Raw genomic sequence first — 57,056 nt, forward strand, 5'->3', positions numbered from 1 at the left:
TGGCGGCCGGTCTGGCCCGTCGCTGCGAGGTCCAGGTCGCGTACGCGATCGGCAAGGCCGAGCCGGTCGGCCTGTTCGTCGAGACCTTCGGCACCAACAACGTCGACACCGAGAAGATCGAGCACGCCATCGGCGAGGTCTTCGACCTCCGCCCGGCCGCGATCATCCGCGACCTCGACCTGCTCCGCCCGATCTACGCGCAGACCGCCGCGTACGGTCACTTCGGCCGCGAACTCCCGGACTTCACCTGGGAGCGCACCGACCGCGTGGACGCCCTGCGCGCCGCCGCGGGTCTGTGATCCGCGAGCTCCGCTGAATCGTTCGAGGCCCGGCCCCTTTCTCGTGGGGCCGGGCCTCGGCCGTGCGAGGCCCGGCTTCGGTCGTGTGGGGGTCGTCCTCGGCCGCACATGGGCAGGGCCCGCTGTCGGTGGCCTCTGGTAGGAATGGGCTGTGAGCAGCGAGAACGAACAGGGGGAGCGGCCCACTGCCGGGCCGCCGGAACAGCTCGCGCTCATTCGGGAGACCGTCCGCAAGTCGAAGGCGCCGCGCGCCAAGCCGCGGACCTGGCGAGGGGCCGCACCGGCGAAGGAGCTGCCCGTCGCCCGTGTGGTGGTGAACAAGGGCGTCCTGCACCTCGACCAGTTCTTCGACTACGTCGTGCCCGAGGAGCTCGACGCCGCAGCGCAGCCGGGGGTGCGGGTCCGGGTCCGGTTCGGTGCCGGAGCGCACCAGGTCCGCGACGGGCGGCGCGAGGGCGGCCGGCTCATCGACGGATTCATCGTGGAGCGGCGCGCGGAGTCCGACTATTCCGGGCCGCTGGCGGCGCTCGCCGACGTCGTGTCACCGGAACCGGTGCTCGACGCCGACCTGCTGGGCCTCGCCCGGGCCGTCGCCGACCGGTATGCGGGCAGCCTCGCCGATGTGCTCCAGCTCGCCGTGCCGCCGCGCAGCGCACGCGCCGAGGCCAAGCCGTCCCCGCAGCCCCTGCCCCCGCCGTCCCCGCCGCAGCCCGGCACCTGGTCGCACTACGGACAGGGAGAGGCCTTCCTGGCCGCTCTGGCCCGCGGGGGCACGCCCAGGGCCGTGTGGACCGCGCTGCCCGGCCCGCACTGGGCCGACGAGATCGCCCGGGCCGTGACGGCGTCGCTCGCCTCCGGACGCGGAGCCCTCGTCGTGGTTCCCGACGGCCGTACCGCCGCCAGGGTGGACGCCGCGCTCACCGGTCTCCTCGGCGAGGGACACCATGCGCTGCTCACGGCCGAGGCGGGGCCGGAGAAGCGGTACCGCCAGTGGCTGGCCGTGCGGCGGGGGTCGGTGCGCGCCGTCGTCGGCACCCGCGCCGCGATGTTCGCCCCCGTCCGCGACCCGGGGCTGGTCGTGCTCTGGGACGACGGGGACGCCAGTCACAGCGAACCCCACGCACCGCTGCCGCACGCCCGTGAGGTGCTGCTGCTGCGCGCTGCGCACGACGGGTGCGGCTTCCTGCTGGGCGGCACGAGCTGCACCGTCGAGGCGGCCCAGCTGGTGGAGAGCGGCTGGGCCCGGCCGCTCACCGCCGACCGCGAGCACGTCCGGGCTGCAGCCCCCCTCGTCCGTACCGTCGGCGACGGCGAACTGGCCCGCGACGAGGCCGCCCGCGCGGCCCGGCTGCCCAGCCTGGCCTGGCAGACCGTCCGGGACGGACTGCGGACCGGCCCCGTGCTGGTGCAGGTCCCGCGCCGCGGATACGTGCCCCGGCTGTCCTGCGAGCGCTGCCGGACGCCCGCGCGCTGCGCGCACTGCGCGGGCCCCCTGGAGGCCCCCGACGAACGGGCACTGCGCTGCGGCTGGTGTGGGCGCGACCCCGACGGCTGGCACTGCCAGGAGTGCGGTGGCAGCAGGCTCCGTGCCCAGATCGTGGGCGCCCGGCGTACGGCGGAGGAGCTGGGCAGGGCGTTCCCCGCGGTGCCCGTCCGCACCTCCGGGCGCGACCACATACTCGACAGCGTTCCCGGGAGCCCAGCCCTCGTCGTGAGCACCCCCGGTGCGGAGCCGGTCGCGGAGGGCGGCTACGCGGCGGCGCTGCTCCTCGACGGCTGGGCGATGCTCGGCCGCCCCGATCTGCGGTCCGGCGAGGAGGCGCTGCGCCGCTGGATCGCCGCGGCATCACTGGTCCGTGGCCAGGAGGAGGGCGGCACGGTCGTGATCGTCGCCGAGCCGACCCTGCGGCCGGTGCAGGCCCTGGTGCGCTGGGACCCCGTCGGCCATGCGCTGCGGGAACTCGCCGAGCGTGCCGAGCTGGGATTCCCGCCCGTCTCCCGGATGGCCTCGGTCACCGGGCGCCCGGAGGCCGTGGCCGCGTTCCTCCAGGCCACGGAGCTCCCTTCCGGCGCCGAGGTGCTGGGCCCCGTCCCGCTGCCGGTCGCGGACCCGGGCAGGCCCCGCCGCCCGGGTGACCCCCCGGCCGGGGAACGCTGGGAACGCGCCCTCGTCCGTGTCCCGCAGGGCGGCGGCGCGGCACTGGCCGCGGCGCTCAAGGCCGCGCAGGCGGCGCGGCTGGCCCGCGGCGGCGGGGAACCGGTACGGATCAGAGTCGATCCGCCGGACATCGGGTGAGCCCCGGGATCCCGCGCATCGCGGATCGGCCCCCGCACGTCGAACGGATCCGGTGCGCCGCGTCCGCCCGTAGCGCCGAGGCGGCGCACGCCGCGCCCCGTACCGCCGAGGCGGCGCACGCCGCGCTCTGCCCATGACGAAGCCGGGACGCGCCGTGCTCGGTGCGTCCCGGCCCGGGGAAGGTCAGCCGTGGCGGGGGCCCGGCAGCGCGCCCGAACGGGGAGAGTCCTCGCACAGGGCGGACGCCGCGGTGCCCGCCGGCTGCTGGGCCGGCATCGAGCGGGCCGCCGGGACGGCCGTGATGCCGGCGGGTACCGGGACGGCACGGGTCACCGTGCCCTCGACCGGCCGGTCGGACTCCCCGGTGGCCCCGGCCGCCGCCGCACGCCTCGCCCCGTAACGGCGGTGCACCGCCTGCTTGGTGACCCCGAGTGCCGAGCCGACGGCGTCCCACGAGAAGCCCAGGGAGCGGTCGAAGTCCACCGCCGCTGTCACCAAGGTCTCGACGCTGTCCCGGAGTTCCTGCGCGAGACGGACGGTCGGGGCGGGTGCCCGGCCGTAGACGACGAACCCCGCGGAGGGGCCGGAGCGCCTCGGCCGGTAGACGTTGCCGAGCTGGGCGGTGAGGGTGCGCAGCGCGTCCACCTGCCGGCGGACCCGCTCGATGTCCCGCACCAACAGGTGCAGACTGGCCCGGGCTTGGGCGTCGTGGGTTGAGTGGTCGGCCATGAACAAGCCTCTCGAACCGGCGTTGGAAGGAGGGCCGCGGCGCGGAGCGCCGACGGTCCGATTAGGTCAATCTGCTTTGACCAACGCCCGACCCGCGGAACTGGTCACGCTGCGGGGGCGAAGGGGCATATGCGTGGGGCACGCAGATATCCGTACGCCCCCAAGGGCAGGGCCACATAGACTGGTGCGCTGCTCGTCGTTCCCGCCCGAGAGGCCATCGGATGAAGCTCGTCTTCGCAGGCACCCCCGAGGTCGCCGTTCCCGCCCTGGACGCCCTGATCGCCTCCGGACGGCACGAGGTGGCCGCCGTGGTCACCCGTCCGGACGCCCCCGCGGGCCGCGGCCGGCGGCTGGTCGCCAGCCCGGTCGCCCATCGCGCCGAGGAGGCGGGCATCGAGGTGCTGAAGCCGGTGAAGCCCCGGGACGAGGACTTCCTGGCACGGCTGCGGGAGATCGCCCCCGATTGCTGCCCCGTCGTCGCCTACGGCGCGCTGCTGCCGAAGGCGGCCCTGGACATCCCCGCCCACGGCTGGGTCAACCTCCACTTCTCGCTGCTGCCGGCCTGGCGCGGCGCCGCGCCCGTGCAGCACGCGCTCCTCTCCGGGGACGAGATCACCGGAGCGTCGACCTTCCTCATCGAGGAGGGCCTGGACTCCGGCCCGGTGTACGGCACCGTGACCGAGCAGGTGCGGCCCACCGACACCAGCGGCGACCTGCTCACCCGGCTCGCCTTCGCCGGCGCCGGGCTGCTCGCCGCCACCATGGACGGCATCGAGGACGGCACCCTGAAGGCAGTGCCCCAGCCCTCCGAGGGGATCACCCACGCCCCGAAGATCACCGTCGAGGACGCCCAGGTCGACTGGGCCACGCCGGCGCTCCGCGTGGACCGGGTCGTCAGGGGCTGCACGCCGGCGCCCGGCGCCTGGACCGTGTTCCGCGGCGAGCGGCTGAAGCTCGTCCACGTGGCGCCCCTGCCGGACCGCGCGGACCTCGCGCCCGGCGAACTGTCGGTCGCCAAGAACAACGTCTACGCCGGCACCGGCTCGCACGCCGTCGAGCTGCTGTGGGTCCAGCCCCAGGGCAAGAAGCCGATGCGGGGAGCGGACTGGGCGCGCGGCGTGCGGATCGCCCCGGGCGAGCGCCTCGGCTAGGGATGTCCGGTGGATCACGGACGGGCCCGGCCCGCCCGGCACCGCGGCTTGCGGCGTTGTCGTCGGTCGCCGATGCTCCGCATGGACTCCCGCATCTCCCCCTGCCTCCGGCGGGGGACCCCCATCCTCCGCCTGGCAATCCACGGCACCAGACGACCCGGGCTGTCCGACCCTGATCCACCGGACACCCCCTGGAAGGCGGCCGACACCTCCCGTCCCTGACGAGGCATCGGGCCGCGCCCCGGTGCGCGGTCCTGTGCCCGTCCCGGACGTGCCGTGCCCGTCCAGCGGCCGCGCTCTGCCCGGAACCCGGGACCCGCACCCGGACCGGCAGCCCAAACCCGCAGCCCCGACCCGTCGCCCGGGAAGGGACTAGGCTGAGAGGGTTCACCACCCTTTTTCCATCAGCGGAGCACCTTTGAACGACCAGGCCGCGCGTCGCCGTCCCCAGAAGGCCCACAAGCCGTACCGCCGCCCCCAGAAGGACCCGGTGCGGATCCTCGCCTTCGAGGCGCTGCGGGCCGTCGACGAGCGGGACGCGTACGCGAACCTCGTGCTCCCTCCGCTGCTGAGGAAGGCCCGGGAGAACGAAGGGTTCGACGCCCGCGACGCGGCCCTCGCCACCGAGCTGGTGTACGGGACGCTGCGGCGGCAGGGTACGTACGACGCGATCATCGAGGCCTGCATCGACCGGCCGCTGCGCGAGGTGGACCCTCCGGTGCTCGACGTCCTGTCGCTCGGCGCGCACCAGCTGCTGGGCACCCGGATCCCCTCGCACGCCGCGGTGTCGGCCAGTGTGGAGCTCGCCCGGGTCGTACTGGGCGACGGACGGGCCAAGTTCGTCAACGCGGTGCTGCGCCGGATCGCCGCGGACGATCTCGACGGCTGGCTGGAGCGCGTCGCGCCGCCGTACGACGAGGACGCCGAGGACCATCTGGCGGTCGTCCACTCGCATCCCCGCTGGGTCGTCAGCGCGCTGTGGGACGCGCTCGGCGGCGGCCGTGCCGGTATCGAGGACCTGCTGGAGGCCGACAACGAACGGCCCGAGGTGACCCTCGTCGCCCGCCCCGGCCGCGCCACCACCGCCGAGCTCCTCGACGCGCTCGGCGCCGGGGACGGGCTTCCCGGCCGCTGGTCCCCGTATGCCGTGCGGATGCCCGAGGGCGGGGAGCCGGGCGCCCTCGAAGCGGTGCGGGAGGGGCGCGCCGGCGTCCAGGACGAGGGCAGCCAGCTCGTCGCCCTCGCCCTGGCCAACGCACCCCTCGACGGACCGGACAGGCGCTGGCTCGACGGCTGCGCCGGCCCGGGCGGGAAGGCGGCGCTGCTCGGCGCACTGGCCGCAGAGCGCGGTGCCGCGCTGATCGCCTCCGAGAAGCAGCCGCACCGCGCGCGGCTCGTCGAGAAGGCCCTGCACGGCAATCCGGGGCCCTACCAGGTGATCGTCGCCGACGGGACCCGCCCGGCGTGGCGTCCGGGCACCTTCGACCGGGTCCTGATGGACGTGCCCTGCTCAGGTCTCGGCGCCCTCCGCCGTCGCCCCGAGGCGCGCTGGCGCCGCCGTCCCGAGGACCTGGAGGGCTTCGCCCCGCTCCAGCGCGGCCTGCTCCGCGAGGCCCTGGGCGCGGTCCGCGTCGGCGGTGTCGTCGGCTACGCGACCTGTTCGCCGCACCTCGCCGAGACCCGCGTCGTCGTCGACGACGTCCTCAAGGGGCGCGGCGGCGCGGCCGTACGGGCCGAGTGGATCGACGCCCGTCCTCTGCTGCCCGGGGTGCCCGCCCTGGGCGACGGCCCCGACATCCAGCTGTGGCCGCATCTCCACGGGACGGACGCGATGTACCTCGCACTTCTCCGCCGCACGGACTGACCGGCCCGCCGTCCCCCGAACGGGTCACGATACGGGCTGCGCGGCCATGACCGACACCGGGGAAGGAAACCCCGGCGGGGCATGGCAGTCTTGGGTCATGGCCGTGCAGATCAATCCCAGCATCCTGTCCTCCGACTTCTCGCGTCTCGCCGAGGAGGCCAGGGCCGTCGACAGCGCCGACTGGCTCCACGTCGACGTCATGGACAACCACTTCGTGCCCAACCTGACCCTCGGTGTGCCGGTGGTCGAGTCGCTCGCACGGGCGACGGACACCCCGCTGGACTGCCACCTGATGATCGCGAACCCGGACCGCTGGGCCCCGCAGTACGTGGAGGCCGGCGCCGGTTCCGTCACCTTCCACGTCGAGGCGGCCGCGGCGCCGGTGCGGCTGGCCCGGGAGATCCGTGCCAAGGGGGCCAGGGCCTCCATGGCGCTCCGGCCCGCCACGCCCATCGAGCCGTACGAGGACCTGCTCCCCGAGCTCGACATGCTGCTGATCATGACGGTGGAGCCCGGCTTCGGCGGCCAGGCCTTCCTGGACATCATGCTGCCCAAGATCCGCCGTACCCGGGAGCTGATCTCCAAGCACGGCCTGGAGCTGTGGCTCCAGGTGGACGGCGGCGTCTCGGAAGCGACCATCGAGATGTGCGCGGACGCCGGAGCCGACGTCTTCGTCGCCGGATCCGCCGTGTACGGGGCCGAGGACCCCGCGAAGGCGGTGCGTGCCCTGCGTACCCGGGCCGAGGAGGCGACCGCCTCGGCGGCCTGGGTCTGCGGCCACTGAGCCCGCGCACAGGCTGTTCGTCCCGAATTAACCGGGCGTGGTCCAACAGGGCTGATCAAGGACGGTTGAATCTGACAGGATGAAGCCGAGCGCCAGAGTGTGAACAGCGCAGTGAGCAGTGAACAGCAGTGAGGAGAGCGCGGTGTCTGCAATGTCGGCGGGACGGCCAGCCCTGCGGATGGGACCCGCGGAGCTGGTGCAGGCGGCGGCCATGGCCCGCCGCTTCTACCTCGAAGGCAAGTCCAAGATCCAGATCGCGGAGGAGTTCGGGGTCAGCCGTTTCAAGGTGGCGCGCGTGCTGGAGACGGCACTCGAACGCGACCTCGTACGGATCGAGATCCGGGTCCCCGCGGAGCTTGACGCGGAGCGCTCCGACGCGCTCCGGGCCCGCTACGGCCTCCGGCACGCCGTGGTCGTCGAGTCCCCGGCCGACACCGCCGAGGAGTCGCCCGACCCGGAGAACCTCGGAGCCGTCGCCGCCGACCTGCTCGGCGAGCTGGTGACCGAGGGCGACGTGCTGGGCCTGGCCTGGGGCCGGTCCACCATCCACATGGCGGCCGCCCTCGACCGGCTGCCGCCGTGCACCGTCGTCCAGCTCACCGGGGTGTACGACGCCGGCACCGCGGAGCGCGGCTCCGTCGAGGCGGTCCGCCGCGCCGCACAGGTCTCCGGCGGCGAAGCCCACCCGATCTACGCCCCCATGCTGCTCCCGGACAGCTCGACCGCGGCCGCGCTGCGCAACCAGACCGGCATCGCCCGCGCTTTCGAGTACTTCGACAAGGTCACCGTCGCGGCCGTGTCCATCGGCTCCTGGGAGCCGGGCATCTCCACGGTCCACGACATGCTCACCGACGAGGAGCGCGCCCACTACGCCTCGCTGGGTGTCGCCGCCGAGATGTCCGCGCACCTGTTTGACAACGATGGCCGTCGCGTCGGCCGCGACCTCGTGGAACGCTGCATCGCCGTCGAGGCCGACCGGCTCCGCCGCATCCCCGAGGTCGTCGCCATCGCGGGCGGCCGCCGGAAGGCCGCGGCGATCGGCGCGGTGCTCCGCTCCGGACTGGTGACCAGCCTGGTCACGGACACCTCGGCCGCCGACTACCTGCTCCACTCCACGGGCCCCGGCCCCCGCCCGGCGCTGGACCGGGCGGACCCGGACGACTGAGAGACCCCGACGACTGACAGCCCCGGACGACCGGGACGGGGCCTCCTCGCCGGCCGAACCGGGCCCGCGGGGCGGCGCCCGCGTCGACCGGTATCGGACGGCCGGGCCGTCCCCCGGCGGGCCGGGTGGAACACGACCACCCGGCCCCTCCGCGTCCCACGGCCTGGAGGATCGCACCAAGGCATCCCCTCTGGCCTGGACGTTTGTCCCGGCACGTCCAGGGCTTCCCCATGGGACAATGAAGTACGTGCGTTTTCCCCCGGCTGTGCCGCCGTGGGGTCACTCCGATTGACTGGGATGTTCTGCACGTGCGTTTCCTCAATGACATCAAGCCGCCGTACGACCTGACGTACGACGATGTGTTCATGGTGCCGAGCCGCTCCGCGGTCGGCTCCCGTCAAGGGGTCGATCTGGCCTCGCACGACGGCACGGGGACGACCATCCCGCTCGTCGTCGCCAACATGACCGCCATCGCCGGCCGACGCATGGCCGAGACCGTGGCCCGGCGGGGCGGGCTCGTGGTGATCCCCCAGGACATCCCGATCGACGTCGTCACCGACGTGGTCTCGTGGGTGAAGACCCGCCACCTGGTGCTCGACACCCCGATCGTGCTGACGCCGCACCAGACCGTCGCCGACGCGCTCTCCCTGCTGCCGAAGCGGGCCCACGGCGCCGGTGTGGTCGTGGACGAGGAACAGCGGCCCGTCGGCATCGTCACCGAGCACGACCTGTCCGGCGTGGACCGGTTCACGCAGCTGTCCGAGGTCATGTCCAAGGACCTGCTGCTCGTCGACGCGGACATCGACCCCCGTGAGGCCTTCCACAGGCTGGACGCCGCCAACCGCAAGCTCGCCCCCGCCGTCGACGCCGACGGCCGCCTGGCGGGCATCCTGACCCGCAAGGGCGCCCTGCGGGCCACCCTGTACACGCCGGCCACCGACGCCGCCGGACGGCTGCGCATCGCCGCCGCCGTCGGCATCAACGGCGACGTCGCGGGCAAGGCCAAGCAGCTCCTCGATGCCGGTGTGGACACCCTCGTCGTGGACACCGCGCACGGCCACCAGGAGTCGATGATCGCCGCGATCAGGGCCGTGCGGGGCCTCGACCCGCAGGTGCCGCTCGTCGCCGGCAACATCGTCGCCGCCGAGGGCGTGCGGGACCTCATCGAGGCCGGCGCGGACATCATCAAGGTCGGTGTGGGTCCCGGCGCCATGTGCACCACCCGCATGATGACCGGTGTCGGCCGCCCGCAGTTCTCCGCCGTCCTGGAGTGCGCCGCCGAGGCGAGGAAATACGGCAAGCACGTGTGGGCGGACGGCGGTGTCCGCCACCCGCGGGACGTCGCCATGGCGATCGCCGCCGGTGCGTCCAACGTGATGATCGGCTCCTGGTTCGCGGGTACCTACGAGTCCCCGGGTGACCTTCAGCACACCGCCGACGGCCGTCCGTACAAGGAGTCGTTCGGTATGGCGTCCGCCCGCGCGGTGCGCAACCGGACCTCCGAGGAGTCGGCGTACGACCGCGCGCGCAAGGCGCTGTTCGAGGAAGGCATCTCCACCTCGCGGATGTTCCTCGACCAGGCCCGCCCGGGTGTCGAGGACCTGATCGACTCGATCATCGCGGGTGTCCGCTCGTCCTGCACCTACGCCGGAGCCGGCTCCCTGGAGGAGTTCGCCGAGAAGGCCGTCGTCGGCATCCAGAGCGCCGCCGGCTACGCCGAGGGCAAGCCGCTGCACGCCAGCTGGAGCTGACCCGCACAGCGCCCCGGACGAGGGCCCCCGCCACCGCGGGGGCCCTCGTCGCATCCCGTCCCGCACCCCTCCGATCAGGTCGTCGCGCAGCGATCGAAAGGGTCGGCGCAACAAAGCACCGTTCGACGGATTTGCGCGCAATAAACGTTCGCTGATACGCATGGTTGCTGCATTACGGGCGGGAACGCGCAACCCATAAAGTTCTCGCCGAAACGTGGAGTGGCGGCGACCGTCAGCTCGGCGGTACCCCCATCCACGGGCTGATCTGTCACGCCCCGGAGCCAGGGGTCGCTTGTCGAGGTCGCCGTCACGCGATGGCAGCGATCAAGGAGCCTCCTGACGTGTTGGACCAGGGCACAGCACCCGTGTCGGCCGGAGCACCGGCCGACGGCCCCCAGCGAGCCGGTTCCCGGCTCATGCGCCGCAAGCCGGTGGAACAGCTGGTCGCCGAGGGTGGCCAGGGTGAGGGCGGCGCCCTCCGCCGTTCGCTCGGCATGTGGCAGCTGACGATGATCAGCATCGGTGCCACGCTCGGCACCGGCATCTTCGTCGTCCTCGGTGAGGCGGTTCCCGAGGCCGGCCCCGCGGTGACGCTCGCCTTCGTGTTCGCCGGCCTCACCGCCCTGTTCTCGGCGCTCTCCTACGCGGAGCTGGCCGGCACCATCCCGGTCTCGGGCTCCTCCTACTCGTACGCGTACGCAACGATGGGCGAGCTCGTCGCCTGGGTCTGCGGCTGGTGCCTCCTGCTGGAGTACGGCGTCTCCGTGGCCGCGGTGGCGGTCGGCTGGGGCGACTACCTCAACGAGCTCCTCGAAGGCACCATCGGCGTCACCCTGCCCGCGGCGCTCTCCGCGCCCCCCGGCGACGGCGGCATATTCAACCTGCCCGCCCTGATCGTGGTCCTGCTGGCGATGCTGTTCCTGCTCGGCGGCGCCAAGGAATCCGCCCGTGCCAACACGATCATGGTCGTGGTGAAGATCGCCGCACTCGTGCTGTTCTGCGCGATCGGCTTCATGGGCTTCAAGTCCGGGAACTTCAGCGACTTCATGCCCCTGGGTGTCGGCAGCGTCGGCGCGGCCGGTGCGGTGCTCTTCTTCTCCTACATCGGCTTCGACGCCGCCTCCACCGCCGGTGAGGAGGCGAAGAACCCCAAGCGCGACCTGCCGCGGGCGATCATGCTGTCGCTGGTCATCGTCACCGCGCTGTACGTCCTCGTCGCGTTCGTCGCCGTGGGCGCCTGGGACTGGAAGAAGTTCGAGGGCGCGGACGCGACCCTCGCGGCGATCATGAACGATGTGACCGGCCAGTCCTTCTGGGGCACGCTCCTGGCCGCCGGCGCGGTCATCTCCATCGCCAGCGTCGTCCTCACCGTGCTCTACGGCCAGACCCGCATCCTCTTCGCGATGTCCCGCGACGGCCTGATGCCGAAGGTCTTCGGCAAGGTCAGCCCCAAGTCGGGCACCCCCCGCGCCAACACCGTGATCGTGTCCGTGCTCTGCGCCGTGCTGGCCGCGGCCGTCCCGCTCGGCGAGCTGGTCAACGCCACCAGCATCGGCACGCTGTTCGCCTTCGCCCTGGTCAACGTCGCTGTCGTGGTCCTGCGCTACACCCGCCGGGACATGGAGCGCACCTTCAAGGTGCCGTTCGGCCCGGTGTTCCCGGTGCTCGGCTTCGTCTTCTGCGGCTACAGCATGTACAGCCTCGACTTGGTCACCTGGAAGGTCTTCGGTTACTGGATGGCCGTCGGCCTCGTGTTCTACTTCCTGTACGGCTACCGCCGCTCCCGTCTGGCCACTGCAGAGAAGTGATCCACCCCCTGTGCGACTGAACGATCTCGACGAACGCATCGTCCACGCCCTCGCCGAGGACGCCCGCCGTTCCTACGCCGACATCGGCGCCATGGTCGGCCTCTCCGCGCCCGCCGTGAAGCGGCGCGTGGACCGGCTGCGGGCGGAGGGAGCCATCACCGGCTTCACCGTCCGTGTCGACCCGGCCGCCCTCGGCTGGGAGACGGAGGGGTTCATCGAGATCTACGCACGCAGCAACACCTCGCCCGAGACCATCCAGCGCGGTCTCGAGCGGTACCCGGAAGTCGCGTCCGCCTCCACCGTCACCGGCGAGGCGGACGCGATCGTCCAGGTCTTCGCGTCCGACATGCGCCACTTCGAGCGTGTGCTGGAACGCATCGCCGGAGAGCCGTTCGTGGAGCGCACCAAGTCGGTCCTGGTGCTCTCGCCGCTGCTCAGACGGTTCTCGTCCGGCTCGCCCGCCTGACCGTCGCCGGCATTCCCTCCGCCGCCCCTGCCGTACCCGGCCGGGGCGGCGGACGCATGACCGGGCCTGCACCGTCAACCGGGCCCGCACCCGGACCGGACGTTCCGGCGGGCGTGGCCCCGTGCACCCGGTAGGGTGCCGGGGCCAGGCAAGCCGCGCAACGAATCGCCGCCGAAGCCCCCGCACGCGCAACGAATCGACCGCAGACGCGCAACAGTGGCGCCTTGTCCTGGGTGTTCGCCGGAACGTACCTTCGATGACGTCCCCCTGACACCCCCGTACCGGTGAGGTCCGCCCATGGCGCCGCTGCGCATCGCCCTGCTCCAGAGCTCCGGCACGCCCGGCGACGTCGCGCACAACCTCAAGGTGCTCGACGAGGCCGCGGGCCGGGCCGCGCAGGCCGGTGCCGGTCTGGTCGTCTGCCCCGAGATGTACCTCACCGGCTACGCCATCGGCGCCGACGTACCGCACCTCGCCGAGGCCGCCGACGGTCCCTCCGCGCAGGCGGTCGCCGAGATCGCGGTCCGTCACGGCGTCGCCGTCGTCTACGGCTACCCCGAGCGCGACGGCGAGACGGTGTACAACGCCGCCCAGCTGGTCGCCGCCGACGGCACCCGCCTCGCGAACTACCGCAAGACCCACATCTTCGGCGACTTCGAGCGCACCTGGTTCACGCCCGGCGAGCACCCCGTCGTCCAGGCCGATCTGAACGGGTTCCGCGTCGGCGTCATGATCTGCTACGACGTCGAGTTCCCGGAGAACGTCAGGGCCCACGCCCTCGCCGGCACCGAACTGCTGCTCGTCCCGACCGCGCTGATGCACCCCTTCCCCGTAGTCGCCGAGTCGGTCGTCCCCACCCGGGCCTTCGAGAGCCAGTTGTACATCGCGTACGTCAACCGGGCCGGAACCGAGGGCGACTTCGAGTTCATCGGGCTGAGCTGCCTCGCGAGCCCCGACGGAACCACCCGGGTCCGCGCCGGACGCGGCGAGGAGCTGTTGTTCGGCGACGCCGACACCGAGTTCCTGCGGTCCTCACGCGAGACCAACACCTACCTCGCCGACCGCCGACCGGGCCTCTACGCCTCGCTGACGGACTGACCTTCCGCAGCCCCCGCCTTCCCCACACGCTTCACCGTTCCGCGCAAGGAGTCCGTACCCCATGACGTCCACGGTTCCCACCGCCGTCCAGCACACCGACGAGCAGCAGCCGCCGATCACCATGTTCGGGCCGGACTTCCCGTACGCCTACGACGACTTCCTCGCCCACCCGGCGGGCCTCGGCCAGATACCCGCGACCGAGCACGGCGCCGAGGTCGCGGTCATCGGCGGCGGCCTGTCCGGCATCGTCGCCGCGTACGAGCTGATGAAGATGGGTCTCAAGCCCGTCGTCTACGAGGCCGACCAGATCGGCGGCCGGCTCCGCACCGTCGGCTTCGAGGGCTGCGAGCCCGAGAACGGCACCGAGCCGCTGACCGCCGAGATGGGCGCCATGCGCTTCCCGCCGTCGTCCACGGCCCTGCAGTACTACATCGACCTGGTGGGCCTGGAGACCAAGGCGTTCCCCAACCCGCTGGCCGAGGCCACCCCCTCGACGGTCGTCGACCTCAAGGGCGAGTCCCACTACGCCGAGACCCTCGACGACCTGCCCGAGGTGTACCGCCAGGTCGCCGACGCGTGGAACGCCTGCCTGGAGGAGGGCGCGGACTTCTCCGACATGAACCGCGCCATCCGCGAGCGCGATGTGCCCCGCATCCGTGAGATCTGGGCGAAGCTCGTCGAGAAGCTCGACAACCAGACCTTCTACGGCTTCCTCTGCGAGTCCGAGGCCTTCAAGTCGTTCCGCCACCGCGAGATCTTCGGCCAGGTGGGCTTCGGCACCGGCGGCTGGGACACCGACTTCCCCAACTCCATCCTGGAGATCCTGCGCGTCGTCTACACCGAGGCTGACGACCACCACCGCGGTATCGTCGGCGGCTCCCAGCAGCTGCCGCTGCGCCTGTGGGAGCGCGAGCCGCAGAAGATCGTGCACTGGCCGCAGGGCACCTCGCTGAAGTCCCTGCACGACGGCGAGCCCCGGACCGCCGTGACCCGGCTGCACCGCACCGCCGGCAACCACATCACGGTGACCGACGCGTCCGGCGACATCCGCACCTACCGGGCGGCGATCTTCACCGCCCAGTCCTGGATGCTGCTCTCCAAGATCCAGTGCGACGACTCGCTGTTCCCGATCGACCACTGGACCGCGATCGAGCGCACCCACTACATGGAGTCGAGCAAGCTGTTCGTCCCCGTCGACCGGCCCTTCTGGCTGGACAAGGACGAGGAGACCGGCCGGGACGTCATGTCGATGACCCTCACCGACCGGATGACCCGTGGCACGTACCTGCTGGACAACGGCCCCGACCAGCCGGCCGTCATCTGCCTGTCGTACACCTGGTGCGACGACAGCCTGAAGTGGCTGCCGCTGTCCGCGAGCGAGCGCATGGAGGTCATGCTCAAGTCGCTCGGCGAGATCTACCCCAAGGTCGATATCCGGAAGCACATCATCGGCAACCCGGTGACCGTCTCCTGGGAGAACGAGCCCTACTTCATGGGTGCGTTCAAGGCGAACCTGCCGGGTCACTACCGCTACCAGCGGCGCCTGTTCACGCACTTCATGCAGGACCGCCTCCCGGAGGACAAGCGGGGCATCTTCCTCGCCGGTGACGACATCTCCTGGACGGCCGGCTGGGCCGAGGGCGCCATCCAGACCGCGCTCAACGCCGTGTGGGGCGTGATGCACCAGTTCGGCGGGGAGACCGACCGCACCAACCCGGGCCCGGGTGACCTCTACGACGAGATCGCCCCGGTCGAACTGCCGGAGGACTGACCCCCTCCTCCCCCCTGACACGCCCCCGGGGCCGGCCGTGATCCGGCCGCCCCCGGGGGCTGCGCAATGTCCGGGCCCGGTCGTGCCGCGCACACCGGCGCCCTGACGGCGCCTCGGGCCGCGCTTGTGGCCGCACCTCGTCGTGTCGCCCCCCCCCGTGGGTCACCGCCACGGGGTGAGCAGGCAGCGCCCGACGAGCCCGACGCCCGCGTCCAGCTGTTCCGTGAACTCCTCGGTGGCCTCCGGAAGATCACGCAGCCGCCACAGCAGCCGCGCCGCCGACCAGGCGGCACCGCGGGCACGCTCCAGACTCCACGAGCCCACCAGATGCGTGAGCGGATCGGCGATCTCCAGCAGGTCCGGGCCCGGCATCAGATCCTCCCGGATCTCTTCCTCCAGCTCGACGAGCGTCTCCCCGACCCGTTCGAAGTCCCCTTCCAGATCAGCGGGTCCGCAGCGCAGCAGCCGGCAGCAGTCGACCACCGCGAGCGCCAGGTCGTGCCCGACGTGCGCATTGATCCCGGCCAGCGCGAACTGCAGCGGCCGCACACCCGGGTGCCGCCGGTACTGGAACAAAGGACGCCAGCAGGCGGGCGGGCGCAGGCCCGCGGCCGCCGTGTCCACCGCCGCCAGATAGCGCTCGGCGAACAGGACGCCGAGCGCGGACGCGGACCGTGCATCGGGGAACACGCCTGTTTCGATACGGCGGCCGATCTCCTCCGTGACCGCCAGATAGACACGGTTGAAGACCGCCACACCGTCGCCGGCGGGCCACAGCGACCGGAGCGCCCGCATCCGCGCCACCACCGCGTCCACGGATGTGCCGGCCGCCGCCGTGCGGTCCGTGAACCGTTCCACATGCGCCATGGGGGCAGGTTCCCAGCCGGGCCCGGAAGGGCGCGGCGACGGGCCGGGGCTTCCCCGGAAGGGGTGAACGGCGGAACGGTGCCGCCCGCCACCGCCGTACGCTCCGGGTCACCTTCGCCCCGGCCCGGGACGCGGGGAGCCCGCGGACGGGACTTCGTGGGTGAGCGTCTCTGATTGGCTTGGTGATCCCCGGTGTTGCTCCGGGATGTGAGCCAAGCGCCTTCGTGCCCCGGTGCTGGACGGCAGGAGCGGACAGCCCTCGTGGCACGTCCCTCCGGACGCCGGTCGGTGAGGTCTCGCGTCACCGAGGAGGGTGCCAGACGTCGCCTGGGCGCCGGGCGTGCAGGTGACAGTCTGTCATGGCGCTGCTACGGATCGCTGATCCGACCGGTGAGCGTGCCCGGAGGCTAGGCTGCGGAGTCGGTCGCGCAGGACCGGGCGGGGGCGCCCGTGGTGTGGGTGCGGCCGGCCGGGCGCAGGACGCCCGCTCCCGCCACCAGTCCCAGGGTGAGCAGGGTGACCAGGCCGAACGAGACGGTCAGCGAGGTCGCGTCGGCCAGGCCGCCGATCGCCGAGGGAGCGATCAGTCCGGAGGTGTAGGTGATCGTCGCCACGCCCGCGATCGCCTGGCTCGCGTTCGGACCGGTCCTCCCGGCCGCCGTGAAGGCCAGCGGGACGATCACCGCGACGCCCAGACCGATCAGCCCGAATCCGGCCACCGCCATCGCGGGGTGGGCCGCCGCGACCACCAGCGCCCCGCCCGCCGCGGCGAGCACTCCGCCGGCGCGTACGGTCCGCACCGGGCCGAACCGGTCGACCACCCGGTCGCCGGCGATCCGGGCGACCGTCATGGTCAGCGCGAACGCCGTGGTGGAGGCCGCCGCGGCACCGGCGGAGGTGCCGAGCACGTCCCGCAGGTACACCGCCGACCAGTCCAGGCTCGCGCCCTCCGCGAACACCCCGCAGAAGGCGATCGCCCCGATCAGCAGCGCCGCTCTCGGCGGCAGGGCGAAGCGTGGCGGAGGCTGCTCGTCAGGGGCGCTGCGCAGGTCCGGTACGCCCTGGCAGGCGATCAGCCCCAGGACGGTCAGCACGGCGGCGGCCAGAGAGTGGTGCAGCCGGGCGTCCGTGCCCAGGTGCGCGGCGACCGTCCCGGCCGCGGAGCCGAGCAGTGCACCCGCGCTCCACATGCCGTGCAGGCCCGACATGATCGACCGGCCGAGACGGTTCTCCACCTCGACGCCGAGGGCGTTCATCGCGACGTCGGACATACCGGCGGTGGCGCCGTAGACGAAGAGCGCCACGCAGAGCGTCAGCAGATCCGGGGCGAACGCGGGGAGGGCGAGGGAGAGCGTCCAGAGGGCGAGCAGTCCCCGCAGCGCGTTCCGCGCGCCGAACCGGTGGGTGATCGCCCCGGACAGCGGCATCAGCAGCGAGGAGCCGATCGCGGGGAACGCCAGGGCCAGCCCCAGCATGCCCGCGGACACCGCGGTGTGTTCCTGGATCCAGGGGATCCGGGTGACGAGGCTGCCGGCGACCATGCCGTGCACACAGAACACGGCGGCCACGGAATACCGCGCCCGCCGGAGCCGCGGGGGACTGTAGGACGTCGACTCGATCGGCATGCGATGCAAACTATCAGGAACCCTGCCTGATGGCTGGGGTGTTTTCCGGCTCGATCTGGAAGGATTCCCGGCATGCCCGCATCACCGAGCACCGCCCGGGCCATCAACGACCGGATGGCCCTGCAACTGCTCCAGCAGGAAGGCCCGTTGACGGCAGGTCAGCTGAAGAAGCTCACCGGCCTGTCCCGGCCCACGGTCGCCGACCTCGTGGAACGGCTCCAGAGCAGTGGTCTCGTCCGGATCGTCGGCGAATCGGGAGCCGAACGCCGGGGCCCCAACGCCCGCCTCTACGGGATCGTCGCCGACCGGGCCCACCTGGCCGCGCTCGACGTCCGCACCCACGGGGTCGCCGTGGTCGTCGCCGACCTGCTGGGTGCGACGCTCGCCGAGGCGGCCGTGCCCATCGGCGCCGAACTGGGAACCGGACCCGCCGTCGAGCAGGCCGTCGACCTCCTCGAACGCACCGTGCGCGAGGCGGGGGTCCGACAGCTGCACAGCGTCGGGATCGGGGCGCCCGGACTGATCGACCCGGTCACGGGCGAACTCCGCGACTCCAGCGGCCTGCCCGCCTGGCATCGCCGGCTCGTCCCCGTCCTCCAGGAGCGTCTCCCCGCATCCGTGCTGGTGGAGAACGAGACCAACCTCGCTGCCGTCGCCGAGCAGCGCGCCGGCGCTGCCCGGGGACGCGACGACTTCGTGCTGCTGTGGCTCGGCCAGGGCGTCGGTGCTGCGGTGGTCCTCGGAGGCCGGCTGCGCCGCGGCGCCTCGGGCGGGGCCGGCGAGATCGGCTTCCTGCCCGTGCCGGGCACCGTCGGCCTGCCCTCGGCCACGGACTGCGGCGGCGGTTTCCACTCGCTCGCGTCGGCGGCCGCCGTCCGGGAACTGGCCGTCCGGTACGGCCTCGACGGCGATCCGGAGCAGGCCGTGCGGGAGGCGGCCACGGAGGGCTCCCACGGTGCCGCCTTCCTGGACGCGCTGGCAGAACGGCTGGCCCTCGCGACCGCGGCCGTCACGGCCGTGCTGGACCCCGGCCTCGTCGTCCTCGGCGGCGAGCTCGGCCACGCGGGCGGTACGGCGCTCGCCGCCCGGGTCGAGGAGCGAGCCGCCGCACTGTCCCCGCTCCGTACCGAGGTCCGCGCCGGCGCCCTGGGTGGATCCGCGGTCCTGCGCGGAGCCCTGCTCGCCGCGCGTGACGCGGCCCAGGACGACCTCTTCTCCACCGCGGCGGCTCCGGTGCGGGTGTGACGCTTGGCCGGGGGCGTGTTCCGGCTCCGGCAGGGGTGTGACGCCCGGCCGGGGATGTGTCCCGGTTCCGGCAGGGGTGTGACGCCCGGCCGGGGGCGTGTTCCGGCTCCGGCAGGGGTGTGACGCCCGGCCGGGGATGTGTCCCGGTTCCGGTGGGGGTGTGACGGCTGGCCGGGAGCACGTCCGGTCCCGCTACTGCTTCCCGCCCGCCAGGGGCCGATGCCTCCCGGACGGAGAACCCCGGGACCGCCGCCGGCGTCGGCTCAGCGCCGGGCGGCCGTCCGCCCGGCGAGGAAGTCCTCGAACGTCGCCTTCCCGACGGCCCGTTCGGGGGTGAGATGGCCGCCGGCGCGGAACGCCGCGAACGTCCTGCCCGGGAGGCGGACCGGCAGCAGGAGCCGCCTCCGCCCGCTCGCGGCGAGCAGGACGCGGGCCAGTTCGCGGAACGTCCGTACCGCCGGGCCGCCCATCCCGGGGACGCGGCCGGCCGGTGCCGCGAGCGCCAGCTCGGCGAGGCGTCCGGCGACCTCCGCGGTCTCCACAGGCTGGACCGGGCAGTCGGGAAACGGCATCACGGGGGACTTCGCCATCGCGTCGAGGATCCGGGACACCAGGTCGTGGAACTGGGTGGTCCGCAGGATCGTCCACGGGACCCCGGACTCCTCGACGATCTTCTCGACCCGGAGTTTCGTCCGGTAGTAGGGAAGCGGGACCCGGTCGACCCCGACGATCGAGATGTAGACCAGATGGCCCACGTCGGCCCGGCGCGCGGCCGCCACGAGGTTGCGGGCCGCCTCGTCGTCCCCGCCGCGCGGGGACGACGCGCAGTGGACGATCGCGTCGGCGCCCTCGACGGCCGCGTCCAGGCCGGTGCCCTCGACCAGGTCGACGGCGTACGGCGGAGCGTGCCTGCTCAGCACCCGCACGTCGTGTCCCTCCGACCGCAGCCGGTCGCACAGCGGACGGCCGAGCGTGCCGGTACCACCGGTCACCAGAATCGTGGTCATCGCAGGATCAGTCCCTTCCGGACGGGAACGTCGGTCACCCGCTATGAACCGGACAGGCCCTCCATCCGTGACAACTGCCGGGCGGCGAATTCCAGTTTCGCGGGACTGACCACCATGCGCACGCCTGTGACCAGGCCGTCCACGATCTCCGGAACCATGATCCCGGCGAGCACGTCCCCGGCCCGCACCAGGAACGCCGGTGCGCCGTTGACCTCGGCGAAGGAGAAGTCCAGGCCCGCCGAGAACCGCCGCATGCCGCCCGCCAGCAGGCGGGCCACCTTGTCGCGGCCGAGGACCGGGCGGAGTGCGGCGCCGACCATGCCTCCGCCGTCCGACCAGTAGGTCACGTCCTCGGCGAGATGCCTTTCCAGCCCGGCGAGGTCGCCCTCCCGGGCCGCGGCGAGGAAGCTCTCGACCAGCGTCCGCCACTGCTCGGACGCGGCCTCGAAGCGCGGGCGTTCCGCGGCCACCCGCTGCCCGGCCCTGCGGTGCAGCTGGCGGCAGTTGGCCTCGGAGAGTTCCAGCAGCTGCGCGATCTCCCGGTGGCTGTACGCGAAGGCCTCGCGCAGCACGTACACGGCCCGTTCCGACGGGGTGAGCCGTTCGAGCAGCACCAGCAGGGCCAACGACACCGCGTCGCGCTGCTCGGCGGACTCCAGCGGCCCGAGGGCCCCGCCCGAGGTGATCACCGGCTCGGGCAGCCATGGACCCGGATACACCTCACGGCGCGCCCGGGCGGAGGTGAGGCGGTTCAGGCAGAGGTTGGTCACCACCTTCGCCAGCCATGCGGAGGGCTGTCCGATGCCGGCGCGGTCGGCCCCGCTCCACCGCACGAAGGCGTCCTGGACGGTGTCCTCGGCCTCGCCGGCCGAGCCCAGCATGCGGTAGGCGAGGCCGAACAGGCGGGGGCGCTGTTCCTCGAACTCGTCGACGTCCGATGTGATCACGCCCCCAGCCTGTCAGAGCCCGACGGGACCGGATCACCGGGTCATGGGCCCGGACGGGGACCCCGTCCGGGCCCGGTGCGATCGTGCGATCGCCCTCTGTGAGGCAGTCCACAGGGAATCACCGGCATGGCTTCACGCGGGGCGTGGCAGACTGACCCTGTACCAGCAGCAGCGCACTCCGGGGTCGGTGTAATTCCGAACCGGCGGTTACAGTCCGCGACCCGTCCGCATCCAGCGGCCGGTTGACCAGGTGAAATTCCTGGACCGACGGTTAAAGTCCGGATGGGAGGCAGTGCGCGGCGGGCGGCCTTCACGGGCCATGCCGGCCGTCGGCTGATCGTCGTACCCGGCGATCGGTCCTCTCGGCCGTACGTATCCCCGTGTGCGTTTCCCGCTTTCTGTCGTCATCGACAGCCCCGGAGTCCGTGCCCGAAGAGGCAGGAGGACCCGGTGGCCACCACAGCCGACATGCACGCCATGCGCCGAGCCATCGGGCTCGCCGCCCGCGGACTCGGCTCCACCAGCCCCAACCCCGTCGTCGGATGCGTCGTCCTCGACGCCTCCGGCGAGCCCGTCGGCGAAGGCTTCCACGAGCGCGCCGGGGGACCGCACGCGGAGATCCACGCGCTGCGCGCAGCGGGCGTACTGGCCCGTGGCGGCACCGCCTTCGTCACCCTCGAACCCTGCAACCACACCGGCCGCACCGGCCCCTGCGCGCAGGCGCTCATCGACGCCGGCGTCAGTCGGGTCGTCTACGCGGTCGCCGACCCCGACCAGCGGGCCACCGGTGGCGCCGCCACGCTCCGCGCGGCCGGCATCGAGGTGGAGTCCGGGCTGCTCGCCGCGGAAGCGGAGGCCGGGAACATCGCCTGGCTGACCTCCGTCCGCCTCGGCCGCCCCCACGTCGTGTGGAAGTACGCCGCCACCCTCGACGGCCGCATCGCCGCCGCGGACCGCACCAGCCGCTGGATCACCTCCGCCGAGTCCCGCGCGGACGTCCACCGGCTGCGCGCCCAGGCCGACGCCGTACTCGTCGGCTCCGGCACCGCCCGCACCGACGACCCGCACCTCGCCGTGCGCGGCGTCGACGACGCCGTCCAGCCGCTCCGGGTCGTCGTCGACACCCGTGCCGACGCCGTCCGGCCCGGCGCGCGGGTCCTCGACGACGCCGCACCCACTCTGGTCGCCGTCGCCGAGGACGCCGTCACCGACCACCTCTCCGGGGTGGACGTCGTACGGCTGCCCCGCACCGCCGCCGGCGTCGACATCCCGGCACTCCTGACCGTCCTGTACGACCGCGGAGTCCGGTCCGTGCTACTCGAAGGCGGGCCCACGCTGGCCGCCGCCTTCGTCGCCGCGGGCGCCGTCGACCAGGTCGTCGGCTATCTCGCGCCCGTCCTGCTCGGAGCGGGCCCGAGCGCCCTCGCCGACGCCGGGATCCACACCATCACCGAAGCGCTGCGGCTCGAGATGACCGAAGCCGTCCGCATCGGCCCCGATCTGCGCATCACCCTCACGTCCGCCGCCACCACAGCCAAGGAGCACTGAGTGTTCACCGGAATCGTCGAAGAACTGGGCGAGGTCACCGCCGTCGAGGACCTCGGCGACGCCTCCCGCTTCCGCCTCCGCGGCCCCGTCGTCACCGACGGAGCCAAGCACGGCGACTCCATCGCCGTGAACGGCGTCTGCCTCACCGTCGTCGACACCGCCGACGGCGAGTTCACCGCCGACGTGATGGCCGAGACCCTCAAGCGGTCCAGCCTCGGCGCACTCGCCCCCGGATCCCGCGTGAACCTCGAACGGCCCATGGCCGTCGGCGGGCGGCTCGGCGGCCACATCGTGCAGGGCCACGTCGACGGCACCGGCACCGTCCTGGAGCGCACGCCCTCCGACAACTGGGAGATCGTCAAGATCTCCCTCCCCGCCGAGCTGACCCGCTACGTCGTCGAGAAGGGTTCCATCACCGTCGACGGCGTCAGCCTGACCGTCGTCGACGCGGGCTCCGACCACTTCACCATCAGCCTCATCCCCACCACCCTCGCGCTGACCACGCTGGGCATCAAGCAGCCCGGCGACCCGGTCAACCTCGAGGTCGACGTCATCGCCAAGTACGTCGAGCGGCTGCTCGGCGCGCGCACCGAGGAGGCCGGCCGGTGAGCGCCCTCGACTGGCTCAACGCCGAGGCCTTCACGGCCTTCGGCCAGCACATCCTGTGGTCCGACATGATCGGCAACGCGGTCGGTCTGGTCGCCCTCGCCCTCGGCTGGCGCCGCTCCATCTGGACCTGGCCCGCGCAGCTCCTGTCCGGCGTCATCCTCGTCGCCGCGTACGCCTCCGCCCAGCTCGGCGGCGGTGTCGGCAAGCAGCTCCTGGTCATCGGTGTCGCCCTGTGGGGCTGGTGGCAGTGGCAGCAGGGCAAGCAGCAGGCACAGGACGGCTCCATCGCCGTACGGTTCGCCTCCTGGCGCGAACGAGCCGCCCTGGCCGGCGGTGCGATCCTCGGCACCCTCGCGGTCGGCGGGCTCTTCACCCTCTACCCGACGCTGTCGTGGAGCCCCTGGGCCGACGCGTACATCTTCGTCGGCACCCTCGTCGCGATGCTCGCCCAGGCCCGCGGCCTCGTCGAGTTCTGGTTCGCCTGGCTCCTGGTCGACCTCGTCGGCGTCCCCCTGGCCTTCAGCAGCGGCCTCGCCTTCTCCGGCCTGGTCTACGTCGTCTACTTCGCGCTCGTCCTGTGGGGGATGCGCGACTGGTGGCTGCGCTCCCGTACGAGCGTCCAGCCCGCCCTGGAAGGAGCAGCCGCATGACACCCACCTGGTTCGCCGAGGACACCGAGTCCCTCGCCCTCGACCCGATCGAGCAGGCCATCCGGGACATCGCCGCCGGCCGCCCCGTCGTCGTGGTCGACGACGAGGACCGGGAGAACGAGGGCGACCTCGTCGTCGCCGCCGAGAAGGCCACTCCCGAGATCGTCGCCTTCATGATGAGCGAGTGCCGGGGCCTGATCTGCGCGCCCATGGAAGGCGACGAACTCGACCGGCTCCAGCTGCCCCAGATGGTCGAGAACAACACCGAGTCGATGCGTACGGCGTTCACCGTCTCCGTCGACGCCTCGGCCGCCCACGGTGTGGGCACCGGTATCTCGGCCGCCGACCGGGCCACCACCCTCCAGCTCCTGGCGAACGGTGAGGCCGAGCCCACCGATTTCGTGCGCCCGGGGCACATCTTCCCGCTCCGTGCCAAGCCGGGCGGCGTCCTGGTCCGCAACGGCCACACCGAGGCCGCCGTGGATCTCGCCCGGCTCGCGGGGCTGCGCCCGGCCGGTGCGATCGTCGAGATCGCCGGTGAGGACGGCGAGATGCTGCGCCTTCCCGAGCTGGTCCCGTTCGCCCGCAAGCACGGCCTGACGATCATCTCCATCGAGGACCTGATCGCCTACCGTCGCAGCTCCGAGCCGACGGTCAGGCGCGAGGCCGCGGTGAACCTCCCGACCGCCTCCGGCGACTTCACCGCGTACGGCTACCGGTCCACGGTCGACGGCGTCGAACACGTCGCCCTCGTCCACGGCGACCTCGGCCACGGCGAGGACATCCTCGTCCGCGTCCACTCCGAATGCCTGACCGGCGACGTCTTCCACTCGCTGCGCTGCGACTGCGGCCCGCAGCTCCAGGCGTCCATGGACCGTATCGCCGAGGAGGGGCGCGGCGTCGTGGTCTACCTCCGCGGCCACGAGGGACGCGGCATCGGACTGATGTCCAAGCTGCGCGCCTACGAACTCCAGGAGCGAGGCCGCGACACGCTGGACGCCAACCTGGAACTCGGTCTGCCCGCGGACGCCCGCGACTACGCGGTCGGTGCGCAGATCCTCGCCGACCTCGGTGTCCGCAGTCTGCGGCTGATGACCAACAACCCCGACAAGATCTCCGCCCTCGTCCGGCACGGCCTCAAGGTCTCCGAACGGGAGCCGATGCCCGTCCAGGCGGGCGAGCACAACCTCCGGTACCTGCGCACCAAGCGGGACCGGATGGGCCACGACCTGCCCGGGCTCGACGCGGCCGCCGCCGCGTCGACCTGCGCCAATCAGTAGGAGCCGGCCCGCGGCACCGCGGAGGGCCCGCCGACGGCGACCGACGCATGCCGGCCGGCGGGCGACCGGGAGCCGGCCGGCGGCACCGGAGACGAACCGCAGAACGCGGACACGAACCGCAGAACAGCAACCAGATCGACCCCGGCGACGGCGGCACCCGCGGCCGGGAGAACCAGCACATCGAGGAGACACGTGAGCGGCAAGGGCGCACCCGAACTGTCCGTACGCAACTGCGGAGACCTCCGCGTCGCGGTCGTCGCGGCGCAGTGGCACGACAAGGTCATGGACGGCCTCGTGGACGGCGCCCTGCGCGCTCTGCGCGAGCTGGGCATCGACGAACCGACCCTCCTGCGCGTCCCCGGCAGCTTCGAGCTGCCGGTGGTCGCGAAGGTCCTCGCCCAGCGCGGCTACGACGCGGTCGTGGCACTAGGCGTCGTCATCAGGGGAGGCACCCCGCACTTCGACTACGTGTGCCAGGGCGTCACCCAGGGTCTGGTCCAGGTGTCCGTGGAGACCGGCGTCCCGATCGGCTTCGGCGTGCTGACCTGTGACACCGAGGAGCAGGCCCTGGACCGGGCCGGCCTGGAGGGATCCAACGAGGACAAGGGCCACGAGGCCGTCACCGCCGCGGTCGCCACCGCTGCCACACTGCGCACGGTCAGCGAACCCTGGCGCTGAGTGGAGGCCGGTACCCCGTACTCTAAGAGCATCATGGCCAACAAAACCTTCGAAGAGCTCTTCACCGAGCTCCAGCACAAGGCCGCCAACGGCGACCCGTCGACGTCCCGCACCGCCGAGCTCGTGGGCAAGGGTGTGCATGCCATCGGCAAGAAGGTCGTCGAGGAGGCCGCCGAGGTGTGGATGGCCGCCGAGTACGAGGGCAAGGAAGCCGCCGCCGAGGAGATCTCGCAGCTGCTGTACCACGTCCAGGTGATGATGGTCGCCCGCGGGATCTCGCTCGACGACGTCTACGCCCACCTCTGAGCCACCCCCCGACCGCAACGATCCTCCCGCTCCGCACAGCACCTCACGCCAAGCGAACAAAGGAACCTCCCCCATGCTGCGCATCGCCGTCCCCAACAAGGGTTCTCTCTCCGGACCTGCGTCGGAGATGCTCCATGAGGCGGGCTACCAGCAGCGCAAGGAGTCGAAAGAGCTGGTGCTCGTCGACCCCGACAACGAGGTCGAGTTCTTCTACCTGCGCCCGCGGGACATCGCCATCTACGTCAGCTCCGGCCGCCTCGACATCGGCATCACCGGGCGGGACCTGCTGCTGGACTCCGGCGCCAACGCCGAGGAGATCCTGCCGCTGGGCTTCGCACGCTCGACGTTCCGCTACGCCACCAAGCCGGGCACCGCCAAGGGCCCCGCGGACTTCGGCGGCAAGACGGTCGCCACGTCCTACGAGGGCATCGTCGCCAAGCACCTGGCCGAACTGGGCGTGGACGCCTCCGTGGTCCACCTCGACGGCGCCGTCGAGACCGCGATCGAACTGGGCGTCGCCCAGATCATCGCGGACGTCGTCGAGACCGGCACCAGCCTGCGCAACGCCGGCCTCGAGGTCATCGGCGAGCCCATCCTCACCTCGGAGGCCGTCGTCATCCGCCGTACCGGCGTGGGCGTCGACGACCCGAAGGTCCAGCAGTTCCTGCGCCGCCTCCAGGGCGTCCTGGTGGCCAGGACGTACGTGATGATGGACTACGACTGCCGCGCCGAGCACCTGGAGCGGGCCGTCGCCCTGACCCCGGGCCTGGAGTCCCCGACGGTCTCCCCGCTGCACAACGAGGGCTGGGTCGCCGTCCGTGCCATGGTCCCCGCCCGCGAGGCCCAGCGCATCATGGACGACCTGTACGAGCTGGGTGCCCGCGCGATCCTCACCACCGAGATCCACGCCTGCCGGCTCTGATCCGCGGGAACCGACCGCCCACGGAACCGGCAGCCCACGGAACGGAAGGACCACACGCGTGTCCGCCCCCGCGCACCAGCCCCAACTCCCCGGCCTCCCCGTCACCTTCAGGCCCACCCGCACCCGGGCGGTCCTGCTGACCGTGGGAGCGGCCATGTTCGCGGTCATCACCGCGATCGCCCTGCTGCTGGAGCGGCTGAGCGCGGGGGAGCGGACCAGTTTCATCGTCACCGCACTGCTGTTCTCCGCCGTGCTCGCCCTGCTGAGCCGCCCCAAGGTGGTCGCCGACGACACCGGCGTCACCGTGGTGAACCTCACCACCAGGCGGCGGCTCGCCTGGGCCGAGATCCTGCGGGTCAATCTGCGCCCCGGCGATCCCTGGGTCTTCCTCGACCTCAGTGACGGCACCAGCCTGCCCGCGCTCGGCATCCAGCCCGGCATCGGCAGGCAGCGCGCCATCCGCGACGCCCGTGCCCTGCGCGCCCTCGCCGAGACCCACGGCACCGGCAGCGACGGCGCGTGAACCCCGCCCCGCCCGCAAGGCGGACGGGACGTTGCGGCGGCGATCGCAATGACTACTCTGGTGGGCGGGACGCAGCATGCGTCCCGCCCCGCGACACTCCGGACGGCCGGACCGCGGGGCTTCCTGCGACACGAGGAGTGACTCCCTCCAGCAATGGACGGATCGTCCGGTAGTACCTGCGCCGCTGCCTCCACCGAGGCGGCGGCATGATCGTCTCCCTGCTGCTGCTCTTCGCGGCATTCCTCCTGATCCTCGCGAACGGCTTCTTCGTGGCCGCCGAGTTCGGCCTGGTCACCGTGGACCGGCCGGATGCGGAGCGTGCCGCGGCCGAGGGCGACCGCCGTGCGCGGACCGTCGTCGAGGCTCTCAAGGAGCTGTCCTTCCAGCTCTCCGGCACCCAGCTCGGCATCACCATCACCTCGCTGGTCGTCGGTATGCTCGCCGAGCCCGCGCTGGCCGGCCTGCTGCACGGCCCGCTCACCGCCACCGGCCTGCCCGAGGGCGTCGTACCGGGAGTGAGCGTGCTGATAGGCATGCTGCTCGCCTCCGCCGTCCAGATGGTGGTCGGCGAACTCGTCCCGAAGAACTGGGCGGTGTCCCGGCCCCTGCAGGTCGCCCGGTTCGTCGCCGGCCCGCAGAACGCCTTCTCCCGGCTGTTCCGGCCGGTGATCGCGCTGCTCAACGCCGTCGCCAACCGGCTCGTCCGGGCCCTGGGCGTGGAACCCACCGAGGAGCTGGCCTCCGCCCGTACCCCCGGTGAACTGGTCTCCCTGGCCCGGCACTCGGCCCGGGCGGGCGCCCTGGAGCAGGACACGGCCGATCTGTTCGTCCGCACCCTGTCGCTCGGGCACCTCACCGCACAACACGCGATGACGCCCCGTGTGAAGGTCAGCGCCCTGCAGTCCACGGCCACCGCCGCCGACGTGCTCAACCTCACCCGGGCCACCGGCCTTTCCCGCTTCCCCGTCTACCGGGACCGGATCGACGAGATCGTGGGCATGGTCCACCTCAAGGACGCCCTGGCCGTGGTCCCGCAGGAGCGGATGCGCACCCCCGTCGGCCGGATCGCCGTGCCGCCGCTGCTGGTCCCCGAGACCCTGCCGGTGCGGCAGCTGCTGGAACGGCTGCGCAGCGAGCAGCCGATCGCCGTCGTGGTCGATGAGTACGGCGGCACGGCCGGCGTGGTCACCCTGGAGGACATCGTCGAGGAACTCGTCGGAGAAGTCCGTGACGAGCACGACGACGAGGGTGCGGAACGGCCCGAGCTCACCGCCGTCGCTGCCGAGGACGGCCACCCCGCATGGGATGCCGACGGCAGCTGCCGCGTCCTCACCCTCCGGCGGATAGGCCTCGATGTGCCCGACGGCCCGTACGAGACCGTGGCAGGCCTCGTCGCCGACCTGCTCGGCCGCATCCCCGCCCCCGGCGACCGGGCCGAACTGCCCGGCTGGCGTCTCTCGGTGCGCCAGGTCGAGAGGTACCGGGCCGAACGCGTCCGGCTGGTGCGCACCGCAGGTGCCGATGAGCTCGTGGAGGCCGCACGGTGAGCGCCGTTCAGCTGATCTTCGCCCTGTTGTTGGTCCTGGCCAACGGCTTCTTCGTGGGCGCGGAGTTCGCCCTCGTGTCGGTGCGCCGCAGCCAGATCGAGCCGCTCGCCGCCGCGGGCTCCGCACGGGCCCGGCAGGTGCTGCACGGCCTGGAGGGCCTGCCCCGGATGATGGCCGCGGCGCAGTTCGGCATCACTGTCTGCTCGCTGACCCTGGGCGCCGTCGCCGAACCGACCGTCGCCGGGCTGCTGGAACCCGTCTTCCACGCCGTCCACGTGCCCGAGGGGCTGATCCACCCTCTGGGCTATGTGATCGCGCTCGCCGCGGTGGTCTTCCTCCACTTGGTGATCGGCGAGATGGTCCCGAAGAACCTCGCCATGGCGGCCCCCGAGAAGACCGCCATATGGCTCGGGCCCGGCCTCGTCGGCTTCGCACGCCTGTGCGGTCCGGTGACGACCGTGCTCGGCGCCTGTGCCCGGCTCGTGCTCGGACTGTTCCGCGTCGAGCCCAAGGACGAGGTGGAGGCCGTCTTCACCAGCGAGCAGCTGAACCGGCTGGTCGAGGACTCCGGCCAGGCCGGACTCCTGGAGCCGGAGGAGCAGGAACGACTGGAGGACGCCCTCGAACTGGGCAGCAGGCCGGTCACCGACGTCCTGCTGGACCGGGCCTCCCTGGTGACCGTCCAGCCGTCCGTCACGCCCCGGCAGATCGAGGAGCTGACCGTACGGACGGGCTACTCCCGGTTCCCGGTGTGCGCGGAGAACGGTGCCTTCATGGGATTCGTGCACGTCAAGGACATCCTCGAACCGGAGGACGCGGAGCGGGCCGTGCCCCAGCACCTGTGGCGGCCGCTCGCCACGCTCCGGGCCGAGCTGCCGCTCGACGACGCCCTGACCGTGATGCGCCGTGCCGCCACCCATCTGGCGCAGGTCATCGACTCCGGCGGGCGGGTCCTCGGCCTGGTCGCCCTGGAGGACGTCCTGGAGATGCTCGTGGGCGAGGTCCGGGACCCCGCCCACCGAGCCGGAGCACCGCTGGTGCCCAGGCTGTCCGAACCCCGCCCCGAACCGGAGCCCGCCCGCCAGGCACTGGCACGCTAGGGGGTGTCCGACCCTGACCGGCCGGACACCCCCTAGTACGCCGGCGGGGCCGTCGGGCCGCGGTCCTCGGGACCGCGGCCCGACAGCACCTCGCCGTAGGCCTGCATCAGATCGGGGAGCCGCAGCGTGGACAGGTCGTCCCGGCCCGGCGTGCCGGGGTACGTCGAGAGCCGCAGGTCCCGGTAGGCACAGCTCTTCTCGTACAGGGTGCGCAGGAACCTGCCGTTGCCGAGCTCGTCGATCCAGCCCTGGTCCACCACATGGCCGCTGATGCTGCGCAGCTCGTCCAGGGCCTCCTCGTCCCACACGTCGCCGTTGTCGGCGGCCAGTACCTCGCCGATCGCGGTCAGCTCCAGCGGCCGGTACGAAGGGAAGTCCACCCGGGTCGTGAACCGCGACGACAGCCCCGGGTTCGCGGCCAGCAGCCGGTCCATGCCCTCCGGGTAGCCGGCGAGGATCACCACGAGGTGGTCGCGGTTGTCCTCGGCGCGCTTGAGCAGCACCTGGAGGGCCTCGTCGCCGTAGGCGTCGCCCTTGCTGTAGCCGCTGTTGGAGAGGCTGTAGGCCTCGTCGACGAAGAGCACCCCGCCGAGAGCGGAGTCGATCAGTTCATTAGCCTTGACCGCGGTCTGGCCGAGGAACTCGCCGACCAGGTCCGCCCGCTGGGCCTCGACCAGATGTTCCCCGCCGAGCAGCCCGAGGGCGTAGAACACCCGCCCGAGGATCCTCGCGACCGTGGTCTTCCCCGTGCCGGATGGCCCGGAGAAGACGAAGTGACGTTTGGGGGGATGCACCGGAAGGCCCTGCGCGGCCCGCAGCCGGGCCATGTTCAGCTGCGCCGACAGCGCCTTGACCTGCCGTTTCACCGGTTCCAGTCCCACCATGCGCTCCAGCTCCGCCAGCGCCTGGGCCAGCAGCGCCGGGTCGGTCGGCCCGGCGGGGAATGGCGGCGGTGCCGGCTGCACGGGGATCACCGCCTTCTGCCGCACGCCGTGGACGGGGGCGGGCCCAGCGGTGCCGCCGGGGGACGGCATCTGGGCCTCGCCGCCGATGCGGGGATCGCGCCCGTCGGCCGGGTCCGCGCCGAGCAGCGGATCGAGGTCCCCGCCCTGTGCCGTCGCGTCCTGGCCGACGCCGCCGAGGGACACCGGTGCGAGGTCCGTCGGGTCGTCGTACCCGTCGCCTTCGGCGATCGCCGCGAGCCGGGCCGCGGTGTCCATGAACGCGGGGTCCACCCGGTGCACCGCGCGGTACAGCGGCAGGGCGGCCGCGGTACGGCCGGTCCCCTCGTGGGCCCGGGCCAGCCAGTAGCGCAGCTCCTTGCGCTGCGGCTGTTCGCTGCGGCAGCGCATCAGGGCGGTCGACAGCAGCGGCTCGGCCTGCCCGTACATCTCCAGCCGCACCCGTGCCATGCCGCCGAACAGGCCCGACTCGATGCCCAGCATCGGGTCGTCGACCAGCGGCTCGGTGTGCCGCACCAGCTGGTCCCAGTCCTTGACCAGGTATGCCCGGCAGGCGTGCAGGAACCGCACCTGAGGGTCGGTGTCCACGGGCGGCAGGCCGGCCAGTGCGCGGTCCAGTTCCGGCACGTGCCGTCCGTCGAGCCAGTGCGAGGCGTGTGCGAGCAGCAGGTCGCGCGGACTCTCCAGCACCGGCTGCACCCACCAGCCCAGCCAGTACCAGGAGTTGAGGGTCCGACGGTGGCGGGCCCGCTGGTCGCCGAAGCGGTCCCGGTGCCGGAACATCCGTAACAGCGCGGTCGTTGTGTCCACCCGCAGCGCGTGCAGTCCGAGCCAGCCGTCGGCCATGCCCGGATCCAGCCGCACGGCGGCCCTGAACTCCTCCTCGGCCTGCGGGTAGGCACCCATCGTGTAGGCGTCCACGCCCCGTAGCCAGGCGAGATCGGCCGGGGCCGGAATGCCCGTCGTGCCGAAATCCATCACGTCCCCCACCAGCCGTGCCCCCATGCCGTGCCGGGCGCACGCCCGACGCGGCCTGCCGAACCGCCATGTCGATGAACCGCCGTGTCGTCAGCGGGAATTGGCCGCTGCCTAGGACAGCCTTCCCCAGTTCGCACCGGCTGCATCGTACCCGTGGGGGGTGTGTCGGCCGAAGGGTGCGTAACGGGGCGATCGTGAGATCGGCGGTGGGCGCCGGGGGGAGCAGTGCCGGGTGATCCGTGACCCTGGGTGAGCGAACGGCTCCCGGGGAGGACGGGCGAAAGTGCTCCGGGCAGAACGAAGCCCCCGATCACGGGGGAACAACCGGGGGCTCCGCGTCTGCGGCGGCTCCGGAAAGCCGCACATTGAGAACGTAAGACCTGTACGGCCCCTGGGTCAAGCGGAGTTGGGCGACTCAGGGGAGCGGTTTTGCGCCGGTTCCGCGCGGTCCCCGAAGCCGGTCACGGTCGGTGAGGGTCAGGTTGGGGCCGGACGTCACTCCAGGCCCGGGAAGCACCTCGTACCCCTCCCGCAACTGGCGCACCAGAGAGTGCGCGAAGGGGCGCGAAGGGTCCTGCGCGAAGTGCCGCACCTCCTCCGCCGTCCACTCGTCCCAGAACACGGAGAGTCCCGCACCGTCCCGGTGCCGGCCCCGCCCCCAGGAGGTGTCCGGGTCCACCTCCATCCAGAAGAGCCGGGCCAGGTCCGGCCGCAGGGCCCGGCGGCCGGCACCCACCCCCTCGACGAGGACGACGTCCGCGGGCTCCAGGACCCTGGCCGCGCCGAAACATCGCAGCGTCCAGTCGTAGGGCAGATAGCGGGCCTCCCCGCCCCGGGCCAGCGGACCGGTGACCTGCGCCTGGAAACGCCCGGTCCAGGAGAAGAACTCCTCGTGCGTGGCGAGATCGTCGAGGTGCAGCACCGGTGCCCCGCCCAGGGCGTCCGCGAGCCGCGCGGCGAAGGTGCTCTTCCCCGACCCCGCGTGCCCGTCCACGGCGACCAGCCGCACCGGACCGCAGGAGGGCGGCAGGGCGCGGAGCTGCGCGGCGAGCTCTTCGAGATCGTCCATGCGCCCACCCTAGGGGCCCGGTCCGCGGCCCGCCCCGGGCAGGACCTGGACCGCAGCCCGCTGCCCCGCCCCGTGGACGCTCATCGCCGTCGGTTCCCGGCGGTGCAGGCCGCGCCAGTGGCCGAGACCAATATTGGTGGGCGCGACGCGTGCGCGGGCGCTGGCCCGGGCGCGCCACGACCGCGATAGTGGGCCCGACCGTCGTGCATCCGTCACCCCGTCCTCACCGCCTGGGGGTACCCGACCATGACCGGAAACGCCTCGCGCAGAACCGTGCTGGCCGCCGCAGTCGCCGCCGCGGGGGCCGCGGCGCTGACAGCGCCCGCCGCGGCGGCCCGCGCCGCCACCCGCACGGTCGACAACCGCAGCTGGACCTCGTACCAGGACTGGCGCCGCGGCTCGGCGGCCGGGACCCGCGCCGTCGCCGGCCGCCGCCCCGGGCTGGTGATCGGCACCCCGGCGGGCACCACGGACTACCTCGACCCGCACACCGGCACGACGTCGTCCTGGGAGTACGGCACCTGGACCTCGCCCGTGCACACCGCCACCGTGCCCGCGACCGAGGTCGTCGCCTCCTGGAACGCGCACACCCCCGCCGGGACCTGGCTCATGGCCGAACTGCGCGGCCGGTACTCCGACGGCACCGACACCCCCTGGTACGTCATGGGCCGGTGGGCGGCCGGGGACGGGGACATCCGCCGCACGTCCGTCGACGGACAGAAGGACGGCAGGAGCACGGTGTGGACCGACACGCTCGCCGTCGACGACCCGGGGAGCGGGCTGCGGGTGGCCACGTACCAGCTCCGGCTGACCCTCCACCGGAAGCCGGGGAGCGGCCTCACCCCGACCGTGTGGCGGCTGGGCGCGATGGCCTCGGACGTCCCGGACCGCTTCACCGTCCCGGCGTCCTGTCCCGGCGTCGCGAAGGAACTGACCGTCCCGCGCTACTCGCAGAACACCCACATCGGCCAGTACCCGGAGTACGACAACGGCGGCGAGGCCTGGTGCAGCCCCACCTCCTCGCAGATGATCGTCGAGTACTGGGGCCGCCGGCCCACCGCGGCGGACCTGGCCTGGGTCGATCCCTCCTACGAGGACCCGCAGGTCTGCCACGCCGCCCGGTTCACCTACGACAGCCAGTACGGGGGCTGCGGCAACTGGCCCTTCAACGCCGCGTACGCGGCCACCTACCGGGAGATGAGCGCGGTCGTCACCCGGCTGTCCTCGCTGACGGACCTGGAGACCCTGATCGCGGCCGGCATCCCGGCCATCACGTCCCAGTCGTTCCGCAAGGAGGAACTGACCGGCGCCGGATACGGCACCGCGGGTCATCTGATGACGGTGATCGGCTTCACACAGCAGGGGGACGTGATCGCCAACGACCCCGCCTCCCCGGACAACCCGTCGGTCCGCCGGGTCTACCGGCGGCGGGAGTTCGAGAACATCTGGCTGCGGACCAAGCGCTACAACGCGAGCGGCAAGGTCGTCTCGGGCACCGGCGGGGTCTGCTACCTCTACTGGCCGGCGTTCCCCAGTGCACGCCAGAAGGCCGCGCTGGCCGCGGTCGGCATCCGCTGACGCACCGCGAGAGCCCCTCCCGTTCCTCCCGTTTCCCCCGGTCCCCGGGACGGGGCTCTCGTCTGCATGTCAGCCGACGGGCTGTGCCTCTCCGTGTGTTCCGGCGCCTTCCGCGTTCCGGAACCGGCTCACGTGGCCGTCGCTCCAGCGGATCACTACGTCGTTGCGGACCCCGTCCTTGGCGAACGCTCCCGTCGTGATGACGTCGGCGGCGCTCCACGGTGATCCGGCGGGCCGGATCCTGTTACCGCCGTGGAAGCCCTTGGCGTCGACTCCGGGGCGGATGGTGGTCTCGCCCTTCCCGCGGACCAGGAGGTCGGCGGGCGACGCCTTGATCGACGCCTACCCCCTGAGCGAGGAGCACCTCGCCACCCTCGCGTCGTGCACTGGTGTGTCGTTCGCCCCCGACCGCCTGGACTGTTTCCTGGAGGTCGAGACCGGCTGAGCCGCTCGGTGCCGGGGCCGGCCTCCGCCTCGGGAGCCCGGCCCCTGCACGGGGAGGGCGAGATCCGCTCGTCCGAGACGAGCCCGGTCACAGCCCGGGCAGGGTGTCCTGATCGACGTCGTGCTGCGGGGGTGCGGGCACGGTGCGGTGCCGGAGCTTGCGACGGCAGTCGGGGCCGAGGCCGTAGAGACGGGCGTCGCGGTCGGTGAGCGGCCGGCCGCAGAGCCGGCAGGTGACGCGGGGGCGCCCCTCCTCGGGTTCGGGTTCGGTGCCGGGAAGCGGCGTCGGTGGGTTCACGACTCCGGTGTAGCAGGCTCCCGCCGGTGGTGGCGATGCCGGCCCGTCCGTCATCACGCGGTCCGGCCGGCCCGGCAGTGTCCTCCGGCCGGGGCGTGACCAACGTCTCGCCTCGAAAGTCCGGTTCGGCTGGCAATGTGGTCGGCATGACTGCGACCACGGCCATTGCGGCACGCCTCCGCCTCCGCGCCCGCACGGGCGGTCCAGACGACAGGGGCCCCGAGCTGCTGGAGCACGTCCTCGGCTGGACGCTCGTCGTCGTGCTCGCCGTGTTCGTCACCCGGGCCGGACTGATGTAGCGGCGGGACCGCGGTCTGCCATACTGCGGGTCCTCCAGAAGGAGACCCGAACCAGTCGGAGGCCAGGGCCCGCAAGTGAATATCATTCAGCAGCGTGGAGCGACCGGACGATCCCAGGTGCGTCGCAACGAACTCCTCGCGATCGGACGCGCGTTGTTCGCCGACACCTCGTACGACGCCTTGTCGATGGACGACATCGCCCAGCGCGCCGGGGTGGCCAAGGGGCTGCTGTACTACTACTTCAAGAGCAAGCGCGGCTACTACCTCGCGATCGTCGAGGACTCCGTCGCCGATCTGCTCGCCCGCGCCGCCTCCGGTACGCACCTGCCGCCCGTCCAGCGGGTGCACCGCACCGTGGAGGGCTATCTCCGGTACGCACAGCGCCACCAGGCGGCCTTCCGCACCATCGTCGCCGGCGGTGTCGGCTTCGACACCGAGGTCCAGGCCATCCGGGACGCCACGCGGGAGGAACTGATCGCCACCATCGCCGAGGGCGCCTACGGCCGCAGGGACGTCCCGCCGACGGCCCGGCTCGCGCTCCTGGGATGGGTCACCAGCGTCGAAGGCGTCACCCTGGAATGGGTCGGGAACCCGGTGCTGCCCCGAGGCGCGGTCCGCGATCTGCTGGCGCGGACCCTGCGCGCCACGCTGGCCACCATCGAGGAGTACGTCCCGGAATGCCCGGCGCCGGACCTCGACTGGGGCCCGGCCCGCTCGGCCGGACCGGCCACTGGATCACGCTGACCGGCCCCGTCCGCCGGCCATCGCGCTGATCGGTCCGTCCGGTCCGCCCGGTCCGGTCCCTCCACTCTGGTCCGTGCCTTCCGGTCCCTCCGCTCGCGTCGCCGCCACCGAGCCCCCAAAGTGGACCGCAGGGATCCACGTGGCCCGGCACCGGGTCGTGCGGGTGCCGTGCGACCCGCACCGTGCGGCATGAACGCGGAACGGTGTCGGGATCGTGGGAAGGGTCGCGGGAAGGCCAGGGGATGATCCGGACCAGCCGGGCCAATGGTTCGGACCGACCCGGCCCCGCTCACGAACGGTCACCGGCACCCCGTGACGGGGCGCCGACGATCGGGCATACTCGACGCGCCGCAGCCGCTGACGTGCCCTTTCCGCGACCCGGGAGGGAACCATCGGCTGGGCTGTTCGACCCCCGGCGTCGCCGCAACACCCGACGCGTGCGACCGCCGTAGCGCCCGACAAGGAGGAGAGCGCCGTAATGCCCGACCGTGCACCGCAGCCGGTGGAGCGTCAGTTGCCCACCGAGGAGTCCCGGGATCTCATCGCGCTGGTACGCGACATCGTGGATCGCGAGATCGCACCCCAGGCCTCGGAGGAGGAGGCGGAGAGCCGCTTCCCGCGCGAGACCTTCCGGCTGCTCTCCGAATCCGGTCTCCTCGGCCTCCCGTACGACTCCGCGCACGGCGGCGGGGACCAGCCCTACGAGGTCTACCTCCAGGTCCTGGAGGAGCTCGCCGCCGCCCGGCTCACGGTCGGCCTGGGCGTCAGCGTCCACACGCTCGCCTGCCACGGCGTCGCCGGCTACGGCACCAAGGAGCAGCGGGAGGAGCACCTGCCCGCCATGCTCGGCGGCGGACTCCTCGGCGCCTACTGCCTCTCCGAGCCGGCCTCCGGCTCCGACGCGGCCTCGCTGCGCACCAAGGCGGTGCGGGACGGTGACGACTGGGTCCTCACCGGTACCAAGGCCTGGATCACGCACGGCGGGATCGCCGACTTCTACACCGTGATGGCCCGCACCGGCGGTGAGGGCTCCCGGGGCATCACCGCGTTCCTCGTCCCGGGCGACGCCGAGGGCCTGAGCGCCGCGGCGCCCGAGAAGAAGATGGGCATGAAGGGCTCGCCCACCGCCCAGCTGAACTTCGACGGGGTCCGGATCCCCGACGCCCGCCGTATCGGCGAGGAGGGCCAGGGCTTCACGATCGCCCTGTCCGCGCTCGACTCGGGCCGCCTCGGCATCGCGGCGTGCGCGATCGGCGTGGCCCAGGCGGCGCTGGACCAGGCGGTCGGATACGCGACCGAGCGGCGGCAGTTCGGCCGCCCGATCGCCGACTTCCAGGGCCTGCGGTTCATGCTCGCCGACATGGCCACCCAGATCGAGGCCGGCCGGTCCCTGTATCTCGCCGCCGCCCGGCTGCGTGACGCCGGACGCCCGTTCTCCAAGGAAGCCGCCATGGCGAAGCTGTTCTGCACGGACGCGGCCATGCGGGTCACCACGGACGCCGTCCAGGTGCTCGGCGGATACGGCTACACCGCGGACTTCCCGGCCGAGCGCTACATGCGCGAGGCCAAGGTGCTCCAGATCGTCGAGGGCACCAACCAGATCCAGCGGATGGTCATCGCCCGCCATCTCGCGGGACCTGAGAGCCGGTGACCCAGCCGGTCCTTCCCGGCCACACCGGGGTCGTCGTGAGCCGGGCCCACTCCAGGTCGCGGCGCCCCGGCAGGGTCCTGCCGAGACACGCCCAGTGGTGCAGCAACTCGCCGTAGATGGGTGGGTCGGAGGGATGCGGAACCGATTCCTCTGACGGCGCCGCCGCATGGCGCCTGGGGCTCACCACGGAGTGCAACAGGCTCATGCCCGGCCAACGTCCGTGGGCGCTCCGGGTCACGCATCGGTGATTTCGTGCGTGCGTTCCCGCGGTACGCGGGGGCGTGCGATGACCCTGCGGTGGACGCGACCACCTACGATGCGTCGGCCTCGTGGTGTGACGGCACCATGGCGCGACGGGTGCACGGCCGCTGCGACGCGATGACCGCACGGCAGAACAGGCAGGCACCGCGGTGCCTGCCCCTTCTGCCGTGTCGTGTGCTGTATTCCGACGGGGTCCGGGTCGTCGCCCCCGCGGACCGGACCGGACGGCGCACCGTGCGGAGACGCAGCTCCCTCAGGCGGCGCGGCGGCGCATCTGCGGTACCTTGATCGGGCGCGAGCCAGGGCCGCCGACGTGCGAGAAGGGCTGGGTCCGCCAGTCGAGTCCCTGGGGCAGCGTCAGCAGCAGGGCGGTGTCCTGCTCCTGGGCCTCCAGCGAGTCGTCCGCGGCAACGGCGTCGGCGGCCGGCCGGCCCGTACCGGCGCACACCGTGAGGACGAACGGGTTCCACGGGCTCGGGCACAGCGCGTGCTCCGGCAGCTCGTCCTCGTCGGCGAGCAGCGCGATCGGCTGCGCGCAGTCCGGGCAGATCACCCGGTACATCTCGAACGTGTCGTAGGCGTCCGGTCCGGACTCGCCGTCGATCGGTTCGACGTGACCAACAGGCTCCGGTTCGTTACGACCGGCGCGCTTCAGGTTCTGCATGGAGAACTCCCCCTTGGGTGGGCCGATCTGACGGATGCGCCAACGGCCACAGCAAGCACTTCCCAGCGCGCACGCGCAATAACCGGACCGGCCAACCTGGACACGGGTGCGAAGCTGTGTCCTTGGTCACATGCCGCCCGAAGGTGCCCGTTCGGGAGCCCGCCGACTGTGCCGCGGGGCCTCCGGGGCAATAGGTTGATCGGCTATGGAGGAGCTGGACCGTCAGATCGTCGATCTGCTCGTCAAGGACGGGCGGATGAGCTACACCGACCTGGGCAAGGCCACGGGCCTGTCCACGTCGGCAGTGCACCAGCGGGTGCGCCGGCTGGAGCAGCGCGGGGTGATCCGCGGCTACGCCGCCGTCGTCGACCCCGAGGCCGTCGGCCTGCCGCTGACCGCCTTCATCTCGGTGAAACCGTTCGATCCCAGTGCCCCCGACGACACCGCGGAGCGACTGGCCGGGGTACCCGAGATCGAGGCATGCCACAGCGTCGCCGGCGAGGAGAACTACATCCTCAAGGTGCGGGTCGCCACCCCGCTGGAACTGGAGCACCTGCTCACCCGTATCCGCCACGACGCAGGCGTCTCCACCCGCACCACCATCGTCCTGTCCACCCCCTACGAGGCACGTCCGCCCCGCGTGCAGTGACCCCGGCGACGGGCGGTGGTCCCGAGGGGCGAGACTGGTCCCCATGACCGAGAGCACTGCCCCGAGCACCGCCCCGCAAAAGGGCACCGACCGGCCGGACGAGCCCGGCACCGTGCTGCTGCGCGGCGGAGACGTCCACAGTCCCGCGGACCCCTTCGCCACCGCGATGGTCGTGGAACGCGGACATGTGGCCTGGGTGGGCTCGGAAGGCGCGGCCGATGCCTTCGCCTCGGGCGTCGACGAGGTGATCGACCTCGACGGCGCACTGGTCACCCCGGCCTTCACCGACGCCCATGTGCACACCACCGCCACCGGCCTCGCGCTCACCGGCCTCGACCTCTCCGGTGCGCGCACCCTCGCCGAGGCCCTGGAGCTCGTCCGCCGGCACGCGGCGGAGCGCCCCGCCGACCGCATCCTCCTGGGACACGGCTGGGACGCCGCCCGCTGGCCCGAGCGGCGCCCCCCGCGCCGCGGCGAACTCGACGAGGCCACCGGCGGCCGCCCGGTCTACCTCACGCGGATCGACGTCCATTCGGCCGTGGTCACCACCGCCCTGATGGACCTGGTGGCGGGGGTACGGGACCTGACCGGCTTCCGCGACGGCGAACCGCTGACCGGCGACGCCCACCACGCCGTACGGGCCGCCGCCCACGCCGCGGTCTCCGCCGCGCAGCGGACCGAGGCGCAGCGCGCCGCGCTCCGGCACGCGGCCTCGCTGGGCATCGGTACGGTCCACGAGTGCGGTGGGCCGGAGATCTCCTCGGAGGACGACTTCACCGGCCTGCTGCGGCTCGCCGCCCAGGAGCCCGGGCCGCGGGTCGTCGGCTACTGGGCGGACCGCGACGTGGAACGCGCCCGCGCCCTGGGCGCCCGCGGCGCGGCCGGCGACCTGTTCGTCGACGGCTCGCTCGGCTCCCACACCGCCTGCCTCCACGAGCCGTACGCGGACGCCGGGCACACCGGCGTCGCCCACCTCGACGCCGACGCCGTGGCCGCCCATGTGATCGCCTGCACCGAGGCCGGACTGCAGGCCGGGTTCCACGCCATCGGCGACGCCGCCGTCACCTCGGTCGTCGACGGGATGCGGGCCGCCGTGGAGAAGCTCGGCCTGTCCCGGGTGCGTGCCGCCCGGCACCGTGTCGAGCACGCCGAGATGCTCGGCCCGGACACCATCGCCGCTTTCGCCGAGTACGGACTCACCGCCTCCGTCCAGCCCGTCTTCGACGCCTTCTGGGGCGGCGACGACGGCATGTACGCCGAGCGCCTGGGCGTCGAGCGGGCCCGCACCCTCAACCCGTACGCCGCCCTGCTGCGCGCCGGGGTGCCGCTGGCCTTCGGCTCCGACAGCCCGGTCACCCCGCTCGACCCCTGGGGCACGGTCCGCGCGGCGGCCTTCCACCGGACGCCGGAGCACCGCGTCTCCGTGCGCGCCGCGTTCACTGCGCACACCCGCGGAGGCTGGCGGGCCGTGGGCCGTGACGACGCCGGTGTGCTGGTGCCCGGCGCGCCGGCCGACTACGCGGTCTGGCGCACCGGCGACCTCGTCGTCCAGGCCCCCGACGACCGGGTCGCCCGCTGGTCCACCGACCCGCGCTCCGGCACGCCCGGACTGCCCGATCTCACCCCCGGCGGCGAACCGCCGGTGTGCCTGCGGACGGTGGTCGCCGGGCATACGGTGCATCTGCGCCCGGACGAGTGACGTCGGGGGATCCCGCGCCGGGGGGACGGGGCCGGACCGGCGGTCCCGTCACCTGCGGATCTTCCGCCCTGACCTGTTGGGGAATGGAATTCGCGCAGGTCAGAGGGGTGTTGACAGATCCGGGGCAGGGGCGGAATGGTTCGGCGGGTCCACCACGGGACGTCCGGTCGGCAAGCCTTGAGGATCCTCCACCCGCGCCTCGGGGGCGAGGGAAGGGTTCAGCCGCTCGGCAGGTGCGACCCGGGTGGGGCCCGGACGCTCAGTAGACAACGGCTCTCGGTCGATCCGCAGCCAGCGGGTCCCAGGCCGGCCCGAAGAGCGCCGGGCCCCGACCCGCAGTGGTTCGCGGCGTCCGTCGCCGGGCTCGGCCGAGGCAGCGACGGCCTCGCCCCGCTTCCCCGGCCTCACCCCCATCCGCCCCGGCGATCGCTATGGTGGTGACCCTGTACGAACCGAAGGGGCAGCAGTGAGGGACGCAGGTCAGAGGCCGTACGGTCCGCTGGGCAAAGCGCTGGTGATCATCCCGACCTACAACGAGGCGGAGAACATCGGTCCGATCGTCGCCCGCGTCCGCGCCGCCGTCCCCGAGGTGGACGTCCTCGTGGCGGACGACAACAGCCCCGACGGCACGGGCAAGATCGCTGACGAGCTCGCCGCCGAGGACGAGCAGATCCACGTCCTGCACCGCAAGGGCAAGGAAGGGCTCGGCGCCGCCTACCTCGCCGGATTCCGCTGGGGCATCGACAACGGCTACGGCGTGCTCGTGGAGATGGACGCCGACGGCTCGCACCGGCCCGAGGAGCTGCCCCGGCTGCTGACCGCGCTCAAGGGTGCGGACCTGGTCCTCGGATCCCGCTGGATCCCCGGCGGGCGGGTCGTCAACTGGCCCAAGTCGCGGGAGTTCCTGTCCCGGGGCGGCAGCACCTACTCCCGTCTGCTGCTGGGCGTGCCGATCCGCGACGTCACCGGAGGGTTCCGCGCGTTCCGCAAGGAGACCCTGGAGGGCCTCGGACTGGAGAACGTCGCCTCCCAGGGCTACTGCTTCCAGGTCGACCTGGCCCGCCGGGCCGTCGAGGCCGGATTCCACGTGGTCGAGGTGCCCATCACCTTCGTGGAGCGCGAGATCGGCGACTCCAAGATGAGCCGGGACATCGTCGTCGAGGCACTGTGGCGGGTCACGGCATGGGGCGTGGAGTCCCGGGCGAACAAGCTGCTCGGCCGCAAGCGCCCCTGATCACCCCCTTGTGCCGGTACGCTCCGGGCCCAGGCACACTGGGTGCATGACGACCGGCGCAACGCCCCCGACCGCCCCGCGGCGCTCCCGCGCCCGCACCTTCGTACCGATCGGCATCGCCGTCTGGCTGGTGCTGGAGATCTGGCTGCTGACCGTCGTGGCCGACGCAGTCGGCGCCGGGACCGTCCTGCTGCTCCTGGCCGCCGGGGTCGTCCTCGGAGCGGTGGTCATCAAGCGGGCGGGCCGCAGGGCGTTCCGTCGGCTGCAGGCGACGTTCCAGCAGCCGGGCGCCGGTGCCGGGGAGACGCCGCTGCCGGATCAGCAGGGCGGCGGCAACGCGCTCACCATGCTGGGCGGTCTGCTGCTCATCCTTCCGGGCTTGGTGTCGGACGCCGCGGGGCTGCTGCTGCTCCTGCCGCCGGTGCGCCGGATTCTCGGACGGTGCGGCCAGCGGACCCTGGAGGCCAGGATCCGCCGGGCCGCGCCCGGAAGCCTGGGCGATGCGTTCCAGCAGGCCAGGATTCACCGTCCGGACGGGAAGGTCGTGCAGGGTGAGGTCATCCGTGACGACGCGCCGTCGCCGGCCGACCCGACGCGCCCGCCCCTCACCCCGTGACACACCACCGAGGGCGTGCCCCGCACCCACCGTCACTCCTGGCGGGGTGGACGCCTGTGGTCGGGCATGCCGCACACGTTTGTGGCGTGCCCCACGCCGGGGAAGCCGACGCGTGCACCGGGCCGCACGCCGCTGAAGCCGGCACGCGTGCGCCGTCTTCAGTGACGCACCTCGCGCCGGGCCGGCGCACACCCGCCGTAGACGTACGCAGACAGGCCGCGGGGTCCGGATACACCAGGTGTTCCGGACCCCGCGGCCTGTGTGCTGTACGCGTTCGCGCGAAATGCCGCTCCGTTACGCGGACTTGCGGCTGTCCCGCGGATGCACGGCGATGTTCATCGCCCCCGAGCGGAGAACCTCGAGGCGCTCCGCGAGAACCTCTTCGAGCTCCTCGCGCGTGCGCCGCTCCATGAGCATGTCCCAGTGCGTACGCGCCGGCTTGCTCTTCTTCTCCTCGGGGCCGTCGCCGTCCACCAGGAGTGCCGTGGCGCCACACGCCTTGCACTCCCACTCCGGCGGGATCTCCGCCTCCACCGAGAACGGCATCTCGAATCGATGTCCGTTCGGGCATGCGTACTCCACCGCCTGGCGCGGGGCCAGATCGATGCCACGGTCGGTCTCGTAGCTGGTCACCACGAGACGCGTGCCGCGGAGAGCTCGCTCACTCATGAATCGTGCCTCCCGGGCTTGTCGCCCACAGGACAGGTGTCGCTGTCGTCGTCATCCGGTCAACGTCCGGTCGGCGGTAAAGATTCCCGTTCCGGGTCATGCGTCGCCCGTCGTGCCGCCCCTTTTTGTACCCACCAGTGCCCGTTTTGTCACATCTGGCAGAAGATGTCACCCAACGTTTGTGCTTCTGCAGCGCGCAGTAACGGTCCGCCTGGCAGGCCAAAGGCGTACACTACCGGCCTTTCACTTCAGCGTCTAAATCCGCTCCGGAACCGGGTTGCCGGCGGCCGCCACGGCGCGCCGTACCGGGACCCCGGCGAGCAGTACGAAACCTACCGCGAAGAAGATCACCAACGAGATGATGGCATCCCGGTAGCTCCCCGTCAGCTGGTATCCGAGACCGAACACCAGTGGCCCGAGCCAGCTCATGCCCCGGTCGCTCATCTCGTACGCGGAGAAGTACTCGGCTTCCTTGCCCGGCGGCACCAGATGGGAGTAAAGGGAGCGCGACAGCGCCTGGCTGCCCCCGAGCACCAGTCCGATCGCCGCCGCCAGTGCGAAGAACCACACCGGCCGCCCGGCGGGCAGGAAGTACCCCGCGCCGATGGTCAGGGTCCACGCCGCGAGCGAACCGAGGATCGTGCGCTTGGCGCCGTACCGGCGGGCCAGCGCACCCATGCCCAGGGCGCCGCCGATCGCCAGTACCTGCACCAGGAGCACAGCGACGATCAGGGTGTCCTGGCCGAGCCCCAGCTCCTCGGAGCCGTACACCGACGCCTGCGAGATCACCGTCTGCACACCGTCGTTGTAGATCAGGTACGCCAGCAGGAACCACAGGGTCAGCGGATGCCGCCGCATGTCCCGCAGGGTGGCCATCAGCTGCCGCCAGCCGGAGCCGACCGCGCCCTCCCCGCCGCCTCGGGGCACGCGCCGGTCGCGCAGCCGCCGCAGCGGCACCAGCGTGAAGGCACCCCACCACAGGCCCGCCGAGGCCAGGCAGATCCGGACGGCCTCGCCCTCGGTCAGCCCGAAGGAATCGTGCCCCGAGTACAGCGCCAGGTTCAGCAGCAGGACGAGCGCGCCCGAGGTGTAGCCGAACGCCCAGCCGCGCGAGGAGACCGTGTCCCGCTCGTCGGGCTCCGCGATCTGCGGCAGGTACGCGTTGTACAGCACCATCGACACGGACAGGGAGGCGTTCGCGACGATCAGCAGCGCCGCTCCGAGCAGGTACCGCTGGCCGTCCAGGAAGAACATGCCCGTGGTCGCGGCCGCCCCGAGGTAGGCGGACGCCGCCAGCAGGGGCTTCTTGCGGCCGGTCCGGTCCGCCGCCGCGCCCACCAGGGGCATGGCCAGGACCGCGAGCACCACCGACGCCGAGACGGAGTAGGCGAACAGCGAACCGGCCCGCACGGGTATCCCGAAGGGATGAACGAAGCCGTCCGCGTCCGCGGCGGACCTGGCGATCGCGGTGAGGTACGGCCCCAGGAACACGGTGAGCACGCTCGTCGAATACACCGAGCATGCGAAGTCGTAGAAGTACCAGCCGCGTTGCTCGCGTCTGCGCCCGGCGGCTTCGGCCGCCCGCTCCTCGGTCTCCGCCGTCACGTCCCCGGTCCCCTCACTCGTCACGCCTGGAGACGCGGCGCGGCCGGGCTCAGTGCCAGGCCCCCCGCTGGGTCATCACCGTGCGGAGCGTCTCGATGTGATCGGTCATGATGCCATCCACCCCGAGATCCAGGAGACGGTGCATCCCCTCGACGTCGTTGATGGTCCACACATGAACCTGGAGGCCCAGCGCGTGCGCGGTCCGCACGAACCGGCGGTCCACCACCCTGATGCCGCCCTGCGCCTCCGGGACCTGAGCGCAGACCGCGCCGCTGCGCAGCGCCGCCGGTATCGAGAACGAGCGCAGCCGCAGACCCAGCACGCCGCGGACCCCGTACGAGGTGGCCAGCTGCGGTCCCGCCATCCGGTGCGCCCTGGCCACCCGGCTCTCCGAGAACGAGCCGACGCACACCCGGTCCCAGGCGTTGGTCCGGCGTATCAGCTCCACGAGCGGGACCAGGGCGGGCTCGGCCTTGATGTCGACGTTCCAGCGTGCGTCGGGGAACGCCTCCAGCAGCTCCTCGAAGAGCGGCAGGGGCTCGCTTCCCCCCACCCGGGCCTGCCGGACCGTGCTCCACGGCAGGTCGGCGATCCGGCCGCGGGTGTCGGTCACCCGGTCCAGGGTCGAATCGTGGAACGCGACGAGCTTCCCGTCCGACGTGGCGTGGACGTCCGTCTCGAAGTAGCAGTAGCCGGCCTTCGTCGCCCGCTCGAAGGCCAGGGCCGTGTTCTCCAGGCCGTCCGCCGCGCCGCCGCGGTGGGCGAACGGGATCGGCGTCGGGTGGTCCAGGTAGGGGTGCAGTTCGTGGGTCACCGCCGCAGTATGGCGCGCCCGGGTGTACGGCCGGCGACCACGGTGCTTCTGCCCTCCGCTCCGGGGATGGCGAAGACCCGCAGGAAGATCTGGGCGAGGGGGCCGATGGCCAGTGCGTAGGCGATCGTGCCCACCCCCACCGAGCCGCCGAGCAGGAACCCGGTCGCGACGACCGCGACCTCGATACCGGTCCGGACGAGCCTGATGGAACGCCCGGTGAGCCGGTGCAGGCCGGTCATCAGACCGTCGCGCGGGCCGGGGCCGAAGCGCGCCGAGATGTACAGCCCGGTGGCCACGCCGTTGAGCACGATCCCCGCCCCCATGACCGGGACCTGCGCCGCGAGTCCGTGCACGTCCGGCGCCACGGCGAGCGTGCCGTCCATGGCGAGGCCGATCACGAACACATTGGACACCGTGCCCAGCCCCGGGAGCTGGCGCAGCGGGATCCACAGCAACAGCACCGCCGCACCGACGGCGATCGACACGACCCCGATCGTCAGTCCGGTCCGTTCCGCCAGTCCCTGGTGGAGAACGCCCCACGGCTCCAGTCCGAGGCCGCCGCGCACGAGCAGTGCGGAGCTCACGCCGTAGAGCGCGAGGCCGGCGTAGAGGTGCACCAGCCGCCGGGTGAGGTGGGTGCGCCGCGGGCCGGCCGTGGTTGCGGCCTCCTGGTGGCCGGCCGTGCCGGTTTCGGCGCCCTGTGGGTCGGCTGTGCCCGGTTCGGTGTCCTGTGGGTCGGCTGTGCCGGGTTCGGTGTCCTGTGGGTCGGCTGTGCCGGGTTCGGTGTCCTGTGGGTCGGCTGTGCCGGGTTCGGTGTCCCGTGGGTCGGCTGTGCCGGTTTCGGTGTCCCGTGGGCCGGCCGTGCCGGTTTCGGCGCCCTGTGGGCCGGACGTGCTGGACAAGAATCTGCCCCCTGTGGTGGCGGTGGACTGACTCATGACACTCTGTGGCTGGGATTCCCGGGCCAACCATGGCCAATTCGAGGAAGGTGGACTGGTTTCGATGGCAGCGTGGACCTCGGCGGTCGGAGCGGCGCAGCTCGCCCGGCAGCTCAGCGCCCAGCAGGCCCGACCCGCGGGGCCGGGCACCCGCAAGCCGCCCGCCTACCGCGCACTCGCGGACGGCATCCGGCTGCTCGTCCTCGAAGGCCGGGTCCCGGTCGCCGCCCGGCTCCCCGCCGAGCGGGAACTGGCGGTCTCCCTGTCCGTCAGCCGCACCACCGTCGCCGCCGCGTACGAGGCGCTGCGCACCGAAGGCTTCCTGGAGTCCCGCAGGGGAGCCGGCAGCTGGACCGCGGTGCCCGCCGGCAACCCGCTGCCCGCGCGGGGACTGGAACCGCTGCCCCCCGAGTCCCTCGGCTCCATGATCGACCTCGGCTGCGCCGCCCTGCCCGCACCCGAGCCCTGGCTCACCCGCGCCGTGCAGGGCGCGCTGGAGGAACTGCCGCCGTACGCCCACACCCACGGCGACTATCCGGCGGGACTGCCCGCGCTGCGCCAGATGCTCGCCGACCGCTATACGGCGTGCGGTATCAACACCATGCCCGAGCAGATCATGGTGACCACCGGGGCGATGGGCGCCATGGACGCCATCTGCCACCTGTTCGCCGGCCGCGGTGAGCGCATCGCCGTGGAGTCGCCGTCGTACGCCAACATCCTCCAGCTGATGCGGGAGGCGGGGGCCCGGCTCGTCCCCGTCGCCATGGCCGAGGGGCTCCGCGGCTGGGACCTGGGCCGCTGGCGTCAGGTGCTGCGGGACGCCGCGCCCCGGCTCGCCTACGTCGTCGCCGACTTCCACAATCCGACCGGTGCGCTCGCCGACGAGGACCAGCGGCGCCAGCTGGTGGACGCGGCCCGCTCGGCGGGGACGGTGCTCGTCGTCGACGAGACCATGTCGGAACTCCACCTGGAAGCGGACATGGAGATGCCCCGCCCGGTCTGCGGCTTCGACCCGGCCGGCAGCACGGTCATCACGGTGGGATCCGCCAGCAAGGCCTTCTGGGCCGGCATGCGCATCGGCTGGGTACGTGCCGCACCCGACGTCATCCGCAGCCTGGTGGCCGCCCGTGCCTACGCCGACCTGGGCACCCCCGTACTGGAGCAGCTGGGCGTCAACTGGCTGATGGGGACCGGCGGCTGGGAGGAGGCGGTCGAGCTGCGCCGGACCCAGGCCCGGGACAACCGTGACGCGCTGGTCGCGGCCCTGCGGCGGGAACTCCCGGCCTGGGGGTTCGAGGTCCCGCGCGGCGGACTCACCCTGTGGGTCCGCGCGGGCGGCCTGTCCGGCTCCCGTCTCGCCGAGGTCGGCGAACGCGTCGGCGTCCGCGTGCCCTCGGGACCCCGCTTCGGTGTCGACGGCGCCTTCGAGGGCTACCTCCGTCTGCCCTTCACGGTCGGCGGCCCCGTCGCGGACGAGGCGGTCGCCCGCCTTGCGGCCGCCGCGGACCTCGTCTCCACCGGCGTCACCACCGGCACGGAGGCCCCCCGCACGTTCGTGGCCTGAGGGCGACGGGGGCGTCCGACGGTGCGGGGCGGGCGTACATCGCATTGGTCGTCGTCGGGACAGGGTTGTACGGCCGAAGGTGGTCGGTCGTCCGGGCGTCGAGAGTGACCGTCGTGGGCGGGGCAGGTGTCTCGGCCGAGGGATGGCCGTCCCAGCCGATGGAAGGCCGCCTGTGGTCGAGGGATGGGAGTCCCGGCCGAGGGTCGTCGTTGCCGAGAGGCGGTCGCGTTGGCCGAGAGGCGGCCGCATCGCCCCCGGTGACAGGCGTCCCGGCCGAGGGTGGTCGGTCGTCCGGGCGGAGAGAATGACCGTCGTGGGCGGGGCAGGGGACGGTCGTTCCGTGCCCCTGCCGGGGCGTGCGCCCCGGCGTCAGGCCACAGGTCAGGACCACAGCGCGGGCCGAGCCTTGCCACGCCGGCGGCCCCCGGAGGCGGTCAGCTCTCCGCGGGGACGGGGCCGGACCGTACGCCCGGGACCGGCTCCGGCTGCGGTCCGGGATCGGCGGGCTCCGGGACCGCCGGCACGTCCTTGTACGCGGGGAGGAGCGCGGTCACGGCGGCGCCCTGGGCCTCGCTCGTCGCGTCGTCGTACGGATCGGGCGTGGCCGGGACCTGCATCCGGAGGACCGGGCCGCCGCCCAGCCGGGCGTAGCCGCGGCCGGGAGGCACCTGTGTCGGCGGGGTGGTGTGGGGCGGCGCTCCGAGCACCACGGTGATCCGGCCGGCGGTGGCGGGGCCCAGCACGACCCGCGCGGGCGTGTGCGCCACCACGGTCTCGTCCAGCATGCCGAGCGCATCGAAGTGCTCGGCCACCACGACGGTGACCTGGACCGCCCTGCCGTGCTGCAACGGCACCCGGAGGAGGCGCTGTGGGTCGGGCTGCTCGTCGGCCGCCGCCAGATGCCCGAGCAGCGTGGGCCGGTCGAGCAGGATCCACAGCGGTCGCCTGACGTCGTCGGGCAGCGGGCAGCCGGTCTGCCGGGCCCGGTTGGCGGCGATGAGCCGGCGTTCCGTCTCATGGGCCGCCCATTCGAGCGCGGCGAGGGACCCCGAGAGCCCGCACTCCACGGCGAGGACGCCGGTCCGGCCGGTCAGGCACGCGTACTCGCCGTTGCCGCCGCCGTCCACGATCACTACGTCGCCGTGCGACAGGGCCTGGAGGGCGATCGAACGGAGCAGGGTGGTGGTGCCGCTGCCGGGCCCGCCCACGGCCAGCAGGTGAGGCTCCGAGGAGCGCGCCCCGGTGCGCCACACCACGGGAGCCGCGTCGCGGCGCCCGTCGGCGTCGGTCACCGGGACGGTGCGCGCCACCGCGTCGGCGTCGGTGAAGCCCAGGACGGTCTCGCCGGGGGCCGTCACGAACCGCTGGGCGGTGATCGAGGTGGGAAGCGCGCCGAGCACCGTCATGACGAGCCTGTTGTCCATCTCGTCCCATTCGAAGCGGTACTCGCGTCCCCGCCCGGACTTCGCCTGCAGAAGCTGCTCGATCCGTGCGCGGGCATCGGCTTCCCCGTCGGTGAAGTACGCCGGATACCTCACCCGGAGCCGGGTGAGCCGCCCGTCGCCGTCGAACGCGAACCCGTCGAACGCGGACTTCCACTCCCCGTCGTGGGCGTACAGCGGTTTCGGGTCCTCGGGGACGGCGAAGTACGGCACCAGCGCCTCGTAGAGCGCCTGGAGCCGCGCCGCCTCCGCCTCGTCGGGCCCGGTACCGGCGGGTGTGCGCACCCGGCCCTTCCAGCCGGCCACGCCCATCAGCGCCACGAGTGCGAGCAGCGGCCCGTACGGGAGGAGTGCGATCACCAGGACGCTCGCCGCGACGAGGAACAGCGTGGGATTGCGCCGCTCCTTCGGTGTCGCGGCCCAGCGTTCCCTGCCGTCGGCGACGAGCACCCGCAGGCCGCGGGTGACGGTGATCAGCGGATGGAGGACATCCGTGGCGCCGTCGGCGGCCGTCCGCGCGAGCTCCCGGCTGCGGGCGATGGTCGCGGTGCTGGTGCTCAGAATGCGGGGGAGTGGTCGCCGGGCCACATCGGTCTCCTGGAACGCTGGGATGGGACACCTCCGATGGGCCCCGGCGGTGGCCGGGGGAGGTGACTGGGTGCCGGGAGGGCCCGGGTCAGAACTTGATGCCGCCGAGGAGGCTGGCGAGGCTCTGGCCGCCGGCCGTGATGCTGGGCGCGATCGCGGTGCCGGCGAGGTAGAAGCCGAACAGCGCGCAGACGACCGCGTGCGACGCCTTGAGTCCGTCCTTCTTGAAGAACAGGAAGACGATGATCGCGAGCAGGACGACGCCTGAGATGGACAGAATCATGAGTATCTCCTGGTCGAGGGGGACAGTCACCATGAGTTGTTCCAGGTTCACGCCAAGTATCTATGCGATAAAAGGTGCAAACGGGTGGTTATTCGGGTTTTTCACTGGAGTGGCGGACAAGAATTCGACACGGTGCCGCCACACTGCCCCGACCGTCCCGGCAGTACCCTGTCGGTTCACTCGTGTGACGACCCCGTCACGCGAGCCGCATCAGACCAGGTCCATGCAGGTCAACGCAGTGAGAGGCGGTCCGTCCGATGAGTGAAGCCCCGGATCCCGAGGTGGTCGAACTGGCGACCCGGATCTTCGATCTGGCGCGCCGGGGCGAGACCGAGGCGCTGGCCGCCTACGTGGACGCGGGCGTGCCGGCCAACCTCACCAACGACAGCGGTGACACCCTGGTCATGCTTGCCGCCTACCACGGGCACGCGGCGGCCGTGACCGCCCTCCTCGACCGCGGTGCCGATCCCAACCGTGCGAACGACCGGGGTCAGACCCCGCTCGCCGGAGCCGTCTTCAAGGGCGAGGACGCCGTCGTCAAGGCGCTCCTGGCCGGCGGCGCCGACCCCGCGGCGGGTACCCCCTCGGCCGTGGACACCGCCCGAATGTTCGACAAGAGAGACCTCCTGGAGCTGTTCGACGGCCATTGAGCGCGCACTGAACGGCAGTTGAACGGTCACCGAACATTCCGTCGCTCGGTACGCCGGAAATGTGGTCGCGGCGGCGAAATGGCTGGGTCATCATGACGTCGAGCCCTCCCCCGGGACCGTCCCGGGGGCCCATCAGGGCCCATGACGAGAGGCAGAGGAAGATGCACTGCACCAAGCAGAAGACGGCGGACGGTCGATCATGCTGCCGCGCGGCCTAGCAAGGCACGAGTCCCGGTTGCGTCGACAGCTTGATGTGAGGCAGTTTCCATGTTCGATCCAGTCATAGCGCCGAGCGGTACCCTGCTCGGCCTGTTGCAGCGGGGCCGCGGCGACGGCACGCTGCACGCGCTGGCGGCACCCCGCGCCGAGGCGCTGGCCGCCCTGAACCACTGCGTCCTGAGCGACCCCAGGCACGACTGGCAGGTGGAGAACCGCTCCCTCTACTACGCACGCCTCTACCTCGACCTCGACGGCAGTCTCCAGGAGATCGAGCGGCACCTCTTCTCGGCCGACGACCTCCTCGACGACGGCGAGGAGCGCACCGGCCTGGCCCTCTCCGTGCTCGGCCACCTCGCCGCATACGGCAGGGACGACGCCCTAGCCCTGCTCCGCCGCTACGCCGCAGCCGGCAGCAACTGGGCCTGGGCGCTGGACGAGCTGGCCCTCCGCGACGACGACGCGGGCCTGCGTGCGCTCGCCGACCCGGTGCTCGCGCGCTTCCCCGACAGCCCCGAAGGCAGGGCCGAGCTGGCCACCGCCGTGCGCGACGCCTTCGAGCCGCGGCCCTGGCGGCTATGGGCCGACGACCCGCGCGACGCCGTGGGCGCCCGGGTGCGGGCCGCGCGGGAACAAGGCTCCTTCGACCGCTGGCAACGTCAGATGCGGCCGACCGGACCCCGTCCCGGGTGGAGCGTCCAGGCCGTCTTCGACTGGGCGCAGGACGGTGCGGACCGCGGGGTGCTGCTGCACCTGCCGGCCGCCCGCTGCCTCACCGCCGTCGCCGGACCCGACGACCGCCCCCTGATCCTCGAAGCCGCGCGCAGCGCCCCGGACGGTGCGCGCTGCGCCGCCCTCCACTACCTCGCCGAAGCCCGCGACCCGGCCGTGCTCGATCTCATCGAGGCCGCTGCGGACGACACCTCCACGACCGTCGCCGAAGCCGCCGTGCAGGCCTTCGAGCGGATGTGCGGCGACGAGGCGCTGGACCGTGCCCGTGGCTGGGTCCACCGCCCCGACGCCCTCGGAGCCTCCGCCGCCGGCGTCCTCGCCTGCCGCGGCGAGGCCCGCGACGCCCAGCTCGTCCTCGGCGCCCTGCGCGAGACCGTACGCGCCGACGGCCCCGACGCGCCCTTGCTGTGGTCGCTCGTCGACGGCACCGGCCGCCTCGGCATCGAGTGCGCCGCGCCCGTGCTCCGCCACGTCTACCGCGAGACCACGTCCTCCCACCTGCGCACCCGCACCGCACGTGCGCTCGCCGCCACCGACCCCTCGTTCGCGACCGGCTTCGCCGTCGAATGCCTCTGGGACTGCGAGGAGACGACCCGCGAAGTCGCCGCCCACCACGCCGAACTCGTCGACGCCCGCGTCGCCGAACGCCTGCGCCGCCTGGCCGCCGACCCGGCGGAGGAAGCCGAGGTCCAGACCGCGGTCCGCAGCCGCATAGGCCCGGACGCGCCGCCCGCCTGACGCCCGCCCAGCCACTGGCCGCCCGACTCCCGGCCGTCGCGTCCCCCGATGGTGGAAGCGGCGGCCTCGGCCTTGGTGGCGCTCGACCGGGTATGGATGCGACGGCCTCGGCGCGGACGCCACAGGCCGCGTACGGAATGCGACGGCTCGGTGTGGGCGGGAGCCACGGTCCGGCGTGGTGGCCTGTGCGGGTGGTCCGGCGCTCGGTCGTACGCCCTGCACAGGTCCGACGCGCGGCGAGGGTGCTCGGCCCACCAGGCGCAACGGCCCGCAGCACATCGCTCGGGACGCGGGCGAACGCTTCGGGGCTCCGGCGCCGGCCCGGAGGTGTCCGCGTTTCTGCCTCCCGGTCGCAGGACGGCTGCGGCGTGTCCGGCAGACCGGACGAAAGCCGCCCACGGCTGTGTCCCCGGTTCCCCCAGGGGGCGAATGCTCACGGGACGTTCCACGCCAGGAAAGATCCAAGTCGGCGGGCCCACTCCGGACGCGACGAGAACACGGGTATGCGTGTCGTCATCGTCACCGAATCCTTCCCGCCCGATGTCAACGGCGTCGCACACTGCACCCTGCAGACCGCGCGTCATCTCGCCGCGCGCGGACACGAGCCGCTCGTCATCGCCCCGGCCGTCGCTCACGGAGGCGACGCCCCCGCCGACACCGACGCCCCCTGCCCGGTCATCCGGGTGCCCTCGCTCCCGCTCCCCGGCTATCCGCAGGTCCGGGTCGCGCTGCCCAGCCGACGGGTCGCCGCGGCCATGGCGGCGCACCGCGCCGACATCGCCCACCTGGCGAGCCCGTTCGTGCTCGGCGTGCGCGGCATGTCGGCCGCGTCCCGGCTCGGCATCCCGGCCGTCGCCGTCTACCAGACGGACCTCGCCGGATACGCCCGCACGTACATGGGAGCGGGCGAGGCCGCGGCCTGGCGGCGGCTGCGCGCCGTGCACGGCGCCGCCGACCGCACGCTCGCGCCGTCGACCGCCGCCGCCCGCGACCTCGCCGAGCAGGGCATCCCCCGGGTGCGGCTGTGGCCTCGCGGTGTCGACACCGAACGGTTCCGGCCCGCACTGCGCGACGAGTCCCTGCGCCGCGAACTGGCCCCTGGCGGCGAACTCCTCGTCGGCTACGTCGGACGGCTCGCCCCGGAGAAGCAGGTGGACCTCCTCGCCGGGGTCTGCAAGCTGCCCGGCGTCCGGGTGGTCGTCGTCGGCGACGGGCCGAGCGGACCGTCCCTCCGTGGCGAACTGCCCGGCGCGGTGTTCCTCGGCCGCCGGACCGGCGACGAACTCGCCCGGATCTTCGCCTCGTTGGACGTGTTCACGCACACCGGCCCGTACGAGACCTTCTGCCAGACCGTGCAGGAGGCCATGGCCGCCGGCGTGCCCGTCGTCGCCCCCGCCGCCGGCGGCCCCATCGACCTCGTCGACCACGGCGAGACCGGCCTGCTCGTCACGCCCGGCGACGCGAACGCCGTGCGCCACGCCGTCGCCGCACTGGCTGCGGACCCCGCGCTGCGCGACCGTTACGGCCGCGCGGGACGGGCGAAGGTCGAGGGCCGCACCTGGTCCGCCGTGGGCGACCAGCTCCTCGGCCACTACGCCGAAGTCCTCCGGGCGCGAACGGCGGTGGCCGCATGACCGCGCACGGAACGGCCGCACCCGACCGGGGACTGCGGATCGTACGGCTCGCCAACTTCGTCACCCCCGCGTCCGGCGGACTCCGTACCGCCCTGCGGGAGCTGGGCCGCGGCTACCGCGCCGCCGGCCACGAGCCGGTACTGATCGTGCCGGGCAGCCGTGCGAGCGATCTCGACACCGCCCAGGGACGCGTCATCACCCTTCCCGGGCCCGTACTGCCCGGCACGGGCGGGTACCGGGTCCTCACCGACCGGCGCCGGGTCCGGCGGCTGCTGGAGTCACTGGCTCCCGACCGGATCGAGGTCAGCGACCGTACGACCCTCCGGTGGACCGGCGAATGGGCACGCCGTGCCCGGGTGCCCTCGGTGATGGTCTCCCACGAGACCGCCGACGGCGTCCTGCGCACCTGGGGACTTCCGGGCAGCGCCGCCCGGCGCGCCGCCGACCGGCTCAACACCCGCAGCGCCTGGGCGTATTCGCGGATCGTGTGCACCACCGAGTGGGCCGAGCGCGAGTTCGTCCGCATCGGCGCCCGCAACGTCGTACGGGCCCCGCTCGGCGTGGACCTGCTCCGCTGCCGCCCGGGCAGACGCTCCGCGGCGCTCCGGGCACGGCACGCCGACGGCGCCTCCCCGCTGCTCCTGCTGTGCTCGCGGCTCTCCGTGGAGAAACGGCCCGGCATCGCCCTCGACGCGCTCGCCGAGCTCCGCGAGCGCGGCGTCCGGGCCAGGCTGGTGGTCGCCGGCGAAGGCCCGCTCGCCGACGGACTGGAGCGCCGCGCCCGGGCGGAGCGGCTGCCCGTCACCTTCCTCGGCCACCTCTCCGACCCCGAGGAACTGGCCGGGCTGCAGGCCGCGGCCGACCTCTGCGTGGCCCCCGGCCCCGCCGAGACCTTCGGGCTCGCGGCGCTGGAGGCCATGGCGTGCGGCACTCCCGTCGTCGCCAGTGCCTCCTCGGCGCTCCCCGAGGTCCTCGGCGGCGCGGGCCTCGCGGCGGTCGACACCCCGGGCGCCTTCGCCGACGCCGTGCAGGCCCTGCTCGCACGGCCCGAGGAGGACCGCCGGAACGCCGCGCGTGCCCGCGCGGAGCTGTTCGGCTGGCAGGCCGCGGTGAACGCCTTCCTCGCCGCCCACGACGCCGCCCCCGGGCCCGCCCGGAACCGCCGGACGGAGGCCGCGGCGATATGACCGCCGAGACGACGCACCGGCCCGCCGCCACGGCCCTGCAGGCCGTGTCCCCGCCCGCGGGGGTGCCCGGACCGCGGGCCGTGATCGCGGCGCGCGGCCCGGCCACGGCCGACGGCACGTCCCTCCCCGCCGTGCGGTTCGCCGCGCTCGGGGACTCGCTCACGGAAGGCGTGGGGGACCCCTTCGAGGGCGGCTGGCGGGGCTGGGCCGCGCTCCTGGCCGAGGGGCTCGCACCGGCGGGGCGGGACGTGGAGTTCCGCAAGCTCGCGGTCAGCGGCGCGCTCACCCGGGACGTCGCCGAACGCCAGACGCCCGACGCGGTGGACTTCGCGCCGCACGTCGCGTCCGTGGTCGTGGGCGTCAACGACACGCTCCGCCACACCTTCGACATCCGCGAGGTGGCGGGGCGACTGGACGCCGCCCTCTCCGCCCTCACCGCCGGCGGAACGGTGGTGCTCACCGCCTGTCTGCCCGACCCCGGGGCGATGCTGGGCCTGCCCGCCCCGCTCGCCCGGCCGCTGGCTCGCCGCCAGCGCGCCGTCAACGCGGTGGTGCACGCCCTCGACCGCCGCCACGGAACGGTGCATCTGCACGCCGCCGACGGCTCCTGGGTCGCGGACCGCCGCATGTGGAGCGCCGACCGGCTGCATCCCGGCGAACGCGGCCACCGCTGGATCGCGCGGGGGTTCCACGAACTGCTCGCCGCACGCGGACTCGCCACCGGGGCGCCGCCCCTCGCGGACCCGCAGTCAGTGCCCCCGGGGACCGCCGCCCGCGTGTTGTGGCTGGCCACCGCCGGCACCGCGTGGGTGGC

The 57,056-nt window shown here is 72.9% G+C and carries 52 protein-coding genes and 1 riboswitch (1 of these 53 running past the window's edge); of the genes, 37 read left to right on the top strand and 15 right to left on the bottom strand.

The features are described from left to right. On the top strand, nt 1-299 hold a 299-nt coding region (locus ACZ4Z5_RS29450; protein ID WP_468268319.1), incomplete at its 5' end, for a methionine adenosyltransferase domain-containing protein. Between the two features lie 151 nt (nt 300-450). After that, on the top strand, nt 451-2,595 hold the full coding sequence (locus tag ACZ4Z5_RS29455) for a primosomal protein N' (RefSeq protein ID WP_468268322.1): 2,145 nt from the start codon (nt 451-453) through the stop codon (nt 2,593-2,595). Nucleotides 2,596-2,778: 183 nt separating this feature from the next. Here ACZ4Z5_RS29455 and ACZ4Z5_RS29460 read toward each other — a convergent pair whose 3' ends face one another. Continuing rightward, on the bottom strand, nt 2,779-3,324 hold the full coding sequence (locus tag ACZ4Z5_RS29460) for a hypothetical protein (protein ID WP_468268325.1): 546 nt from the start codon (nt 3,322-3,324) through the stop codon (nt 2,779-2,781). Nucleotides 3,325-3,545: 221 nt separating this feature from the next. Here ACZ4Z5_RS29460 and fmt point away from each other — a divergent pair, with 221 nt between their 5' ends. The 9 genes from fmt (at nt 3,546) to ACZ4Z5_RS29505 (ending at nt 15,182) form a co-directional block, all read left to right on the top strand. After that, nucleotides 3,546-4,475, top strand: coding sequence for a methionyl-tRNA formyltransferase (gene fmt, locus ACZ4Z5_RS29465; protein WP_468268328.1), 930 nt, complete (start codon nt 3,546-3,548; stop codon nt 4,473-4,475). Nucleotides 4,476-4,893: 418 nt separating this feature from the next. Then, nucleotides 4,894-6,339 carry an RsmB/NOP family class I SAM-dependent RNA methyltransferase gene (locus ACZ4Z5_RS29470; protein WP_468268331.1) on the top strand — a complete coding sequence of 482 codons (1,446 nt, stop codon included), beginning with the start codon at nt 4,894-4,896 and terminating at the stop codon, nt 6,337-6,339. Nucleotides 6,340-6,436: 97 nt separating this feature from the next. Beyond that, nucleotides 6,437-7,123: a ribulose-phosphate 3-epimerase gene (rpe, locus tag ACZ4Z5_RS29475; RefSeq protein ID WP_468268334.1), complete on the top strand. Its 687-nt coding sequence runs from the start codon at nt 6,437-6,439 to the stop codon at nt 7,121-7,123. A 118-nt stretch (nt 7,124-7,241) separates the two neighbouring features. Then, the gene (locus tag ACZ4Z5_RS29480) at nt 7,242-8,288 is read left to right on the top strand and encodes a sugar-binding transcriptional regulator (RefSeq protein WP_468268337.1); all 1,047 of its coding nucleotides are present in this window, start codon (nt 7,242-7,244) and stop codon (nt 8,286-8,288) included. A 308-nt stretch (nt 8,289-8,596) separates the two neighbouring features. Then, nucleotides 8,597-10,039 (top strand): GuaB1 family IMP dehydrogenase-related protein, encoded by a 1,443-nt coding sequence (locus tag ACZ4Z5_RS29485; protein ID WP_468268340.1) that lies wholly within the window; start codon nt 8,597-8,599, stop codon nt 10,037-10,039. A gap of 341 nt (nt 10,040-10,380) precedes the next feature. Then, the gene (locus tag ACZ4Z5_RS29490) at nt 10,381-11,847 is read left to right on the top strand and encodes an amino acid permease (protein WP_468268343.1); all 1,467 of its coding nucleotides are present in this window, start codon (nt 10,381-10,383) and stop codon (nt 11,845-11,847) included. Between the two features lie 10 nt (nt 11,848-11,857). Then, entirely contained in the window at nt 11,858-12,313 is a 456-nt protein-coding gene (locus tag ACZ4Z5_RS29495) for an Lrp/AsnC family transcriptional regulator (RefSeq protein ID WP_468268346.1), read from the top strand. Nucleotides 12,314-12,610: 297 nt separating this feature from the next. Beyond that, nucleotides 12,611-13,411, top strand: a complete 801-nt coding sequence (locus ACZ4Z5_RS29500; RefSeq protein ID WP_468268349.1) for a carbon-nitrogen hydrolase family protein — start codon at nt 12,611-12,613, stop codon at nt 13,409-13,411. A gap of 61 nt (nt 13,412-13,472) precedes the next feature. Further along, nucleotides 13,473-15,182, top strand: a complete 1,710-nt coding sequence (locus tag ACZ4Z5_RS29505) for a flavin monoamine oxidase family protein (RefSeq protein WP_468268352.1) — start codon at nt 13,473-13,475, stop codon at nt 15,180-15,182. Between the two features lie 162 nt (nt 15,183-15,344). Here the strand turns inward: ACZ4Z5_RS29505 and ACZ4Z5_RS29510 are convergent, their stop codons facing one another. Then, entirely contained in the window at nt 15,345-16,049 is a 705-nt protein-coding gene (locus ACZ4Z5_RS29510; protein WP_468268355.1) for a DUF5995 family protein, read from the bottom strand. Between the two features lie 407 nt (nt 16,050-16,456). Then, a complete protein-coding gene (locus tag ACZ4Z5_RS29515) occupies nt 16,457-17,674 on the bottom strand; it encodes an MFS transporter (protein ID WP_468268358.1) in 1,218 nt (405 codons plus the stop codon). A 72-nt stretch (nt 17,675-17,746) separates the two neighbouring features. Between ACZ4Z5_RS29515 and ACZ4Z5_RS29520 the strand changes: the two genes are divergently transcribed. Further along, on the top strand, nt 17,747-18,919 hold the full coding sequence (locus tag ACZ4Z5_RS29520) for an ROK family transcriptional regulator (RefSeq protein ID WP_468268361.1): 1,173 nt from the start codon (nt 17,747-17,749) through the stop codon (nt 18,917-18,919). 263 nt (nt 18,920-19,182) lie between these two features. On the opposite strand, the gene ACZ4Z5_RS29525 is transcribed toward ACZ4Z5_RS29520, so the two are convergent. Together ACZ4Z5_RS29525 and ACZ4Z5_RS29530 are read right to left on the bottom strand one after the other, a co-directional pair. Beyond that, nucleotides 19,183-19,926 carry an SDR family oxidoreductase gene (locus tag ACZ4Z5_RS29525; RefSeq protein ID WP_468268364.1) on the bottom strand — a complete coding sequence of 248 codons (744 nt, stop codon included), beginning with the start codon at nt 19,924-19,926 and terminating at the stop codon, nt 19,183-19,185. A 41-nt stretch (nt 19,927-19,967) separates the two neighbouring features. Further along, nucleotides 19,968-20,873, bottom strand: coding sequence for an RNA polymerase sigma-70 factor (locus tag ACZ4Z5_RS29530; RefSeq protein WP_468268367.1), 906 nt, complete (start codon nt 20,871-20,873; stop codon nt 19,968-19,970). Between the two features lie 169 nt (nt 20,874-21,042). Further along, nucleotides 21,043-21,173, top strand: a riboswitch (FMN riboswitch). A 150-nt stretch (nt 21,174-21,323) separates the two neighbouring features. Here ACZ4Z5_RS29530 and ribD point away from each other — a divergent pair. From ribD to ACZ4Z5_RS29580, 10 genes are all read left to right on the top strand, one after another. After that, nucleotides 21,324-22,421, top strand: a complete 1,098-nt coding sequence (gene ribD / locus ACZ4Z5_RS29535; RefSeq protein WP_468268370.1) for a bifunctional diaminohydroxyphosphoribosylaminopyrimidine deaminase/5-amino-6-(5-phosphoribosylamino)uracil reductase RibD — start codon at nt 21,324-21,326, stop codon at nt 22,419-22,421. After that, nucleotides 22,422-23,030 carry a riboflavin synthase gene (locus ACZ4Z5_RS29540; protein WP_468268373.1) on the top strand — a complete coding sequence of 203 codons (609 nt, stop codon included), beginning with the start codon at nt 22,422-22,424 and terminating at the stop codon, nt 23,028-23,030. It abuts the gene before it with no gap. Further along, nucleotides 23,027-23,680: a nicotinamide mononucleotide transporter family protein gene (locus tag ACZ4Z5_RS29545; protein WP_468268376.1), complete on the top strand. Its 654-nt coding sequence runs from the start codon at nt 23,027-23,029 to the stop codon at nt 23,678-23,680. The genes ACZ4Z5_RS29540 and ACZ4Z5_RS29545 overlap by 4 nt, the downstream gene beginning before the upstream one ends. Continuing rightward, nucleotides 23,677-24,960: a bifunctional 3,4-dihydroxy-2-butanone-4-phosphate synthase/GTP cyclohydrolase II gene (locus ACZ4Z5_RS29550; protein WP_468268379.1), complete on the top strand. Its 1,284-nt coding sequence runs from the start codon at nt 23,677-23,679 to the stop codon at nt 24,958-24,960. Before ACZ4Z5_RS29545 ends, ACZ4Z5_RS29550 begins: the two co-directional genes overlap by 4 nt. 192 nt (nt 24,961-25,152) lie before the next feature. Beyond that, on the top strand, nt 25,153-25,638 hold the full coding sequence (gene ribH / locus ACZ4Z5_RS29555) for a 6,7-dimethyl-8-ribityllumazine synthase (protein ID WP_468268382.1): 486 nt from the start codon (nt 25,153-25,155) through the stop codon (nt 25,636-25,638). 33 nt (nt 25,639-25,671) lie between these two features. Beyond that, nucleotides 25,672-25,944 carry a phosphoribosyl-ATP diphosphatase gene (locus ACZ4Z5_RS29560; RefSeq protein WP_468268385.1) on the top strand — a complete coding sequence of 91 codons (273 nt, stop codon included), beginning with the start codon at nt 25,672-25,674 and terminating at the stop codon, nt 25,942-25,944. A gap of 73 nt (nt 25,945-26,017) precedes the next feature. Further along, nucleotides 26,018-26,866: an ATP phosphoribosyltransferase gene (gene hisG, locus ACZ4Z5_RS29565; protein WP_468268388.1), complete on the top strand. Its 849-nt coding sequence runs from the start codon at nt 26,018-26,020 to the stop codon at nt 26,864-26,866. 58 nt (nt 26,867-26,924) lie between these two features. Then, the gene (locus ACZ4Z5_RS29570) at nt 26,925-27,389 is read left to right on the top strand and encodes a PH domain-containing protein (protein ID WP_468268391.1); all 465 of its coding nucleotides are present in this window, start codon (nt 26,925-26,927) and stop codon (nt 27,387-27,389) included. A gap of 206 nt (nt 27,390-27,595) precedes the next feature. Beyond that, nucleotides 27,596-28,936, top strand: a complete 1,341-nt coding sequence (locus ACZ4Z5_RS29575; RefSeq protein ID WP_468268394.1) for a hemolysin family protein — start codon at nt 27,596-27,598, stop codon at nt 28,934-28,936. Next, nucleotides 28,933-30,036 carry a hemolysin family protein gene (locus tag ACZ4Z5_RS29580; RefSeq protein ID WP_468268397.1) on the top strand — a complete coding sequence of 368 codons (1,104 nt, stop codon included), beginning with the start codon at nt 28,933-28,935 and terminating at the stop codon, nt 30,034-30,036. The genes ACZ4Z5_RS29575 and ACZ4Z5_RS29580 overlap by 4 nt, the downstream gene beginning before the upstream one ends. A 32-nt stretch (nt 30,037-30,068) precedes the next feature. Here the strand turns inward: ACZ4Z5_RS29580 and ACZ4Z5_RS29585 are convergent, their stop codons facing one another. Then, entirely contained in the window at nt 30,069-31,976 is a 1,908-nt protein-coding gene (locus ACZ4Z5_RS29585; protein WP_468268540.1) for an AAA family ATPase, read from the bottom strand. Between the two features lie 415 nt (nt 31,977-32,391). After that, nucleotides 32,392-33,045 carry a uridine kinase family protein gene (locus ACZ4Z5_RS29590; RefSeq protein ID WP_468268400.1) on the bottom strand — a complete coding sequence of 218 codons (654 nt, stop codon included), beginning with the start codon at nt 33,043-33,045 and terminating at the stop codon, nt 32,392-32,394. A 246-nt stretch (nt 33,046-33,291) separates the two neighbouring features. Here ACZ4Z5_RS29590 and ACZ4Z5_RS29595 point away from each other — a divergent pair, with 246 nt between their 5' ends. Then, nucleotides 33,292-34,623, top strand: a complete 1,332-nt coding sequence (locus ACZ4Z5_RS29595; RefSeq protein ID WP_468268403.1) for a peptidase C39 family protein — start codon at nt 33,292-33,294, stop codon at nt 34,621-34,623. A gap of 178 nt (nt 34,624-34,801) precedes the next feature. Next, on the top strand, nt 34,802-35,068 hold the full coding sequence (locus ACZ4Z5_RS29600; protein WP_468268406.1) for a hypothetical protein: 267 nt from the start codon (nt 34,802-34,804) through the stop codon (nt 35,066-35,068). Between the two features lie 87 nt (nt 35,069-35,155). On the opposite strand, the gene ACZ4Z5_RS29605 is transcribed toward ACZ4Z5_RS29600, so the two are convergent. After that, nucleotides 35,156-35,365: a DUF6011 domain-containing protein gene (locus ACZ4Z5_RS29605; protein WP_468268409.1), complete on the bottom strand. Its 210-nt coding sequence runs from the start codon at nt 35,363-35,365 to the stop codon at nt 35,156-35,158. A gap of 146 nt (nt 35,366-35,511) precedes the next feature. On the opposite strand from ACZ4Z5_RS29605, the gene ACZ4Z5_RS29610 reads away from it, so the two are divergent. The 3 genes from ACZ4Z5_RS29610 to ACZ4Z5_RS29620 all read left to right on the top strand — a co-directional run bounded on the left by ACZ4Z5_RS29610 (nt 35,512) and on the right by ACZ4Z5_RS29620 (nt 38,059). After that, the gene (locus ACZ4Z5_RS29610) at nt 35,512-35,664 is read left to right on the top strand and encodes an SCO1431 family membrane protein (protein WP_468268412.1); all 153 of its coding nucleotides are present in this window, start codon (nt 35,512-35,514) and stop codon (nt 35,662-35,664) included. Nucleotides 35,665-35,739: 75 nt separating this feature from the next. Continuing rightward, complete coding sequence (locus ACZ4Z5_RS29615; RefSeq protein WP_468268415.1) at nt 35,740-36,408, top strand: TetR/AcrR family transcriptional regulator; 669 nt, start codon at nt 35,740-35,742, stop codon at nt 36,406-36,408. Nucleotides 36,409-36,886: 478 nt separating this feature from the next. After that, nucleotides 36,887-38,059: an acyl-CoA dehydrogenase family protein gene (locus tag ACZ4Z5_RS29620; RefSeq protein ID WP_468268417.1), complete on the top strand. Its 1,173-nt coding sequence runs from the start codon at nt 36,887-36,889 to the stop codon at nt 38,057-38,059. Between the two features lie 514 nt (nt 38,060-38,573). On the opposite strand, the gene ACZ4Z5_RS29625 is transcribed toward ACZ4Z5_RS29620, so the two are convergent. Then, nucleotides 38,574-38,984, bottom strand: coding sequence for a hypothetical protein (locus tag ACZ4Z5_RS29625; RefSeq protein ID WP_468268420.1), 411 nt, complete (start codon nt 38,982-38,984; stop codon nt 38,574-38,576). A 205-nt stretch (nt 38,985-39,189) separates the two neighbouring features. Here ACZ4Z5_RS29625 and ACZ4Z5_RS29630 point away from each other — a divergent pair, with 205 nt between their 5' ends. The 4 genes from ACZ4Z5_RS29630 to fxsA all read left to right on the top strand — a co-directional run bounded on the left by ACZ4Z5_RS29630 (nt 39,190) and on the right by fxsA (nt 43,182). Then, entirely contained in the window at nt 39,190-39,633 is a 444-nt protein-coding gene (locus ACZ4Z5_RS29630) for an Lrp/AsnC family transcriptional regulator (RefSeq protein ID WP_468268423.1), read from the top strand. Between the two features lie 43 nt (nt 39,634-39,676). Continuing rightward, nucleotides 39,677-41,332: an amidohydrolase gene (locus tag ACZ4Z5_RS29635; RefSeq protein WP_468268426.1), complete on the top strand. Its 1,656-nt coding sequence runs from the start codon at nt 39,677-39,679 to the stop codon at nt 41,330-41,332. 466 nt (nt 41,333-41,798) lie between these two features. Next, nucleotides 41,799-42,566 carry a polyprenol monophosphomannose synthase gene (locus tag ACZ4Z5_RS29640; RefSeq protein WP_468268429.1) on the top strand — a complete coding sequence of 256 codons (768 nt, stop codon included), beginning with the start codon at nt 41,799-41,801 and terminating at the stop codon, nt 42,564-42,566. A gap of 46 nt (nt 42,567-42,612) precedes the next feature. Further along, complete coding sequence (gene fxsA, locus ACZ4Z5_RS29645; RefSeq protein WP_468268432.1) at nt 42,613-43,182, top strand: FxsA family membrane protein; 570 nt, start codon at nt 42,613-42,615, stop codon at nt 43,180-43,182. Between the two features lie 294 nt (nt 43,183-43,476). On the opposite strand, the gene ACZ4Z5_RS29650 is transcribed toward fxsA, so the two are convergent. The 4 genes from ACZ4Z5_RS29650 to yczE all read right to left on the bottom strand — a co-directional run bounded on the left by ACZ4Z5_RS29650 (nt 43,477) and on the right by yczE (nt 46,890). Beyond that, nucleotides 43,477-43,851, bottom strand: a complete 375-nt coding sequence (locus ACZ4Z5_RS29650; RefSeq protein ID WP_468268435.1) for an RNA polymerase-binding protein RbpA — start codon at nt 43,849-43,851, stop codon at nt 43,477-43,479. A gap of 255 nt (nt 43,852-44,106) precedes the next feature. After that, nucleotides 44,107-45,456, bottom strand: a complete 1,350-nt coding sequence (locus ACZ4Z5_RS29655) for an MFS transporter (RefSeq protein WP_468268438.1) — start codon at nt 45,454-45,456, stop codon at nt 44,107-44,109. Nucleotides 45,457-45,505: 49 nt separating this feature from the next. Further along, a complete protein-coding gene (locus ACZ4Z5_RS29660; protein WP_468268441.1) occupies nt 45,506-46,270 on the bottom strand; it encodes a glycerophosphodiester phosphodiesterase in 765 nt (254 codons plus the stop codon). Beyond that, the gene (gene yczE, locus ACZ4Z5_RS29665) at nt 46,267-46,890 is read right to left on the bottom strand and encodes a membrane protein YczE (protein WP_468268543.1); all 624 of its coding nucleotides are present in this window, start codon (nt 46,888-46,890) and stop codon (nt 46,267-46,269) included. The genes ACZ4Z5_RS29660 and yczE overlap by 4 nt, the downstream gene beginning before the upstream one ends. Before the next feature lie 382 nt (nt 46,891-47,272). Between yczE and ACZ4Z5_RS29670 the strand changes: the two genes are divergently transcribed. Beyond that, nucleotides 47,273-48,772, top strand: a complete 1,500-nt coding sequence (locus ACZ4Z5_RS29670; protein ID WP_468268444.1) for an SCO1417 family PLP biosynthesis transcription factor — start codon at nt 47,273-47,275, stop codon at nt 48,770-48,772. Between the two features lie 434 nt (nt 48,773-49,206). Here ACZ4Z5_RS29670 and ACZ4Z5_RS29675 read toward each other — a convergent pair whose 3' ends face one another. Together ACZ4Z5_RS29675 and ACZ4Z5_RS29680 are read right to left on the bottom strand one after the other, a co-directional pair. Beyond that, a complete protein-coding gene (locus ACZ4Z5_RS29675) occupies nt 49,207-50,802 on the bottom strand; it encodes an ATP-binding protein (RefSeq protein WP_468268447.1) in 1,596 nt (531 codons plus the stop codon). Nucleotides 50,803-50,890: 88 nt separating this feature from the next. After that, nucleotides 50,891-51,085 (bottom strand): hypothetical protein, encoded by a 195-nt coding sequence (locus ACZ4Z5_RS29680; RefSeq protein ID WP_468268546.1) that lies wholly within the window; start codon nt 51,083-51,085, stop codon nt 50,891-50,893. 257 nt (nt 51,086-51,342) lie between these two features. Here ACZ4Z5_RS29680 and ACZ4Z5_RS29685 point away from each other — a divergent pair, with 257 nt between their 5' ends. The 5 genes from ACZ4Z5_RS29685 to ACZ4Z5_RS29705 all read left to right on the top strand — a co-directional run. Then, complete coding sequence (locus ACZ4Z5_RS29685) at nt 51,343-51,735, top strand: ankyrin repeat domain-containing protein (protein ID WP_468268450.1); 393 nt, start codon at nt 51,343-51,345, stop codon at nt 51,733-51,735. Between the two features lie 267 nt (nt 51,736-52,002). Then, a complete protein-coding gene (locus tag ACZ4Z5_RS29690) occupies nt 52,003-53,421 on the top strand; it encodes a HEAT repeat domain-containing protein (protein ID WP_468268453.1) in 1,419 nt (472 codons plus the stop codon). Nucleotides 53,422-53,924: 503 nt separating this feature from the next. After that, complete coding sequence (locus ACZ4Z5_RS29695; RefSeq protein WP_468268456.1) at nt 53,925-55,055, top strand: glycosyltransferase family 4 protein; 1,131 nt, start codon at nt 53,925-53,927, stop codon at nt 55,053-55,055. After that, nucleotides 55,052-56,242, top strand: coding sequence for a glycosyltransferase (locus ACZ4Z5_RS29700; protein ID WP_468268459.1), 1,191 nt, complete (start codon nt 55,052-55,054; stop codon nt 56,240-56,242). Before ACZ4Z5_RS29695 ends, ACZ4Z5_RS29700 begins: the two co-directional genes overlap by 4 nt. After that, nucleotides 56,239-57,056: the 5' portion of an SGNH/GDSL hydrolase family protein gene (locus ACZ4Z5_RS29705; RefSeq protein WP_468268462.1), read on the top strand. The gene runs 190 nt beyond the window's last position; the window shows 818 of its 1,008 coding nt (coding positions 1-818); the start codon lies at nt 56,239-56,241; its stop codon lies off the right edge, out of view. The genes ACZ4Z5_RS29700 and ACZ4Z5_RS29705 overlap by 4 nt, the downstream gene beginning before the upstream one ends.

It is taken from the genome of Streptomyces sp. NPDC030222, assembly GCF_055573115.1.

Excerpts from the sequence above, each read along its gene's own strand:
- ACZ4Z5_RS29610 (WP_468268412.1), top strand. The coding sequence starts at position 35,512 with ATGACTGCGACCACGGCCATTGCGGCACGCCTCCGCCTCCGCGCCCGC.
- ACZ4Z5_RS29635 (WP_468268426.1), top strand. The coding sequence starts at position 39,677 with ATGACCGAGAGCACTGCCCCGAGCACCGCCCCGCAAAAGGGCACCGAC.
- ACZ4Z5_RS29550 (WP_468268379.1), top strand. The coding sequence starts at position 23,677 with ATGACACCCACCTGGTTCGCCGAGGACACCGAGTCCCTCGCCCTCGAC.
- ACZ4Z5_RS29515 (WP_468268358.1), bottom strand. The coding sequence starts at position 17,674 with ATGCCGATCGAGTCGACGTCCTACAGTCCCCCGCGGCTCCGGCGGGCG.
- ACZ4Z5_RS29685 (WP_468268450.1), top strand. The coding sequence starts at position 51,343 with ATGAGTGAAGCCCCGGATCCCGAGGTGGTCGAACTGGCGACCCGGATC.
- hisG (WP_468268388.1), top strand. The coding sequence starts at position 26,018 with ATGCTGCGCATCGCCGTCCCCAACAAGGGTTCTCTCTCCGGACCTGCG.
- ACZ4Z5_RS29650 (WP_468268435.1), bottom strand. The coding sequence starts at position 43,851 with ATGAGTGAGCGAGCTCTCCGCGGCACGCGTCTCGTGGTGACCAGCTAC.
- ACZ4Z5_RS29595 (WP_468268403.1), top strand. The coding sequence starts at position 33,292 with ATGACCGGAAACGCCTCGCGCAGAACCGTGCTGGCCGCCGCAGTCGCC.
- ACZ4Z5_RS29510 (WP_468268355.1), bottom strand. The coding sequence starts at position 16,049 with ATGGCGCATGTGGAACGGTTCACGGACCGCACGGCGGCGGCCGGCACA.
- ACZ4Z5_RS29690 (WP_468268453.1), top strand. The coding sequence starts at position 52,003 with ATGTTCGATCCAGTCATAGCGCCGAGCGGTACCCTGCTCGGCCTGTTG.
- ACZ4Z5_RS29630 (WP_468268423.1), top strand. The coding sequence starts at position 39,190 with ATGGAGGAGCTGGACCGTCAGATCGTCGATCTGCTCGTCAAGGACGGG.
- ACZ4Z5_RS29670 (WP_468268444.1), top strand. The coding sequence starts at position 47,273 with ATGGCAGCGTGGACCTCGGCGGTCGGAGCGGCGCAGCTCGCCCGGCAG.
- ACZ4Z5_RS29525 (WP_468268364.1), bottom strand. The coding sequence starts at position 19,926 with ATGACCACGATTCTGGTGACCGGTGGTACCGGCACGCTCGGCCGTCCG.
- ACZ4Z5_RS29460 (WP_468268325.1), bottom strand. The coding sequence starts at position 3,324 with ATGGCCGACCACTCAACCCACGACGCCCAAGCCCGGGCCAGTCTGCAC.
- ACZ4Z5_RS29590 (WP_468268400.1), bottom strand. The coding sequence starts at position 33,045 with ATGGACGATCTCGAAGAGCTCGCCGCGCAGCTCCGCGCCCTGCCGCCC.
- ACZ4Z5_RS29700 (WP_468268459.1), top strand. The coding sequence starts at position 55,052 with ATGACCGCGCACGGAACGGCCGCACCCGACCGGGGACTGCGGATCGTA.
- ACZ4Z5_RS29625 (WP_468268420.1), bottom strand. The coding sequence starts at position 38,984 with ATGCAGAACCTGAAGCGCGCCGGTCGTAACGAACCGGAGCCTGTTGGT.
- ACZ4Z5_RS29620 (WP_468268417.1), top strand. The coding sequence starts at position 36,887 with ATGCCCGACCGTGCACCGCAGCCGGTGGAGCGTCAGTTGCCCACCGAG.
- ACZ4Z5_RS29695 (WP_468268456.1), top strand. The coding sequence starts at position 53,925 with ATGCGTGTCGTCATCGTCACCGAATCCTTCCCGCCCGATGTCAACGGC.
- ACZ4Z5_RS29585 (WP_468268540.1), bottom strand. The coding sequence starts at position 31,976 with ATGGATTTCGGCACGACGGGCATTCCGGCCCCGGCCGATCTCGCCTGG.
- fmt (WP_468268328.1), top strand. The coding sequence starts at position 3,546 with ATGAAGCTCGTCTTCGCAGGCACCCCCGAGGTCGCCGTTCCCGCCCTG.
- ACZ4Z5_RS29505 (WP_468268352.1), top strand. The coding sequence starts at position 13,473 with ATGACGTCCACGGTTCCCACCGCCGTCCAGCACACCGACGAGCAGCAG.
- fxsA (WP_468268432.1), top strand. The coding sequence starts at position 42,613 with ATGACGACCGGCGCAACGCCCCCGACCGCCCCGCGGCGCTCCCGCGCC.
- ACZ4Z5_RS29575 (WP_468268394.1), top strand. The coding sequence starts at position 27,596 with ATGATCGTCTCCCTGCTGCTGCTCTTCGCGGCATTCCTCCTGATCCTC.
- ACZ4Z5_RS29680 (WP_468268546.1), bottom strand. The coding sequence starts at position 51,085 with ATGATTCTGTCCATCTCAGGCGTCGTCCTGCTCGCGATCATCGTCTTC.
- ACZ4Z5_RS29520 (WP_468268361.1), top strand. The coding sequence starts at position 17,747 with ATGCCCGCATCACCGAGCACCGCCCGGGCCATCAACGACCGGATGGCC.
- ACZ4Z5_RS29500 (WP_468268349.1), top strand. The coding sequence starts at position 12,611 with ATGGCGCCGCTGCGCATCGCCCTGCTCCAGAGCTCCGGCACGCCCGGC.
- rpe (WP_468268334.1), top strand. The coding sequence starts at position 6,437 with ATGGCCGTGCAGATCAATCCCAGCATCCTGTCCTCCGACTTCTCGCGT.
- ACZ4Z5_RS29560 (WP_468268385.1), top strand. The coding sequence starts at position 25,672 with ATGGCCAACAAAACCTTCGAAGAGCTCTTCACCGAGCTCCAGCACAAG.